The organism is Streptomyces sp. NPDC127114 (assembly GCF_042677525.1).
GTDB lineage: Bacteria > Actinomycetota > Actinomycetes > Streptomycetales > Streptomycetaceae > Streptomyces.
Genome location: NZ_JBHXTJ010000012.1, coordinates 133772 through 182636, shown reverse-complemented (window position 1 = coordinate 182636; position 48865 = coordinate 133772). Strand labels below are relative to the sequence as shown.

48 protein-coding genes and 1 riboswitch (1 of these 49 only partly in view) are annotated in these 48865 nt (G+C 71.7%); of the genes, 16 read left to right on the top strand and 32 right to left on the bottom strand.

The window, feature by feature from the left end:
• Positions 1-630 precede the first annotated feature (630 nt).
• The 3 genes from gabT to ACFVGS_RS15655 all read left to right on the top strand — a co-directional run bounded on the left by gabT (position 631) and on the right by ACFVGS_RS15655 (position 3501).
• A complete protein-coding gene (gene gabT / locus ACFVGS_RS15665; RefSeq protein WP_384421704.1) occupies positions 631-1965 on the top strand; it encodes a 4-aminobutyrate--2-oxoglutarate transaminase in 1335 nt (444 codons plus the stop codon).
• Between the two features lie 397 nt (positions 1966-2362).
• Entirely contained in the window at positions 2363-2842 is a 480-nt protein-coding gene (locus ACFVGS_RS15660; protein ID WP_385692719.1) for a phosphatase PAP2 family protein, read from the top strand.
• The gene (locus ACFVGS_RS15655) at positions 2839-3501 is read left to right on the top strand and encodes a hypothetical protein (protein ID WP_385692718.1); all 663 of its coding nucleotides are present in this window, start codon (positions 2839-2841) and stop codon (positions 3499-3501) included. The genes ACFVGS_RS15660 and ACFVGS_RS15655 overlap by 4 nt, the downstream gene beginning before the upstream one ends.
• Here the strand turns inward: ACFVGS_RS15655 and ACFVGS_RS15650 are convergent.
• The 8 genes from ACFVGS_RS15650 to ACFVGS_RS15615 all read right to left on the bottom strand — a co-directional run bounded on the left by ACFVGS_RS15650 (position 3486) and on the right by ACFVGS_RS15615 (position 13199).
• Positions 3486-5288: a chitinase gene (locus ACFVGS_RS15650; RefSeq protein ID WP_385692717.1), complete on the bottom strand. Its 1803-nt coding sequence runs from the start codon at positions 5286-5288 to the stop codon at positions 3486-3488. The two genes, ACFVGS_RS15655 and ACFVGS_RS15650, sit on opposite strands and share 16 nt — an antisense overlap.
• 96 nt (positions 5289-5384) lie before the next feature.
• Positions 5385-5876 (bottom strand): hypothetical protein, encoded by a 492-nt coding sequence (locus ACFVGS_RS15645; protein WP_384421712.1) that lies wholly within the window; start codon positions 5874-5876, stop codon positions 5385-5387.
• Positions 5877-6007: 131 nt separating this feature from the next.
• On the bottom strand, positions 6008-7426 hold the full coding sequence (locus tag ACFVGS_RS15640) for an NAD(P)/FAD-dependent oxidoreductase (protein ID WP_384421715.1): 1419 nt from the start codon (positions 7424-7426) through the stop codon (positions 6008-6010).
• 54 nt (positions 7427-7480) lie between these two features.
• The gene (locus ACFVGS_RS15635; RefSeq protein ID WP_384421717.1) at positions 7481-8275 is read right to left on the bottom strand and encodes an ABC transporter permease; all 795 of its coding nucleotides are present in this window, start codon (positions 8273-8275) and stop codon (positions 7481-7483) included.
• Positions 8275-9201, bottom strand: coding sequence for an ABC transporter permease (locus tag ACFVGS_RS15630; RefSeq protein ID WP_384421719.1), 927 nt, complete (start codon positions 9199-9201; stop codon positions 8275-8277). The genes ACFVGS_RS15635 and ACFVGS_RS15630 overlap by 1 nt, the downstream gene beginning before the upstream one ends.
• Positions 9198-10346 (bottom strand): ABC transporter ATP-binding protein, encoded by a 1149-nt coding sequence (locus tag ACFVGS_RS15625; protein ID WP_384421721.1) that lies wholly within the window; start codon positions 10344-10346, stop codon positions 9198-9200. The genes ACFVGS_RS15630 and ACFVGS_RS15625 overlap by 4 nt, the downstream gene beginning before the upstream one ends.
• A gap of 40 nt (positions 10347-10386) precedes the next feature.
• Entirely contained in the window at positions 10387-11634 is a 1248-nt protein-coding gene (locus ACFVGS_RS15620) for a PotD/PotF family extracellular solute-binding protein (protein ID WP_385692716.1), read from the bottom strand.
• Positions 11635-11684: 50 nt separating this feature from the next.
• A complete protein-coding gene (locus ACFVGS_RS15615; protein ID WP_384421724.1) occupies positions 11685-13199 on the bottom strand; it encodes a gamma-aminobutyraldehyde dehydrogenase in 1515 nt (504 codons plus the stop codon).
• A 175-nt stretch (positions 13200-13374) separates the two neighbouring features.
• Here ACFVGS_RS15615 and ACFVGS_RS15610 point away from each other — a divergent pair, with 175 nt between their 5' ends.
• On the top strand, positions 13375-13920 hold the full coding sequence (locus ACFVGS_RS15610; protein ID WP_385692715.1) for an NADAR family protein: 546 nt from the start codon (positions 13375-13377) through the stop codon (positions 13918-13920).
• Between the two features lie 98 nt (positions 13921-14018).
• Here the strand turns inward: ACFVGS_RS15610 and ACFVGS_RS15605 are convergent, their stop codons facing one another.
• Positions 14019-14669: a DUF4190 domain-containing protein gene (locus tag ACFVGS_RS15605; RefSeq protein WP_384421727.1), complete on the bottom strand. Its 651-nt coding sequence runs from the start codon at positions 14667-14669 to the stop codon at positions 14019-14021.
• Positions 14670-14720: 51 nt separating this feature from the next.
• Between ACFVGS_RS15605 and ACFVGS_RS15600 the strand changes: the two genes are divergently transcribed.
• The 6 genes from ACFVGS_RS15600 (at position 14721) to ACFVGS_RS15575 (ending at position 20401) form a co-directional block, all read left to right on the top strand.
• The gene (locus ACFVGS_RS15600; protein WP_385692714.1) at positions 14721-15770 is read left to right on the top strand and encodes an adenosine deaminase; all 1050 of its coding nucleotides are present in this window, start codon (positions 14721-14723) and stop codon (positions 15768-15770) included.
• Positions 15771-15789: 19 nt separating this feature from the next.
• Positions 15790-16479, top strand: a complete 690-nt coding sequence (locus ACFVGS_RS15595) for a glycerophosphodiester phosphodiesterase (protein WP_384421730.1) — start codon at positions 15790-15792, stop codon at positions 16477-16479.
• The gene (locus ACFVGS_RS15590) at positions 16476-17255 is read left to right on the top strand and encodes an SAM-dependent methyltransferase (protein WP_385692713.1); all 780 of its coding nucleotides are present in this window, start codon (positions 16476-16478) and stop codon (positions 17253-17255) included. The genes ACFVGS_RS15595 and ACFVGS_RS15590 overlap by 4 nt, the downstream gene beginning before the upstream one ends.
• Complete coding sequence (locus ACFVGS_RS15585) at positions 17255-18385, top strand: sensor histidine kinase (protein WP_385692712.1); 1131 nt, start codon at positions 17255-17257, stop codon at positions 18383-18385. The genes ACFVGS_RS15590 and ACFVGS_RS15585 overlap by 1 nt, the downstream gene beginning before the upstream one ends.
• Positions 18382-19074 (top strand): response regulator, encoded by a 693-nt coding sequence (locus ACFVGS_RS15580; RefSeq protein ID WP_384421735.1) that lies wholly within the window; start codon positions 18382-18384, stop codon positions 19072-19074. The genes ACFVGS_RS15585 and ACFVGS_RS15580 overlap by 4 nt, the downstream gene beginning before the upstream one ends.
• Positions 19075-19213: 139 nt before the next feature.
• The gene (locus tag ACFVGS_RS15575; protein ID WP_385692711.1) at positions 19214-20401 is read left to right on the top strand and encodes a serine hydrolase domain-containing protein; all 1188 of its coding nucleotides are present in this window, start codon (positions 19214-19216) and stop codon (positions 20399-20401) included.
• On the opposite strand, the gene ACFVGS_RS15570 is transcribed toward ACFVGS_RS15575, so the two are convergent.
• The 4 genes from ACFVGS_RS15570 to ACFVGS_RS15555 all read right to left on the bottom strand — a co-directional run bounded on the left by ACFVGS_RS15570 (position 20367) and on the right by ACFVGS_RS15555 (position 23459).
• Complete coding sequence (locus ACFVGS_RS15570) at positions 20367-20930, bottom strand: hypothetical protein (protein ID WP_384421739.1); 564 nt, start codon at positions 20928-20930, stop codon at positions 20367-20369. The two genes, ACFVGS_RS15575 and ACFVGS_RS15570, sit on opposite strands and share 35 nt — an antisense overlap.
• Before the next feature lie 30 nt (positions 20931-20960).
• Positions 20961-21518 (bottom strand): HXXEE domain-containing protein, encoded by a 558-nt coding sequence (locus tag ACFVGS_RS15565; protein WP_385692710.1) that lies wholly within the window; start codon positions 21516-21518, stop codon positions 20961-20963.
• Between the two features lie 12 nt (positions 21519-21530).
• Positions 21531-21926 (bottom strand): hypothetical protein, encoded by a 396-nt coding sequence (locus ACFVGS_RS15560; protein ID WP_384421742.1) that lies wholly within the window; start codon positions 21924-21926, stop codon positions 21531-21533.
• A 96-nt stretch (positions 21927-22022) separates the two neighbouring features.
• The gene (locus tag ACFVGS_RS15555) at positions 22023-23459 is read right to left on the bottom strand and encodes a gamma-aminobutyraldehyde dehydrogenase (RefSeq protein ID WP_385692709.1); all 1437 of its coding nucleotides are present in this window, start codon (positions 23457-23459) and stop codon (positions 22023-22025) included.
• 206 nt (positions 23460-23665) lie between these two features.
• Here ACFVGS_RS15555 and ACFVGS_RS15550 point away from each other — a divergent pair, with 206 nt between their 5' ends.
• The 5 genes from ACFVGS_RS15550 (at position 23666) to ACFVGS_RS15530 (ending at position 28662) form a co-directional block, all read left to right on the top strand.
• A complete protein-coding gene (locus ACFVGS_RS15550) occupies positions 23666-24157 on the top strand; it encodes an Lrp/AsnC family transcriptional regulator (protein WP_384421865.1) in 492 nt (163 codons plus the stop codon).
• Positions 24142-25527 (top strand): aspartate aminotransferase family protein, encoded by a 1386-nt coding sequence (locus ACFVGS_RS15545; protein ID WP_384421863.1) that lies wholly within the window; start codon positions 24142-24144, stop codon positions 25525-25527. The genes ACFVGS_RS15550 and ACFVGS_RS15545 overlap by 16 nt, the downstream gene beginning before the upstream one ends.
• Positions 25528-25751: 224 nt before the next feature.
• Positions 25752-26480, top strand: coding sequence for an ABC transporter ATP-binding protein (locus ACFVGS_RS15540; protein ID WP_384421862.1), 729 nt, complete (start codon positions 25752-25754; stop codon positions 26478-26480).
• Positions 26462-27544 carry a hypothetical protein gene (locus tag ACFVGS_RS15535; protein WP_385692708.1) on the top strand — a complete coding sequence of 361 codons (1083 nt, stop codon included), beginning with the start codon at positions 26462-26464 and terminating at the stop codon, positions 27542-27544. Before ACFVGS_RS15540 ends, ACFVGS_RS15535 begins: the two co-directional genes overlap by 19 nt.
• Positions 27545-27672: 128 nt before the next feature.
• Positions 27673-28662, top strand: coding sequence for a hypothetical protein (locus tag ACFVGS_RS15530; protein ID WP_385692707.1), 990 nt, complete (start codon positions 27673-27675; stop codon positions 28660-28662).
• A gap of 51 nt (positions 28663-28713) precedes the next feature.
• Here ACFVGS_RS15530 and ACFVGS_RS15525 read toward each other — a convergent pair whose 3' ends face one another.
• The 10 genes from ACFVGS_RS15525 to rpsB form a co-directional block, all read right to left on the bottom strand.
• On the bottom strand, positions 28714-29736 hold the full coding sequence (locus tag ACFVGS_RS15525; protein ID WP_385692706.1) for an ABC transporter ATP-binding protein: 1023 nt from the start codon (positions 29734-29736) through the stop codon (positions 28714-28716).
• Positions 29736-31349, bottom strand: a complete 1614-nt coding sequence (locus ACFVGS_RS15520; protein WP_385692725.1) for an ABC transporter permease — start codon at positions 31347-31349, stop codon at positions 29736-29738. The genes ACFVGS_RS15525 and ACFVGS_RS15520 overlap by 1 nt, the downstream gene beginning before the upstream one ends.
• A gap of 41 nt (positions 31350-31390) precedes the next feature.
• Positions 31391-32488 (bottom strand): thiamine ABC transporter substrate binding subunit, encoded by a 1098-nt coding sequence (locus ACFVGS_RS15515; RefSeq protein WP_384421853.1) that lies wholly within the window; start codon positions 32486-32488, stop codon positions 31391-31393.
• An 83-nt stretch (positions 32489-32571) separates the two neighbouring features.
• A riboswitch (TPP riboswitch) is annotated at positions 32572-32702 on the bottom strand.
• Between the two features lie 29 nt (positions 32703-32731).
• Positions 32732-33838, bottom strand: coding sequence for a 23S rRNA (adenine(2503)-C(2))-methyltransferase RlmN (gene rlmN / locus ACFVGS_RS15510; RefSeq protein ID WP_384421851.1), 1107 nt, complete (start codon positions 33836-33838; stop codon positions 32732-32734).
• Positions 33839-33895: 57 nt separating this feature from the next.
• Positions 33896-35512: an MFS transporter gene (locus ACFVGS_RS15505; protein WP_385692705.1), complete on the bottom strand. Its 1617-nt coding sequence runs from the start codon at positions 35510-35512 to the stop codon at positions 33896-33898.
• Between the two features lie 123 nt (positions 35513-35635).
• Positions 35636-36760 (bottom strand): phosphatidate cytidylyltransferase, encoded by a 1125-nt coding sequence (locus ACFVGS_RS15500; RefSeq protein WP_384421847.1) that lies wholly within the window; start codon positions 36758-36760, stop codon positions 35636-35638.
• Positions 36760-37317 carry a ribosome recycling factor gene (gene frr, locus ACFVGS_RS15495; RefSeq protein ID WP_384421845.1) on the bottom strand — a complete coding sequence of 186 codons (558 nt, stop codon included), beginning with the start codon at positions 37315-37317 and terminating at the stop codon, positions 36760-36762. Before frr ends, ACFVGS_RS15500 begins: the two co-directional genes overlap by 1 nt.
• A gap of 130 nt (positions 37318-37447) precedes the next feature.
• Complete coding sequence (gene pyrH, locus ACFVGS_RS15490; protein ID WP_356699840.1) at positions 37448-38212, bottom strand: UMP kinase; 765 nt, start codon at positions 38210-38212, stop codon at positions 37448-37450.
• Positions 38213-38369: 157 nt separating this feature from the next.
• A complete protein-coding gene (gene tsf, locus ACFVGS_RS15485; RefSeq protein WP_384421841.1) occupies positions 38370-39206 on the bottom strand; it encodes a translation elongation factor Ts in 837 nt (278 codons plus the stop codon).
• Positions 39207-39317: 111 nt separating this feature from the next.
• Positions 39318-40187 carry a 30S ribosomal protein S2 gene (gene rpsB, locus ACFVGS_RS15480; protein WP_384421839.1) on the bottom strand — a complete coding sequence of 290 codons (870 nt, stop codon included), beginning with the start codon at positions 40185-40187 and terminating at the stop codon, positions 39318-39320.
• Positions 40188-40441: 254 nt separating this feature from the next.
• On the opposite strand from rpsB, the gene ACFVGS_RS15475 reads away from it, so the two are divergent.
• Positions 40442-40924, top strand: coding sequence for a M23 family metallopeptidase (locus ACFVGS_RS15475; protein ID WP_385692704.1), 483 nt, complete (start codon positions 40442-40444; stop codon positions 40922-40924).
• Positions 40925-41035: 111 nt separating this feature from the next.
• On the opposite strand, the gene ACFVGS_RS15470 is transcribed toward ACFVGS_RS15475, so the two are convergent.
• From ACFVGS_RS15470 to lepB (ACFVGS_RS15430), 9 genes are all read right to left on the bottom strand, one after another.
• Positions 41036-41596 carry a TetR/AcrR family transcriptional regulator gene (locus ACFVGS_RS15470; protein WP_384421871.1) on the bottom strand — a complete coding sequence of 187 codons (561 nt, stop codon included), beginning with the start codon at positions 41594-41596 and terminating at the stop codon, positions 41036-41038.
• 57 nt (positions 41597-41653) lie between these two features.
• Complete coding sequence (gene whiG, locus ACFVGS_RS15465; RefSeq protein ID WP_128977543.1) at positions 41654-42490, bottom strand: RNA polymerase sigma factor WhiG; 837 nt, start codon at positions 42488-42490, stop codon at positions 41654-41656.
• A gap of 245 nt (positions 42491-42735) precedes the next feature.
• Complete coding sequence (dprA, locus tag ACFVGS_RS15460) at positions 42736-44115, bottom strand: DNA-processing protein DprA (protein WP_385692703.1); 1380 nt, start codon at positions 44113-44115, stop codon at positions 42736-42738.
• Entirely contained in the window at positions 44112-45734 is a 1623-nt protein-coding gene (locus ACFVGS_RS15455; protein WP_384421833.1) for a YifB family Mg chelatase-like AAA ATPase, read from the bottom strand. The genes dprA and ACFVGS_RS15455 overlap by 4 nt, the downstream gene beginning before the upstream one ends.
• Positions 45735-46100, bottom strand: a complete 366-nt coding sequence (locus ACFVGS_RS15450; RefSeq protein WP_384421831.1) for a YraN family protein — start codon at positions 46098-46100, stop codon at positions 45735-45737.
• 141 nt (positions 46101-46241) lie between these two features.
• A complete protein-coding gene (locus tag ACFVGS_RS15445) occupies positions 46242-46550 on the bottom strand; it encodes a DUF2469 domain-containing protein (RefSeq protein WP_005311352.1) in 309 nt (102 codons plus the stop codon).
• A gap of 55 nt (positions 46551-46605) precedes the next feature.
• On the bottom strand, positions 46606-47073 hold the full coding sequence (locus tag ACFVGS_RS15440; RefSeq protein WP_385692724.1) for an NUDIX hydrolase: 468 nt from the start codon (positions 47071-47073) through the stop codon (positions 46606-46608).
• A gap of 167 nt (positions 47074-47240) precedes the next feature.
• The gene (gene lepB, locus ACFVGS_RS15435; protein ID WP_385692702.1) at positions 47241-48005 is read right to left on the bottom strand and encodes a signal peptidase I; all 765 of its coding nucleotides are present in this window, start codon (positions 48003-48005) and stop codon (positions 47241-47243) included.
• Between the two features lie 164 nt (positions 48006-48169).
• On the bottom strand, positions 48170-48865 hold the 3' portion of the coding sequence (gene lepB, locus ACFVGS_RS15430) for a signal peptidase I (protein WP_385692723.1). Its footprint extends 429 nt past the window's final position; only the last 696 of its 1125 coding nucleotides appear in the window; its start codon lies beyond the right edge, outside the window — the gene reads right to left on this strand; its stop codon occupies positions 48170-48172.

Here is a 48865-nt window from a genome sequence, read left to right as displayed (position 1 = left end):
TCGGCGGACGGCGCGGACGGCGCGGCCAGCGGCACGGCGGGCACGCCGGACGGAGCGGGCGGTGTGGACGGCACGGGCGGCACGGCTGCCGCGGCCTTCCCCGGCGGCACGGCGGGGCCCGGCGACCCGGGAGGCGCGGCAGGGGCGGGAGGCGCGGCAGGGGCGGGAGGCGCGGCAGGGGCGGGAGGCGCGGCAGGGGCAAGAGGGCCGACCGGGGCGGCCGGGGCGGGAGGCGCGGCCGGGGCAGGCGGGCCGGCCGGGGCTTCGCCCGGCGGTGTCGCCGGTCGGGGCACCTCGGCTCCCCGGGTGTCGCTCGACTCGTACGTACCGTCGGTCTCCATGAACCCCTGCCCCCTGACCAGCCAGGTCGCCGCAACTGTGCCACCGTCAATCTAGTGGGCCGGGGCCTCCCCGGCAGGGATTCGCCCACCCGTACGGCCCGGGGCCACCGAGAAGCACGCCGCACCGCCCCACGGCCGCGCAGGTCCGCCCCACCACCCTCGCCATGTCCACCGCGGACAACGACACACCCCCCAACACTCCCGATCGGCGCATGCCCGACCCCCTCCCCCGCGCCTAGCCTGCGGAGGAAACCCGCAAGTGCGTCCAGAACACCCCCAGGAGCCCCGCATGAACGCTGTCCCGCAGGAGCGGCGCGTCGTCACCGCCATCCCCGGCCCGAAGTCGCAGGAGCTTCAGGCCCGCCGTCTCGACGCGGTCGCCGGTGGCGTGGGCTCCACGCTGCCGGTGTTCACCAAGCGGGCCGGCGGCGGCATCATCGAGGACGTCGACGGCAACCTGCTGATCGACTTCGGTTCCGGCATCGCCGTGACCTCCGTGGGCGCCTCCGCCGAGGCCGTGGTGCGCCGCGCCTCCGCGCAGCTCCAGGACTTCACCCACACCTGTTTCATGGTGACGCCGTACGAGGGTTACGTGGAGGTCTGCGAGGCGCTGGCCGAGCTGACCCCGGGCGACCACGCGAAGAAGTCGGCGCTGTTCAACTCGGGCGCCGAGGCGGTGGAGAACGCGGTCAAGATCGCCCGCTCGTACACCAAGCGCCAGGCCGTCGTCGTCTTCGACCACGGCTACCACGGCCGTACCAACCTCACCATGGGCATGACGGCGAAGAACATGCCGTACAAGCAGGGCTTCGGCCCGTTCGCGCCCGAGGTCTACCGCGTGCCGGTCGCCTACGGCTACCGCTGGCCCACCGGCCCGGAGAACTGCGGCCCCGAGGCCGCCGCCCAGGCGATCGACAACATCACCAAGCAGATCGGCGCCGAGAACGTCGCCGCGATCGTCATCGAGCCGGTGCTCGGCGAGGGCGGCTTCATCGAGCCGGCCAAGGGCTTCCTGCCGGCGATCGTGAAGTTCGCCAACGACAACGGCATCGTCTTCGTCGCGGACGAGATCCAGGCCGGCTTCTGCCGTACCGGCCAGTGGTTCGCCTGCGAGGACGAGGGCATCGTCCCGGACCTCATCACCACCGCCAAGGGCATCGCGGGCGGTCTGCCGCTCGCCGCCGTGACCGGCCGCGCCGAGATCATGGACTCCGTGCACGGTGGCGGCCTCGGCGGCACCTACGGCGGCAACCCGGTCGCGTGCGCCGGTGCGCTGGGCGCCATCGAGACCATGAAGGAGCTCGACCTCAACGGCAAGGCCAAGCGCATCGAGGAGGTCATGAAGGGCCGCCTCACCGCGATGCAGGAGAAGTTCCCGGTCATCGGTGACATCCGCGGCCGCGGCGCCATGATCGCGATCGAGCTGGTCAAGGACCCGGCGACCAAGGAGCCGTTCGCCGAGGCGGCCGCCGCGCTCGCCAAGTACTGCCACAACGAGGGCGTCCTGGTCCTCACCTGTGGCACCTACGGCAACGTGCTGCGCTTCCTGCCGCCGCTGGTCATCGGCGAGGACCTGCTGAACGAGGGCCTGGACGTCATCGAGGCGGCGCTCGCCCAGATCTGACGGCCGGAAGGCGACTTCTGACACCCTGTGTGAAGAAGCTGTGGGGGGCCGATGGCGGGATGGAGATCCGGCTGTCGGTCCCCTCTTTCGTGCCGTACGGTTTCTGCAGATGAGAGAAACACCCAGGGCGGAGCCTCCCCAGCCCCGCCCGCACCGTGCCTTCGCGCACACCACTGGAGCCCTGGGCTCCGGAACTCCTCACCGATCGGATGGCCGCCCGCCCCACACCCCCCGGGGCGCGCGGCAGCCCGGTCCAGGCGACCGCCCCGGAACCACCCCCCCTGTTCCGGGGCGGCCGGCTGTCTTCTGGGCGATCGTCGCCTTCTCCCTCATCACCTGGCAGGTCCTCGTCCACGGCCCGCTGGCCAGACTCGACGAGAGCCTCTCCCGCGCCCTGGTGGACACCGTCCCGCGCGGCCTCGGCGAAGCCGCCTCGGACCTCGGCAACATGACCGTCGCCCTCCCGGTCCTCGGCTGCGCCATGGCGTACGCCGCCTGGCGCGGCCGGCGCGCCGCCGCGCTGTACGCGGGCCTGGCGATGGCCCTGGTCCCGCTCCTGGTCGTCCCCCTCAAGATCTGGACGGCCCGTCCCGGCCCGCTGGAGCCCTGGGCCGCCGGCTACTTCCCCTCGGGCCACACGGCGACGGCGATGGTGGCGTACTGCGGCGCGGCCTTCCTGGTGTCGCGACGCCTGCTGCCCGTGGCCGTCCTGCTGACCGCCGTCACCGCCGCCGGTCTCGTGCTGCGCGGCTTCCACTGGCCGCTGGACGTGCTGGCGTCCGTCGCGCTGTGCCTGCCCCTGCTGCGCTGGCCGGTGTGCGCGGCGCGGTACGGTCGCGCTGCCCGCATCCGAACGGAAGAACCGGAGCACCCGTGACGATCCACCGGCCCGGACTGCCGGCCGACCTGCCCGACCCGGAACTCCTGTGGGCGCGCTGGGCCCTGAACGCGGTGGTCCGGGCGACCACCGCGAAGGAGGGGGAAGGGGTCCACCGGACCGGCGTCTGGATCGACGACGAGGGACTGCACCTCGACGACTGCGGCTGCACCTGGTGGACGTTCTCCCCGATGGGCGAGGGCCGTTACGTGCTGTACGGCGAGGACGAGTCGAGCGGCTGCAAGTGGTACGAGCCGCCGGTCGACATGCTGGCGGGCGGACCCGGCTGGCTGCCGTACGAGGAGCTGCGCGACCGGCTCTCGGGCAACGAACTGGGCTGTGTCTACTGGTACGAGACCGGCGCCTGGGGCCGGGCGCCGTACCCCGGGGACCTGGACGACGACGGACTCGACTGCGGGATGAGCCGGTTCGTGGACCGGGGCGAGGCGCTGGGCCTGCTGGCGGACCTGGTGGCGTACGACCGGCCCGCGGCGGAGATCCTGATGGCGGCCGCCGAGGAGCGGCGGCTGACGCCGGAACTGCTGGCGGCGCACGTCGTCGCGGAGGACCGCGGCGACCCGGACCTTCCGGCGATGGTCCGGGCGCTGCGGCGGACGGCGCTGGAGCGGGGGCCCGAGGCGGGTCAGCTCCAGCGGTAGGCGTCGAAGTTCCGGCTGAACTCCCAGCCGTTGTAGCGGTCCCAGTTGACCGACCAGGTCATCAGGCCGCGCAGGCCGGGCCAGGTGCCGTGGGTCTGGTAGGTGCCGCAGTCGGTCTTCCTCGTCAGGCAGTTCAGGGCCTTGTTCACCTCGGCGGGGGTGGTGTGGCCGTTGCCGGCCTGGGTGGAGGCGGGGAGGCCGATGGCGACCTGGTCGGGCCGCAGGGCCGGGAAGACGCGGTCGGTGTTGCCGGCGACCGGGAAGCCGGTGAGCAGCATGTCCGTCATGGCGATGTGGAAGTCCGCGCCGCCCATGGAGTGGTACTGGTTGTCCAGGCCCATGACGGAGCCCGAGTTGTAGTCCTGGACGTGCAGCAGGGTGAGGTCGTCGCGCAGGGCGTGGATGACGGGGAGGTAGGCGCCGGCGCGCGGGTCCTGGCCGCCCCAGGGGCCGGAGCCGTAGTACTGGTAGCCGAGCTGGACGAAGAAGGTCTCCGGGGCCATGGTGAGCACGAACTTCGCGCCGTACTTCGCCTTGAGGGTCCTGACGGCCTGGATCAGGTTCACGATGACCGGGCTGGTCGGGTTGCGGAAGTCGGTGTCGCCGGTCTGCAGCGAGAGCGAGTGGCCCTCGAAGTCGATGTCGAGGCCGTCGAGGCCGTACTCGTCGATGATCTTCGAGACGGACGTGACGAAGGTGTCGCGGGCGGCCGTGGTGGAGAGCTGGACCTGGCCGTTCTGGCCGCCGATGGAGATGAGGACCTTCTTGCCGGCGGCCTGCTTGGCCTTGACGGCGGCCTTGAAGTCGGCGGGGGACTCGACGTTCGGGCATTCGGTGGCCGGGCAGAGGCTGAAGCGGATGTCGCCGGAGGTGACCGAGGTCGGCTCGCCGAAGGCGAGGTTGATGACGTCCCAGGAGTCGGGGACGTCGGCCATGCGGGTGTAGCCGGAGCCGTTGGCGAAGCTGGTGTGGAGGTAGCCGACGAGGGCGTGGGCGGGCAGGTCGCCGCCCGGGGTGCCGCCTCCCGACGTGGTGGTGACGGACACGGTGGCGGACTTCGCGGACTCGCCCGCGCTGTTGGCGGCGGAGACCTGGAAGCCGTACGAGGTGCCGGGCGCGAGGCCGGCGGCGGTGTACGACGTGCCGGTGACGGTGGCGACGAGGACGCCGTCCCGGTAGACCTTGTACGAGGTGGCGCCGGGGACCGCGGGCCAGGTGAGCGTCACGGCGGTGGCGGTCGGGGAGCCGGCCGTGAGTCCGGTGGGTGTCGCGGGCGGCTGGACGGGGTCGCCGCCGGGGCCGAGCAGGGACAGGTCGTCGGCGTGGTACGCGCCGGTGCCGTACCAGCCGTGGGTGTAGAGGGTGAGCGAGGTGGTGGAGGCGCCGGTGGTGAAGGTGGTGGCGAGCTTCTGCCAGTCGGGGGCCGACTGGGTCCAGGCGGAGACGTCGCCGGTGCCGGTGCCGGAGGCGCCGAGGTAGACGTAGGAGCCGCGGACCCAGCCGCTCAGCGTGTAGGTGGAGTTCGGCCTGACGGTGACGGTCTGCGAGCACCTGGCGTTGTCGCTGCCGGCCGGCGTCGCCCGCAGGGCCTTCGTCCCGCTGTGCACGGGTGACGTGACGACGGTCCCGCTGCCGGCCGTGCAGCTCCAGCCGTCGAGGCCGGACTCGAAGCCGCCGTTGCGGGCGAGTTCGGTGTCGGCGGCGTGGACCACGGGAGCGAGCGCCACGATGCCGCCGGCGGCGAGCACGCCTGCCAGCAGGAGGTTCAGGGGTCTGGTGCGGTCCACAACTGCCTCCGGGGGTGGGGGAATCGAGGTGGAGCGCGCCACAGCATGGTCCAGACCAATCAAGTGGTCAAGACCTCTGTACGGACGCCGCACGCCTCAGCGGCCCCCCGATCCCCCTTCACCTCGGGCGAGTTGGCCCGCCGCCTCGTGCATCGCGAGTTCGAGCAGCGAGGCGTCGGTGAGCGTGCCGGTCGCGTCCGGCGCCACCAGCCAGCGCGTGCCGCCGGTCGCCCGCCCCGGATACGGCACCACGATCCACGTCCCGGCGCCCGCAGTGCGCACCCCGGTGCCCAGCCAGCGGGCGGCGGTGCCCGGTGGCACGAAGAAGCCCATCCGGGCGTCGCCGAAGTCGGCGAGGACCGGCCCCGGCCGGTCCACCAGACGCGTCAGCACGTCGAGCGTCGGATACCCGAGCTCGGCCGGCAGGATCAGCACGTCCCAGCGCCGGCCGGCGGGCAGCAGCACGACCCCGTGCGGACTGCGCTCCCACTCCCAGCGGCAGGCGTCGGGATCCGGCGCGACCGAGGCCAGCCACTCCACCACGGCCCTGGCCTCCGCGGCACCCGCACCCGTCCCCGTTCCCGTCATGGCAAAGCCCTCTCTCTCCTCGCGGACCCGCGGGTCGCGGGATCCACAGGGAGAGAGAGGGTCGCCCCGCGACTATGACGCGGGTTCCCCACCCACCGATGGTGATCTGGGTCACACAGGGCCGTTCGTGCTCAGCTGTCGAAGCCGAGACCCAGCCGGTCCATCGTCTTCAGCCAGAGGTTGCGCCGGCCGCCGTTCTCGTCCGCGCGGGCCAGCGACCACTTGGTGATCCCGATGCCCGCCCACGCGATCGGCTCCGGCGGGAAGGGCAGCGGCTTGGAGCGCACCATCCGCAGCTCCGTCCGCTCGGTCCGCTCCCCCGCCAGCAGGTCCAGCATCACGTCGGCGCCGAACCGGGTCGCCCCCACGCCGAGACCCGTGTAGCCCTGCGCGTACGCCACCTTGCCCTGGTGCGCCGTGCCGAAGAAGGCCGAGAAGCGCGAGCAGGTGTCGATCGCCCCGCCCCAGGCATGGCTGAAGCGCAGGCCCTCCAGCTGCGGGAAGCAGGTGAAGAAGTGCTGGGCCAGCTTCAGGTACGTCTCCGGGCGGTGGTCCATCTCGGCGGCCACCTTGCCGCCGAAGCGGTAGACCGCGTCGTAACCGCCCCAGAGGATGCGGTGGTCCGCGGTGATCCGGAAGTAGTGGAACTGGTTGGCGGAGTCGCCGAGGCCCTGACGGTTCTTCCAGCCCACCGACGCCAGCTGCTCGGGGCTCAGCGGCTCGGTCATCAGCGCGTAGTCGTACACCGGGACGGTGTAGTGCCGCAGCCGCTTGACCAGCGACGGGAAGACATTGGTGCCGAGCGCCACCCGGCGGGCCGCGACCCGGCCGTACGGGGTGCGCACGGCCATGCCGCCGCCCGCCGACACCAGGTCGAGCGCCGGGGTGTTCTCGAAGATCCGCACGCCCAGGCCGAGACAGGCCCGCTTGAGGCCCCACGCCAGCTTCGCCGGGTGCAGCATCGCGACCCCGCGGCGGTCCCACAGGCCGCCCAGGAAGGTCGGCGAGTCGACCTCGGCGCGCACCGCGTCGCGGTCCAGGAGTTCGAGGCCCTCGGCCAGGCCGAGCCGCTCGGCCTCCTCGTACCACTCGTACAGCTCGTCGACCTGGTAGGGCTCGGTGGCCACGTCGATCTCGCCGGTGCGCTCGAAGTCGCAGTCGAGGGAGTAGCGGGCGACGGCCTCCTCGATGGCGTCGAGGTTCCGCTCGCCCATCCGCTCCAGCTTCGGCAGCTCGCCCGGCCAGCGGGCGAGGCCGTTGCCGAAGCCGTGGGTGAGGGAGGCGGCGCAGAAGCCGCCGTTGCGGCCCGAGGCGGCCCAGCCCACCTCGCGGCCTTCGATCAGTACGACATCCCGGGAGGGGTCGCGCTCCTTGGCGAGGAGCGCGGTCCACAGTCCGCTGTAGCCGCCGCCCACCACGAGCAGGTCGCACCGCTCGGGGCCGGCGAGGGCGGGCAGGGCTCCGGGCTTGCCGGGGTCTTCCAGCCAGAAGGGGACGGGCTGGGCGTCGGAGAGAGATTGTGCAGCGAGACGCATGGCGACTGGGGCCATGGTTTCCAACTCCTTCGGTGCCTGACCGGCTCGGCCGCCGGTCAGGCGCTGATGTCAGGCTGTTGCTGTTTTCTTGCGCCGGTTCGTGATGATCTGCCCGGCCACGACCACCAGCACCGCGATGACGAACATCGCCGTGCCGATGACGTTGATCTGGACGGGGGTTCCGCGCTGCGCCGAGCCCCAGACGAACATGGGGAAGGTCACGGTGGAGCCCGCGTTGAAGTTGGTGATGATGAAGTCGTCGAACGAGAGCGCGAAGGCGAGCAGCGCGCCGGCCGCGATGCCGGGGGCGGCGATCGGCAGCGTCACCCTCAGGAAGGTCTGCACGGGGCCCGCGTACAGGTCGCGTGCCGCCTCCTCCAGGCGCGGGTCCATGGACATCACGCGCGCCTTCACCGCCGTCACGACGAACGACAGACAGAACATGATGTGGGCGATGAGGACCGTCCAGAAGCCCAGCTCCGCACCCATGTTGAGGAACAGGGTGAGCAGCGAGGCGGCCATGACGACCTCGGGCATCGCCATCGGCAGGAAGATCAGCGAGTTGATCGCGCCGCGCGCCCGGAAGCGGTAGCGGACCAGCGCGAAGGCGATCATCGTGCCGAGGACGACCGCGCCGACCGTGGCCCACGCGGCGAGCTGGAGCGAGAGCGTGAGCGACTCGCACAGGTCGGCGACGCCGCAGGGGTCCTTCCAGGCGTCGAGCGAGAACTGCTGCCACGCGTAGTTGAAGCGCCCGTTCGGCTTGTTGAACGAGAACGCCATGACGACGACGTTCGGCAGGATCAGGTACGCGAGCGTGAGCAGGCCCGCGATGACGACGAGATTCTTCCGCAGCCACTGCATCAGACCAGGTCCTCCGTTCCCGCCCGGCGGATGTAGACGGTGACCATGAGCAGCACGACCGCCATGAGGATGAACGACAGGGCGGCGGCCGTCGGGTAGTCCAGGACGCGCAGGAACTGCGACTGGATGACGTTGCCGACCATCTTGGTGTCGGTGGAGCCGAGCAGTTCGGCGTTGACGTAGTCGCCGCTCGCCGGGATGAAGGTGAGCAGCGTGCCGGAGACGACGCCCGGCATGGACAGCGGGAACGTCACCTTGCGGAAGGTGGTGGCCGGGGAGGCGTAGAGGTCCTGCGCGGCCTCGTGCAGCCGGCCGTCGATCCGCTCCAGGGAGGTGTAGAGCGGCAGGATCATGAACGGCAGGAAGTTGTACGTGAGACCGGCGACGACGGCCATCGGGGTGGCGAGCACCCGCTCGCCCTCGGTCCAGCCGAGCCAGCTGGTCACGTCGAGGACGTGCAGCGTGTTCAGCGCGTCGACCACCAGGCTGTCGTCCGCGAGGATCGTCTTCCACGCCAGCGTCCGGATGAGGAAGCTGGTGAAGAACGGCGCGATGACGAGGACCAGGAGCAGGTTGCGCCAGCGCCCGGCCTTGAAGGCGATGAGGTAGGCCAGCGGGTAGCCGAGCAGCAGGCACAGCAGCGTCGCGGTGCCCGCGTAGAGCAGCGAGCGGACGAACTGCGGCCAGTACTCCTGGAAGGCCTCCCAGTAGGTCTGGAAGTGCCAGGTGACCTCGAAGCCCTTCTCCAGGGAGCCGGTCTGCACCGAGGTGGAGGCCTGGTAGACCATCGGCAGCGCGAAGAACACCAGCAGCCACACGATGCCGGGCAGCAGCAGCCAGTAGGGCACGAGCCGCCGGCGGGCGGAGGGCTTGCGGAGGACCGGCTCCTCTATGGGCGGGGTCTCCTTGACCAACGTGGCGCTCATGCGGCGTCCTCCACCGTCTCCACACCGGCGTCGATGTCCTGAGCCGCGTCGAGGCCGAAGGTGTGGGCCGGGTTCCAGTGCAGGACGACCTCGGCACCGGGCACCAGACGGCTGTCCCTCTCGATGTTCTGCTCGTACACCTGGAGCTCCGCGCCGGCCGGCGAGTTCACCACGTACTGGGTGGAGACGCCGATGAACGAGGAGTCGGCGATCCGCCCGGTCACCCGGTTGCGGCCGTCCGCGATCTCGCCGGCGTCGTCGGCGTGCGTCAGCGAGATCTTCTCGGGCCGCACGCCGACCAGCACCTTGCCGCCCGTGCGCACGGCGGAGGTACAGCGCTCGCCGGGCACGCGGAGCTTGCCGCCGCCGGCGGTGACGAGGACGTCGCCGCCGGTCTCGACGACCTCGGCCTCGATCAGGTTCGAGGTGCCGAGGAAGTTCGCGACGAAGGTGGTCTGCGGGTTCTCGTACAGGTCGGCGGGCGCGCCCAGCTGCTCGACCCGGCCGCCGTTCATCACCGCGACCTGGTCGGCCATGGTCATGGCCTCCTCCTGGTCGTGGGTGACGTGCACGAAGGTGATGCCCACCTCGGTCTGGATGCGCTTGAGCTCCAGCTGCATCTGGCGCCGCAGCTTGAGGTCGAGGGCGCCGAGCGGCTCGTCGAGCAGCAGCACCTGCGGGTGGTTGATCAGCGCGCGGGCCACGGCGACGCGCTGCTGCTGGCCGCCGGAGAGCTGGTGCGGCTTCTTGTGGGCGTGCTCGCCGAGCTGCACGAGTTCGATCATCTCGTCGACCTGCGACTTCACCGACTTGATGCCGCGCCGGCGCAGACCGAAGGCGATGTTCTCGAAGATGTCCATGTGCGGGAAGAGCGCGTAGGACTGGAAGACGGTGTTCACCGGCCGCTTGTACGGCGGCAGGTCGGTGACGTCGCGGTCGCCGAGGAAGACGGTGCCCGTCGTCGGGTCCTCCAGGCCGGCGATCATCCGCAGCGTGGTCGTCTTGCCGCAGCCGGAGGCGCCGAGCAGGGCGAAGAACGAGCCCTGCGGGATCGTCAGGTCGAGCGGGTGCACGGCGGTGAAGGAGCCGTAGGTCTTGCTGATGCCGGAGAGACGGACGTCGCCGCCGGTGGTCTTGTCAGTCATGGATGGGATCCCGGTATTCGTGAAGGAACGGACGACGGCCTCAGGCACCGATGAGCTTGGCGAACTTCTCCTCGTACGCCGTCTCCTCCGCGCTGCTGAGCGAGCGGAAGGCGCGCGACTTCGCGGCCATCGCCTTGTCCGGGAGGATCAGTGTGTTGTTCGCGAGCTCGGGGTCGATCTTGGCGAGCTCGTCCTTCACCCCGTCGACCGGGCACACGTAGTTGATGTACGCCGCGAGCTGCGCGGCCACCGGGAGCTCGTAGTAGTAGTCGATGAGCTTCTCGGCGTTGGTCTTGTGCCGGGAGTTCGCCGGGACGAGCAGGTTGTCGCTGGACGTGATGTAGCCGGCGGACGGGATGGCGAACTTGATGTCCGGGTTGTCGGCCTGGAGCTGGATCACGTCGCCGGCCCACGCCAGACAGGCCGCCAGGTCGCCCTTGTCCAGGTCGGACGTGTAGTCGTTGCCGGTGAAGCGGCGGATCTGCTTCTTGTCGACGCCCTTCTGCAGCCGCCCGATCGCGGCGTCGAAGTCGGCGTCGGTGAACTTGCCCGGGTCCTTGCCCATGTCGAGGAGCGTCATGCCGACCGTGTCCCGCATCTCCGTCAGGAAGCCGACCCGGCCCTTGAGCGCGGGGTCGTCGAGCAGCTGCGTGACGGAGTCGACCTTCTTGCCGCCGGTCGCCTTGGAGTTGTAGGCGATGACCGTGGAGATGCCGGTCCAGGGGTACGAGTAGGCCCGGCCCGGGTCCCAGTCGGGCCGGCGGAACTGCGGGGACAGGTTGGCGTACGCGTTCGGCAGGTGCGACGGGTCCAGCTTCTGCGCCCAGCCCAGCCGGATGATGCGGGCGGCGAGCCAGTCGGTCACGCAGATCAGGTCACGGCCGGTGTCCTGGCCGGCCGCGAGCTGCGGCTTGATCTTGCCGAAGAACTCGACGTTGTCGTTGATGTCCTCGGTGTACTTGACCTTGATGCCGGTCCGTTTGGTGAACGCCTCCAGCGTCGGGCGGGACTTCTCGTCCTCGCTGACGTCCATGTACTCGGTCCAGTTGGAGAAGCTGAGCACCTTCTCCTTGGCCGAGAAGTCCGTGGACGCCGGGCCCTGGCCCTCCCGCTTGGCCGGCGGGATGCCGCAGGCGCTCAGCCCCGCGAGGCCGCCGACGGTGAGCGCGCCGACGCCTCCGGCGCGCAGCACCGAACGGCGGGTGAGGGCGCCCCGGCCGCTCGTCATGCTGCGCCGCATCGCCGCTATCTGAGCGGCGGACAGGCTGTCCGGCTGGTACTGCTCCATGCGCTGTGCCCTTTCGGGATGGGTTCGCCGCTGGTCGGACGGCTGGTCTGCTATCGGTCCCCGAAGATCGTGCGGTGCCAGTCCTTGGCCGGCACCGCCGTGTTGTCGTACATCACGTGCTTCACCTGCGTGTACTCCTCGAAGGAGTACGCGGACATGTCCTTTCCGAAGCCCGAGGCCTTGTAGCCCCCGTGCGGCATCTCGCTGATGATCGGGATGTGGTCGTTGACCCACACGCATCCCGCCTTGATCTCGCGCGTGGCCCGGTTCGCCCGGTAGACGTCACGGCTCCAGGCGGAGGCGGCGAGCCCGTACGGGGTGTCGTTGGCGAGCCGGATGCCTTCGTCGTCGCCGTCGAAGGGCAGGGCCACGAGGACCGGCCCGAAGATCTCCGACTGCACGACCTCGCTGTCCTGCGCGGCTCCGGTGATCAGGGTGGGACGGTAGTATGCGCCGTCCTCGAGCTCGCCACCAGGGGCTTCGCCTCCGGTGACGACGGTCGCGTAGCCGCGGGCCCGCTCGACGAAGCCGGCGACGCGGTCCCGCTGGGCGTGGCTGACGAGCGGCCCGAGGTCGGTCGAGGGGTCGAACGGGTCCCCGAGCCGTACCGTCTCCATGAGCTCGGCGACCCGGGCGACGAAGGCGTCGAACAGCGGGCGCTGGACGTAGGCCCGGGTGGCCGCGGTGCAGTCCTGCCCGCTGTTGATGAGCGAGGCGGCGACGGCGCCCTGGGCGGCGGCTTCCAGGTCCGCGTCGTCGAAGACGACGAAGGGGGCCTTGCCGCCCAGCTCCAGGTGGAGCCGCTTGACGGTGGCCGTGGCGATCTCGGCGACCCGCTTGCCGACACCGGTGGACCCGGTGAAGGAGGTCATGGCCACGTCGGGGTGCCCGACCAGGTGTTCGCCCGCGACCCGTCCGGCGCCGGTCACGATGTTGACGACGCCGTCCGGGATTCCGGCCTCGGTCGCCGCCTGCGCGAACATCAGGGAGGTCAGCGGCGTCAGCTCGGCCGGCTTCAGGACGATCGTGTTGCCCGCCGCCACGGCCGGAAGGATCTTCCAGGCGGCCATCTGCAGCGGGTAGTTCCAGGGCGCGATCGATCCGACGACGCCCACGGCCTCACGCCGTACGTAGGAAGTGTGGTCACCGGAGTACTCGCCCGCGGACTGGCCCTGGAGGTGACGGGCGGCCCCGGCGAAGAAGGCCGTGTTGTCCACGGTTCCCGGCACGTCGAACTCACGGGTCAGCTTGATCGGCTTGCCGCACTGCAGCGACTCGGCCTGGGCGAACTCCTCGGCGCGCTCGGCCAGCACGCCGGCGAGCCGGTGCAGGGCGTCCGAGCGCTCGCCGGGCGTGGCGCCCGACCAGCCGGGGAACGCCTCCCGGGCGGCGGCCACGGCCTCGTCCACGTCGGCGGCCGACGCGAGCCGGTAGGTGTGGATGCTCTTACCGGTCGCGGGATCGATGACGCTGTGCTCGTCCTGTGAGGTCCCGGGGCGGAGCCGCCCCCCGATGTACTGCGCGCCGTCCGCGAAGCGATCCGACACCTGGAAGCGGTTGCCCATGACGCTCTCCGTTGTTCCAGCTCGAGTTGAGTGCCGATCCTGACAGAGGGAAACAGGTCCAACAAGTGATTCCGTTGTTGCCTTTTGGTTACGCGACGGAATCGGTCGACCAAGTGTCGAGCACGGCCGGAAATTGCCGTACGGACTGTCCGTGGCAACTGAAACAGTGGCATGCATGAGCGATCTCGAGCGGTTGAAACAGCAGGTCAGACGAGGCGATCGGGTGAAATGGCTGCACTTCTGGGGCCATCGCCCGCACCCGGACGGCCGGCTCTCGGCGAGCTGTCTGAGCCAGTGGTGGCCGTCACCCTTCGAGGTGGACGGCGTACGCTACGCGACGGCCGAGCACTGGATGATGGCGGAGAAGGCGCGGCTCTTCGGCGACGCCGAGGCCGAGCGGGCGGCGCTGACGGCGAAGTCCCCGGGGGCGGCGAAGACGGCGGGCCGGCTGGTCCGCGGCTTCGACGAGTCGACGTGGCAGCGGAAGCGGTTCGAGATCGTCGTGGCCGGCAGCGTGCACAAGTTCGGGTCCGACGACGCCCTGCGGGGCTATCTCCTCGGCACGGGCGGCCGCGTCCTCGTGGAGGCCAGCCCGCTGGACCGGGTCTGGGGCATCGGCCTGGCGGCGGACGACCCGCGGGCCTGTGACCCCGACCGCTGGCGGGGCCTGAACCTGCTGGGCTTCGCGCTGATGGAGGCGCGGGAGCGGTTGTCCCGGTGAGCACCGGACGAACGGGAGCGGGGGCCGCACAGGAGCGGCCCCCACGCACCCGTTCCCGCGTGTCCAGGGCTGTCCGGCGCTGATCCGCCGGACGGGCCTCAGCGGCGCGCGTCGACGACCAGGCTGGTCTCCCAGGGGTCGTCGCTGTCGTCCCGGCGGTCCTGGTCCGTCGCGATGGCCCAGATCATGAAGCTCAGGAAGGCCGCGCCCACCAGGATGCCGACCGAGCCGAGCACGATGCCCGCGATCGCCATGCCCCGGTTGGTCGCCTCACCGCGGTTGGCCTTCTTCAGGCCGATGATGCCGAAGATCAGCGCCAGGATGCCCAGGATCGCGCCGAGCCCGTAGAAGCAGAAGCCCGCGACCGCGATGATGCCCAGCACCATCGCGGCGATCCCGAGGCCGTTCGACGGCTGCGGTCCCCATCCCGGCTGCGGGTATCCGGCGCCGTACGTGGGGTACGGGGCCGGCGGCGCCGCCGGGTAGCCGTACCCGGGCGTCGGGCTCGCCGACACGGGAGGCGCGGTCGGGTAGCCGAACGTCCCTCCGGTCGTCCCCGGCGCCGCCGGCGGCGGTGGAAGCTCGGCGCCCGGCATGGACGCCATCGTCGGCTGGTCGTGCACCGGCGGCGTGGCCGGGGCCGCCGCACCGGGCGCGCCGGTGGCGCCGCCCGCCCCCTTGCTCAGTTCGACGCCGTCATGGTTGGGCGGAGCCCACGGGTCCGCGGGCTGGTCGTTGTTGTCGGACATAGGCCTCCCCCATCGTGGTCACGCCATGCTACGACCTACGCCATCAGGGGGATGTCTCCGGCCTACGATGACCCGATGACCGACCTTCACTCCTTCATCGCGGGGCTTCCGAAGGCCGAGCTGCACGTCCACCACGTCGGCTCCGCCTCGCCCCGCATCGTCGCCGAGCTGGCCGCCCGGCACCCGGACTCCAAGGTGCCGACGGACCCGGACGCGCTCGCCGACTACTTCACGTTCACGGACTTCGCCCACTTCATCGAGGTCTACCTGTCCGTCGTGGACCTGGTCCGCACCCCGGAGGACGTGCGGCTCCTCACGTACGAGGTCGCCCGGGACATGGCCCGGCAGAACATCCGCTACGCGGAGCTGACCATCACCCCGTACAGCTCGACGCGCCGCGGCATCGACGAGCGCGCGTTCATGGCGGCGATCGAGGACGCCCGCAAGGCGGCCGAGGCCGAGCTCGGCGTGATCCTGCGCTGGTGCTTCGACATCCCGGGCGAGGCGGGCCTGGAGGCGGCGGAGGAGACCGCGCGCCTCGCGGTCGAGCTGCGCCCGGAGGGCCTGGTCTCCTTCGGTCTCGGCGGCCCGGAGATCGGGGTGCCGCGCCCGCAGTTCAAGCCGTACTTCGACCGCGCCCGGGCGGCGGGCCTGCACAGCGTCCCGCACGCCGGCGAGACCACCGGCCCCGAGACGGTCTGGGACGCCCTGAACGAGCTGGGCGCGGAGCGCATCGGCCACGGCACCAGCTCGGTGCAGGACCCGGCGCTGCTCGAGCACCTCGCGGAGCACCGGATCGCGCTGGAGGTGTGCCCGACCTCGAACATCGCGACGCGCGCGGTGGAGCGCCTGGAGGACCACCCGATCCGGCGGATGGTGGACGCGGGGGTGCTGGTGACCATCAACAGCGACGACCCGCCGATGTTCGGCACGGACCTGAACAACGAGTACGCGGTGGCCGCCCGTCTCCTCGGCCTGGACGAGCGCGGTCTGGCGGCGCTCGCGAAGAACGCGGTGGAGGCCTCGTTCCTGGACGAGGAGGGCAAGGCGCGCCTGGTGCAGGAGATCGACACGTACACGGAGCAGTGGCTGTCGGCGTGACCGTCGGGAGAATGGGGTCATGGACCCCGTCACTGTCGTAGGCCACCGCGGCGACCCCTATCGCGTCCGCGAGAACACCGTCCCTTCGATCGTCTCGGCGTGGGAACGGGGCGCGGACGCGGTGGAGGTCGACGTGCGCCTGACCGAGGACGGCGTGCCCGTCCTGCTGCACGACGACTCCCTCAAGCGGCTGTGGGGCTTCGACCGGCCGCTCGGCACGATGACGCTGGAGGAGCTGCGCGAGGTCACGGAAGACGGCGTGCCCACCCTCCGGGAGGCCCTGATCGCGGCCGGTCCGCACCGCCTGATGCTGGATCTGCCGGGCGGCGACGAGAGTTCCGTGCGCACGATCGTGGGCACGGTGCGCGAGTGCGGGGCGGGCGAGCGGGTCTACTACTGCGCGGGCGGCACGGCGATGCTGCACGTGCGGGCCGCCGACCCGGGCGCGGAGATCGCGCTGACCTGGAACACGCTGGCGCCGCCGCGCCCCGTGCTGCTCGAGGCGGTACGCCCGAAGTGGCTCAACTACCGCTTCGGGCTGGCGAGTCGGGAGCTGGTGGAGCGGGTGCACCGGGCGGGCCTGCTGGTGTCGGTGTGGACGCCGGACACGGCGTGGACCATGCGTAAGCTGATCAGGAACGGGGTCGATTCGATCACGACCAATCGGATCGACACGCTGGCCGCCGTGCTGCGAAAGGGCCGCGCATGAACGACAGGATCCGCACCGACATCGCCCACAACGCCCGCGTGTGGAACTACTGGCTGGGCGGCAAGGACAACTACCCGGTCGACCGGGCCGTCGGCGACCAGGTGACCTCCTTCCACCCGAGCATCGGCGAAGTGGCGCGGGCGGACCGCGCGTTCCTGGGGCGGGCGGTGACGTACCTGGCCGCGGAGGCCGGGGTACGCCAGTTCCTCGACATCGGTACGGGTCTGCCGACGGCCGACAACACCCACGAGGTGGCCCAGCGGGTCGCCCCCGAGTCCCGGATCGTCTACGTCGACAACGACCCGATCGTCCTCACGCACGCCCGCGCGCTGCTCACCAGCTCGCCCGAAGGCGTCACGGAGTACGTGGACGCGGACGCGCACGACCCGGAGAGGATCATCCGGGCGGCGGCCGGAACGCTGGACTTCACCCGGCCGGTCGCGGTGCTGATGCTGGGCATCCTCAACTTCGTCATCGACGGCGCCACGGCCCGCTCGATCGTCCGCACCGTCATGGACGCCGTGCCCTCCGGGTCCTACCTCGCTCTGACCCACCCGACCTACGACGCCGACTTGGGCGGGGAGGCGAACGTGGCGGCGATGGAGTTCTGGAACGCCAACGCCACTCCGCCGATCACGGCGCGCGGCCGCGCCGAGTTCGCCTCCTTCCTCGACGGGCTCGACCTCCTGGAGCCGGGCATCGTGTCGTGCGCGCGCTGGCGGGCGCCGGAGGCGGCCGAGGTCGCGCAGTTCGGTGCGGTGGGCCGCAAGCCGTAATGCGCGGAGGGGGGATACAGCGGCTGCGCGACTGGGGCGCGGCCAATCCGTGGGCGGTGGACATCGGGCTCGCGCTGCTCGTCCAGGCGGCGATGACCATGCCGTTCGTGGTGCCGCGCGGGCCCGAACTGGAGCCGGCGACCTGGCCGGCGTACGGCCTGACGACGCTGACCGTGGTCCCGCTGGTGTGGCGGCGGCGCGCGCCGATGGCGGTGCTGCTCGCGATCCTGGCGGCGAGCGCGCTGTACCGGTTGGCGCTGGAGGGTCCGGGCCAGCCGCTGCCCTACACCGGCCTGGTGAGCGTGTACACGATCGCGGTGCTCTCGCCGCCGTGGAAGCGGCTGGTCGCGGGGGCGCTGCTGCTGGTCGCCGTGCCGGTGTCGGTGTGGCTCAACACGCGGTCCGCGCGGGAACTGACCTTCTCGCTCTTCGTGTTCGGCGCCGCCTACGCCTTCGGACGGCTGACGGACGCCCGGCAGCGGGCGCACCGGGTGGAGGCGGAGCGGGCGACGGCCCGCGAACGGGCCCGGATCGCCCGGGAGATGCACGACATCCTGTCGCACGCGGTGAGCCTGATGGTGGTCCAGGCGGAGGCGGGTCCGCTGGCGGTGCGGGCGGCGCCCGAGCGGGCGGAGGCCGCGTTCGAGGCGATCTCTGCGACGGGCCGCGACGCGATGGTCCAACTGCGGCGGATGCTGGGTGTGTTGCGGGACGGCGAACCGTCCGCCGCGCCGCGCGCCCCGCAGCCCGGGCTCGGCGAGCTGCCGGAGCTGCTCGCGCGGGTGCGGGGCGGCGGCCTCGACGTGCGGTACGCGACGGACGGCGCCGAGCGCCCGCTGCCGGAGGCGACGGCCGCGACCGTGTTCCGGATCGTGCAGGAGGCGCTGACGAACGTGGTCCGGCACGCGGAGGCCCGCGCGGTGTGGGTGCGCCTCGGGTACGGGCCGGACGAGCTGGAGGTCCGGGTGACGGACGACGGACGCGGGCCGCGGCCCGGCGGCTCCGGCGGCCACGGTCTGACCGGGGTGCGCGAGCGGGTGGCGGCCCACGGCGGCACGGCGTCGGCCGGTCCGGGCCCGGACGGCCGGGGATTCGAGGTACGGGCGGTGCTCCCTGTGGAGGCGGGATGACGATCCGGGTGGTGGTCGCGGACGACCAGGAGCTGGTGCGCAGCGGTTTCGCGCTGATCCTGGACGTCCAGGACGACATCGAGGTGGTCGCGGAGGCGGGCGACGGCGCCGCGGCGGTGGAGGCGGTGCGCCGGCACGCGCCGGACGTGGCGCTGCTCGACATCCGGATGCCGCGGATGGACGGCATCGAGGCCTGCCGGGCGATCAGCGCCGCGTCGGCCTGCCGGACGGTGATGCTGACGACCTTCGACGCGGACGAGTACGTGTACGAGGCGCTGCACGCGGGCGCGAGCGGCTTCCTGCTGAAGGACGTGCGCCGGGACGACCTGGTGCACGCGGTGCGAGTGGTCGCGGCGGGCGAGGCGCTGCTCGCGCCGTCCGTGGCGAGGCGGCTCGTGGAGCAGTACACCTCCGGCGGTCCGCGCCGGACCGATCCGCGCCTCGGGGTGCTGACCGCCCGCGAGCGGGAGACGCTGCTGCTGCTCGCGCGGGGCCTGTCGAACGCGGAGATCGCCGCGGAACTGGTGGTGAGCGACCACACGGTGAAGACGCACGTGGGGAACGTGCTCGCCAAGCTGGGCCTGCGCGACCGGATCCAGGCGGTGATCTGCGCGTACGAGACGGGCCTGGTGACGGCGGGCGCTTCCTCGGCCGGTTCTTTCTCCGCCGGTCCTCCCCCGGCCGGGTGAGGCGCCGGCGGGGCTCCTCCCCCGCGTGGGCGAGTCACGCGTCGGGCGAAGACCGCCGTCGCGGGCGATCCGCGGATCCTCGCAGGTCAGCAGGATGTGAGTCATCGAGAACGACGGCTCGCACCCATGGAGTTGAACGATGAGGAACACCACGCGCACGCTGCTCGCCGCCGCCCTGGTCCTGGGCGTGGCGGGCCCGGCGGCCCTCCCGGCGACCGCCGCCGGCGCGCCGCACGCGACGGCGCCGCACGGGACCGCCGCGACGGCCGAGGCGGGGAACACGGCCCTGGAGAAGGCGATCGCGGGACTCCCTTCGAAGGACGCGACGGCGGCGCTGGTACGGGTCGGCGGAACCGAGGGCTCCTGGCAGGGCAGCTCCGGCGTGCACGACCTGAGGAGCGGCCGGCCGGCCGAGCCGGGCGCCCGGTTCCGGGCGGGCTCGGTGACCAAGGTGTTCACGGCGGCGGTCGTGCTCCAGCTGGCGAGCGAGGGCCGCGTCGGCCTCGACCGCCCGGCCCGCGCGTATCTGCCGGAGCTGATCCCGGCCGCGTACGGCGGGGTCACCGTCCGCCAGCTGCTCGACCACACGCACGGCATCCCGGCGGCGGGCCTGCCGGGCGAGACGGTCGAGGACTGGTACGCGCGCCGCTTCGACGTGCACGACCCGCGCGAGCTGGTCCGCTCGGCGACGGCGCGGCCCCGCGAGTTCGCGCCCGGCGAGAAGCAGCACTACCTGAACATCGGCTACACGATCGCCGGGCTGATCGTCGAGCGGGTGACGGGCGACTCGTACGAGCACCAGGTGACCGCCCGGATCCTGCGCCCGCTCGGACTGCGCGACACCTACCTCCCCGGCACGAGCCCCCGGATCCAGGGCCGCCACAACCACGGCTACCAGTGGATGCGGCTCGACGACGGCACGACCGGCCTGCGGGACGTCACCGTCTGGGGCGTGACGGACGGCTGGGCGGCGGGCGACCTGATCTCGACCACCGCCGACCTGGAGCGCTTCACCCGGGCCCTGTTCGCGGGCGAGGTGGTGCGCGGACCGCTCCTGGAGGAGATGTTCACGCTGCCCAGGGTCCCGGACCTCACGACGGGCGCCCCCGCCGCGTACTCCGTGGGCCTGTCCATGAAGAAGCTGGGCGGGCGCGAGGTGTGGGGCAAGACGGGCGGCCGCTGGGGCTACAACGCCGCCATCGCCTCGACCCGCCACGGCGAGCGGACCCTCGTCTACAGCGTCAACTCCACGGACGCCAAGGGGAAGGACATGAACAAGGTGGCGATGGACCTCATGCTGGCGACGTACGGTCTGCCGTCGCGGTGAGCGCCGGCGCGGCCTGCGGCGCCTCCAGCGCCTCCAGCCGCTTGATCAGCCGTCGTACGACGAGCAGCGGCAGGATCCCGAAGACCCCGAAGGACATGTCGATCACCGACCACCAGAAGGGGATGCCCCGGATCGGTCCGCAGATCAGGGCGAGGGGAATGATCCCGACGCAGGCGATCATGCCGAACTCGATCACCCAGATGTTGCGGACCGGGTCGCGGTAGGGCCCGTAGAAGGCGACGGCGATGACGAGGTGGGCGAAGGCCAGCCAGTCGGTGCCGTAGAGGAGGTAGGGCGCGTCGGCGTCGGCGCCCTCGAGGCCGGTACGGACCCGGTCGATCCACTCGGCGAGGCCGGGGAGGAGCTCGGCCGCCGGGGCCGCCCAGGTGTCCAGCGCGGAGTCGAGCAGACGGAGTTCGGTGACCAGCGGGAACGCGGTGGCCCCGCTGAGCACCAGACAGACGATGAAGACGACCAGCCAGACGCGGATGCGCTTGAGGAGGGCTCTGGGCCCGTTCGTGTCGCTCATGGGGGCAGCGTACGCCTTCCATGAACACGTTCAAAAACAGGGGTCCGGTGCCGACTCGGGACCTCGGCGCAGGAGGCGGCGCGCCACCGTGTGCGCGAGGGCCGTGGCTCCGCCCGCGAGCACCAGACCGGTCACCACGTCCCGCCCGCGGGTGGGACGCAGCACCCCGGCCCGGCGCAGCCGGCCGCGCGCCCAGAGGGTGAAGGGGATGACGAGCAGCGGCGAGGTGACCGAGCCGGGCGTCACGCCCCGTACGGCGGCGGCCTGCGCGAGATGCACGAGCCCGTGCAGTCCGAAGCCGTTCAACGCGCCCTGGTAGAAGGCGGACCGGCCGCCCGAGCGCCGTCCGGCGACGGCGGCCGACGCGACGATCGCCGCCATCACGCCCACGGCGGCGCGGAACTCCCGCTCGTCGACGGAGCCCAGCGCCCGCCACACCGCCTCCGGCGCGTCCGGGAAGCGTTCCCGGAGCTCCGGCAGATTCTCCCGTATCCAGCGCGGCCCGTACACCACCTCCTCGGCGTCGTGCAGCGCCCAGGCGGCGAACAGGCCGTACGTGACAAGCGAGTTGATCGTGGAATCCGTCATGGGGACGGCCTATCACGCCTCTTCGATCGCCCGTGCGACCGCCGCGCCGTCCGCCGCGACGACGACCGGCCATCCGCTGCTCTCTCTCCACTCCGGCGTGATCTGCGCGCCGTCCTCCTCCCGGTGGACGACGACGGGACCGCCGGGGACGACCAGGACGGCCTCCAGGCGCCGCATCAGCGCGGCGATCAGGTCCATGACCCCGGCGCCGCCGAAGCGGTGGAACGTGACGCCGTCGGCGTGGACCCGGACGTCCGCCGTGCCGCCGTCGTCGGTCTCGACGCAGAGCCCCTGCCCGTCGGCGTCCCGGGCCACCACGTACGGATCGAGCACCTGCCGCACGACGGCCGGGTCGAGCGGTGCCGGCGCTCCGTGCTCGAACCGCGTCACGAAGACTTCGAAGCTCACGATGTCCGCCCTTCACGGGTCGGCCCGACGGGCGCGGCCCCGGCACCGCCGATCGCGACGATCGGGGTGCCGGGGCCGCGTCGCGGGATGCCGGGATCAGCCGAGGGAGGTCATCACGTGCTTGATGCGCGTGTAGTCCTCGAAGCCGTAGGCCGACAGGTCCTTGCCGTAGCCGGACTTCTTGTAGCCGCCGTGCGGCATCTCGGCGACCAGCGGGATGTGCGTGTTGATCCACACGCAGCCGAAGTCGAGGACCTTGGACATGCGCATGGCGCGCGCGTGGTCCTTCGTCCAGACGGAGGAGGCCAGGGCGTACTCGACGCCGTTGGCGTACTCGACGGCCTGGGCCTCGTCCGCGAAGGACTGGACCGTGATGACCGGGCCGAAGACCTCGTTCTGGACGATCTCGTCGTCCTGCTTGAGGCCGGAGACGACGGTCGGGGCGTAGAAGTAGCCCTTGTCGCCGACCCGGTGGCCGCCGGCCTCGACCTTGGCGTGCGCCGGGAGGCGGTCGATGAAGCCGCTGACCTGCTTCAGCTGGTTGGCGTTGTTCAGCGGGCCGTAGAGCACGTCCTCGTCGTCCGGCTGACCGGTCTTGGTCTCGGACGCGGCCTTCGCCAGCGCGGCCACGAACTCGTCGTGGATGGACTCGTGCACGAGCACGCGGGTGGCGGCCGTACAGTCCTGGCCGGCGTTGAAGAAGCCGGCGACGGAGATGTCCTCCACGGCCTTGGCGATGTCGGTGTCCTCGAAGACCACGACCGGGGCCTTGCCACCCAGCTCCAGGTGGACGCGCTTGACGTCCTTGGACGCGGACTCGGCGACCTGCATGCCGGCACGGACGGAGCCGGTGATGGAGGCCATCGCCGGGGTGGAGTGCTCGACCATGGCGCGGCCGGTCTCGCGGTCGCCGCAGATGACGTTGAAGACGCCCTTGGGAACGATGGAACCGATGATCTCGGCCATCAGGACGGTCGACGCCGGGGTGGTGTCCGAGGGCTTGAGGACGACCGTGTTGCCCGCGGCGAGGGCCGGGGCGAACTTCCACACGGCCATCATCATCGGGTAGTTCCACGGCGCCACCTGGGCACACACACCCACCGGCTCGCGGCGGATGATCGAGGTCATGCCCTCCATGTACTCGCCGGCGGACTTGCCCTCGAGCATCCGGGCGGCACCCGCGAAGAAGCGGATCTGGTCCACCATCGGCGGGATCTCCTCGCTCGCGGTGAGGACGACCGGCTTGCCGGTGTTCTCGACCTCGGCGGCGATCAGGTCCTCGGCGCGCTCCTCGAAGGCGTCCGCGATCTTGAGGAGGACCTTCTGGCGCTCGGACGGCGTGGTGTCCCGCCAGGCGGGGAAGGCGGCCGCGGCGGCCTCCATGGCGGCGTCGACGTCGGCCTGGCCGGACAGCGGGGAGGTGGCGTACACCTCACCGGTGGCCGGGTTGATCACGTCGATCGTGCGGCCGTCAGCCGCGTCCCGGAACTCCCCGTTGATGTAGTTGCGCAGCCGGCGCAGCTCGGTGGTCACTTGCCACCCCTCCTGTCACGTTCTGTCTCCGCACTCCGTCGTGCGGTGTCCCGATGGGCGAGACACCTCAGCCTAGTCGGTCGAGCGACGCTTTCAACAGGCCCGACCCCCCGCAACTTCGGATTCAGTGAGATCAACAGCCGGGAACAACGAATTTCATCACTCCGGGCTTGCCAGACCGACGAGGTTCGGTGCACAGTGAAGTCGTGGCCAGTCAAAGCACGCATCCAAGAACCGGAACCGGTTCGTCCCCGACGATCGATGCCGTCTCCCTGGCGATCATCGAGCAGCTCCAGCAGGACGGACGCCGCCCCTACGCCGCCATCGGCAAGGCCGTCGGCCTCTCCGAGGCCGCCGTACGGCAGCGCGTCCAGAAGCTCCTCGACCAGGGCGTCATGCAGATCGTCGCCGTCACGGACCCGCTCACCGTGGGCTTCCGGCGCCAGGCGATGGTCGGCATCAACGTCGAGGGTGACCTGGATCCGGTCGCGGACGCACTGACCGCCATGGCCGAGTGCGAGTACGTGGTGATGACCGCGGGCTCCTTCGACCTCATGGTGGAGATCGTCTGCGAGGACGACGACCACCTCCTGGATGTGATCAACAAGCGCATCCGCACCCTCCCCGGGGTGCGCTCCACCGAGAGCTTCGTCTACCTGAAGCTCAAGAAGCAGACCTATATGTGGGGAACCCGATAGCCGTGAGCAACTCCCGCGACCTCTCCAAGTCCGCCTACGACCACCTGTGGATGCACTTCACCCGCATGTCGTCGTACGAGAACAACCCCGTCCCCACCATCGTCCGCGGTGAGGGCACGTACATCTGGGACGACAAGGGACGGAAGTACCTCGACGGCCTCGCCGGCCTCTTCGTGGTGCAGGCCGGTCACGGCCGCACCGAGCTCGCCGAGACCGCCGCCCGGCAGGCCAAGGAGCTCGCCTTCTTCCCGGTGTGGTCGTACGCCCACCCCAAGGCAGTCGAGCTCGCCGAGCGCCTCGCCAACGAAGCCCCCGGCGACCTCAACAAGGTCTTCTTCACCACCGGCGGCGGCGAGGCCGTCGAGACCGCGTGGAAGCTCGCCAAGCAGTACTTCAAGCTGGTCGGCAAGCCCACCAAGTACAAGGTCATCTCGCGTGCGGTCGCCTACCACGGCACCCCGCAGGGCGCCCTGTCCATCACCGGCCTGCCCGGCCTGAAGGCCCCCTTCGAGCCGCTGGTCCCCGGTGCGCACAAGGTGCCGAACACCAACATCTACCGCGCGCCGATCTTCGGCGACGACCCGGAGGCCTTCGGCCGCTGGGCCGCCGACCAGATCGAGCAGCAGATCCTCTTCGAGGGCCCCGACACCGTCGCCGCCGTCTTCCTCGAGCCGGTGCAGAACGCCGGCGGCTGCTTCCCGCCGCCGCCCGGCTACTTCCAGCGGGTCCGCGAGATCTGCGACAAGTACGACGTGCTGCTCGTCTCCGACGAGGTCATCTGCGCCTTCGGCCGCCTCGGCACCACCTTCGCCTGCGACAAGTTCGGCTACGTGCCGGACATGATCACCTGCGCGAAGGGCATGACCTCGGGCTACTCCCCGATCGGCGCCTGCATCGTCTCCGACCGCATCGCCGAGCCGTTCTACAAGGGCGACAACACCTTCCTGCACGGCTACACCTTCGGCGGCCACCCGGTCTCCGCGGCCGTCGGCCTCGCCAACCTCGACATCTTCGAGAAGGAGAAGCTCAACCAGCACGTGCTGGACAACGAGGGCAACTTCCTCTCCACGCTGCAGAAGCTGCACGACCTGCCGATCGTCGGCGACGTCCGCGGCAACGGCTTCTTCTACGGCATCGAGCTCGTCAAGGACAAGGCCACCAAGGAGTCCTTCAACGAGGAGGAGACCGAGCGCGTCCTGTACGGCTTCCTGTCCAAGGCGCTGTTCGACAACGGCCTGTACTGCCGCGCCGACGACCGTGGCGACCCGGTCATCCAGCTGGCTCCGCCGCTGATCTCGGACCAGTCCACGTTCGACGAGATCGAGCAGATCCTCCGCGCCACCCTCACCGAGGCGTGGACGAAGCTCTGATCCCGAGGCACCCCCCTAGGACCTCACGCCGCCCTCACGGCGTGACCCCGGCCCGGGCATGCCGCCATCCGAGTGGATGGCGGCGGCCCGGGCCGCGTGCTGTCCGTACAAACCGATGGAAATCCTTACGGTGCCGGGAAGACCCCAGTGACCGACCGGCCCGCCCATTCGTTCCCCCGTCCGGGGGAACGCACACGGACTGGCTTCGACATCGAGGTGTACGGATGGCCCCACCGGACAACGACGTGCTCTGGGCACGTTCCCTGCGCTGCTCCCTCGGCGGCTCGGACGTGCTGACCGGCGTCTCCGTCGGCGTGCGCGAGGGCGAGATCCTCGCCCTCGTCGGCCCCCGCGGCAGCGGCAAGACCACCCTGATGCGCTGCCTGTCCGGGCAGACCGTCGCCCAGGAGGGCGAGGTCTGGTTCAACAGCGCACCCGTGCACACCATGAACACCGCCCAGCGCGAGCGGCTGCGCCGCGACCGCTTCGGCTGGATCGACCCCGAACCCGGACTCGTCCCCGAACTCAACGGCTGGGAGAACACCGCCCTGCCGCTCCTGCTGCGCGGGGTGTCCCACCGCGCCGCCCGGACCGCCGCCACCGAGTGGCTGGAGCGCCTCGACATCGGCGCCGCCGCCCGCAAGCGCCCGGCGGCGCTCACCCACCCGCAGCGCCAGCGCATCGCCATCGCCCGCGCCCTCGTCACCACGCCGTCCGTGCTCTTCGCCGACGAGCCGACCGCGACGCTGCACCGCGCCGACGGCGCGCAGGTGCTGCGCACCCTGACCGCCGCGGCCCGCTCGCACCGCATCACCGTGCTGCTCGCGACCCACGACCCCGAGGTCGCCGCGCTCGCCGACCGCACGGTGGCACTGCTCGACGGACGCCGCGTCGGCTCCGTAACGCCGGCCGACGGGGCGGAGGGCGTCACCGCGTGCTCGCTCTCCGTCTAGTCCGCGGCACCCACCCCGTCGTCCAGCTGCGCCGGCTCCTCGTCGCCGCGGCCGCCGCCGGAGTGGGCTTCCTGCTGCTGTGCGCCCTCGGCTACGCCGTCGGCCACCCGCGCAACTCCTCCGACGCCGTGCTGCGCCTGCTGTGGTGCGTGCTGCCGCTCGCCGCGACGGTGCAGTTCGCGGTGGCCGTGGCCCGCACCGACCCCAGCACCAGGCCGCGCCCCGGCCTGTCCGCGATCGGCCTCGGCCCGGGGCGGCTCACCGCCATCGCCGCGACCTCCACGGCCGTCGCCTGCACCCTCGGCTCCTCCGTCGCCCTGCTGGTCTACCTCCACCTGCGCGGCGACATCACCGGCCTGCCCTTCGACGGCGCCGCCGCCGAGCTGCTCGCCGCCGACCGGCCGGTCCCCCTCGCCGCGGCGCTCACCCTCCTCGCGATCGTGCCTGTCACCGCCGCCACCGCCGCCGGCCTCGCCCTGCGCCCGCGCAAGCCCGCCACCACCGAGCCCTCGCCCACCGCGGGACTGCCCTGGGGCGTGGCGCTGCTCGCCGTGGGCCTCGCCGTCGAGACGTACGCGGCCCGTGGCGACGGCGGCGGCGTCCTCGCGGGCTGGGTCCTCACCGCCGTCGGCCTCGCGATGATGGGCCCCGGCCTCACCCACGGGTGCGGCCGGCTGCTCCAGACCGTCCGCCCCGGCGCGGTCCGGCTCCTCGCCGGCCGCGTCCTGATGGACGAGTCCCGCCGCATCGGCCGGCCGCTCGGCGTGGTCTGCGCCGTGGGCTCCGGGGCGGTCGCCGGATACGCGGTCAACGGCGGCTCCCTCGGCCCGCTGACCTGGCTGGGCACCACCCTCGTCGTCGCCTGCACCACCGCGACCCTGCTCTCGGCGGCCCTGGAGTCCAAGCAGGCCCGCACCCACACCACCGAGGCCCTGCTCCGCCTCGGCGCGCCTCCCACGGTGCTGCGCACCACGGCCCTGCTGCGGGCCGGCGTCCTGCTCGCCGTGTTCGTCCCGCTCACCTGGGCGGTGGGCGCCCTGGCGGCGGTCCCGCTGCGCGGCTGACGCGGTCCACGACCGGACCCCCTGGGCCCCCGGCTGCGCGGCCGGTGGAGTGGCCCTCCCCCGCGCGACGGAGACGGTGACGACCGTGGGCCGACGCCGGGACAACCGCCGCCCGCCAGGCTCGTGCCATGACCACGAAGAACTGGCCCGCCCGGTCGGGCCCGGCCGCCCTGCTCTGGTCCCTGGCGTACGCGTCGGGCGCGGCCCTCGCCGCCGCCACCGGCCCGGCGTTCGGCTACGCGCTGCTCGGCAAGGGGACCGGTACGGGCTTCGAGGCGGCCACGGCCGCGCTGTACGGAGCCGCCGCGGTCCTCGCGTACGCGATGCTCCGGCGGCCGCACGGCCGATGGCTTGCGACGGCGGCCTGGGCCGTCGTCGGGCTCTGTGTGACCTCGGGCTTCGTCTTCCTCCTCAGCCCTCTGCACCTGCTGTTCTTCCTGTCGCGCAACCAGCCGCCGACCGACTGGGCGGCGCTCGCCAACCAGGCGTGCGCGGTGCTCGGGGCGGTGCTGTGGGCGGGCGCGGCCCTGGCCCACCGGCGCCGGCGGCTCGGCAGCTGTCCGCACTGCGGCGGACGCGCCCCGGCCGTGGCCACCGACGCCGGCCGCGCCGGACTGGTGGCCGTCGCCGCGCTCGTCCCCTACACGGCGCTGAAGACGGCCTGGGCCCTGGGCCTCACCTTCGGCTACACCGGGACCGGCCGGCCCGGCGCCGATCCGGAGTACACGAGCGACCTGGGGCTGTGGCTGTACGACCACGGGGTCGACGTCACCGCCGTCCTGGCGGTGCTCGGCATGGGTCTGGCACTGGCCCTGACCCGGCCGTGGGGCCGGCGGCTCCCCCGGCCGCCGCTGCTCGCTCTCGGCTGGGCCGGGGCGGCGGCGCTGGCCCCGTTCGGGCTGTTCCTGGCGGTGCTCGGCCTCCTCGCCGGGGCGGGAGTCGTCGAGTCGGGCCTGACCGACCACGCGCCGTGGGTGGTGGTCGTCGCCTACGGCGGCTTCTCCCTCTTCGGCCTGGCCCTCGGCCGGGCGACCCTCGGCTACCAGCGGAGCACCCGGAGCACCTGCGTCCACTGCCGGCCGCCCGGCAGTGCCCAGGGGATTGCAAGCCCGGCATGATCGGCGAGACACCCCGTGGGTTCTGTCCGGCCCTGGTCCGCCGGACGGAACCTAGGGGCTGTCCAGGACGACGACGTCCTCGGCCCGGAACTCCACGTCCACGTCCGTGCCCGCGTCCGGTGCGTCCCGCAGGGCGAACTCGGCCTCCAGCGGGGGACCCTCGGCCGGGCGGAGGGTCACGGCGACGTGGTCGCCGCGGAAGGTGCGGGAGGCGACGTGGCAGGCGAGGCCGTCGCCGGAGGCGGTGAGGCGGACGCCGGCCGGGCGGACGAGGAGGAGCCGTTCTCCCTGCGGGGAGCCGTCGGGGACGGGGATCTTGCCCCAGACGGTGTCGGCGGCCGTGCCGGTGACGGTGGCCGGGACGACGTTGTCGAAGCCGAGGAACCGGGCGACGAACGCGGAGGCCGGGGACCGCCACACGTCGAGGGGCGTTCCCGACTGGGCGATCCGCCCCTCGTTCATGACGACGACCCGGTCGGCGAGCGCGAAGGCCTCGCCCTGGTCGTGCGTGACGGCCAGCACCGTGGTGCCCAACTGCCGGAACAGTCTCCGGAGTTCGCCGACGAGCCGTTCCCGCAGACCGCGGTCGAGCTGGCCGAGCGGCTCGTCGAGCATGAGAAGGCGGGGGCGGGGCGCGAGGGCCCGCGCGAGCGCGACGCGCTGCTGCTCGCCGCCGGACAGCGCGGACACGGCCCGCCGCCCGGCACCGGGCAGGCCCACGAGGTCGAGCAGCTCCTCGACCCGGGCGGCCCGTTCGGCCTTGGCCACGCCGTGCATGCGCAGCCCGAAGGCGACGTTCCCGGCGACGTCCCGCTGCGGGAAGAGCTGGTGGTCCTGGAACATCAGGCCGACCCCGCGGCGGTGCACGGGCACACCGCTCTGGTCGACGCCGCCGAGCAGCACCCGTCCGCCGTCGAGCGCCTGCAGCCCGGCGACCGCCCGCAGCAGTGTCGACTTGCCGCTGCCGCTGGGCCCGAGCACGCACACGATCTCGTGGTCGGCGACCTCCAGGTCCATCGCGTCGAGGACGGCGCGGGCCCCGAAGCGTACGGTCGCGCCGGTCAGCGTCAGCATCAGAACTCTCCCGAGGTCCGGTCGGTGCGGAGCCGTTCCAGGAGCAGCAGGGACACCGCGCACACCACCATGAGAATCGTCGAAAGGGCCATGGCCTGGCCGTAGTTGAGCTCGCCCGGCCGCCCGAGGAGCCGGGCGACGGCGACCGGCAGGGTCGGGTTGTCGGGGCGGGCGATGAACACGGTCGCCCCGAACTCGCCGAGGGAGACGGCGAAGGCGAATCCGGCGGCGATGAGCAGGGCGCGCCGCACCAGCGGCAGGTCGACCTCGCGCCAGGCCCGCCACGGCGAGGCGCCGAGCACGGCGGCGGCTTCGCGGAGGCGTTCGTCGACCGCGCGCAGCACGGGCAGCATGGTGCGGACCACGAACGGCACGCCGACCAGGGCCTGGGCGAGCGGGACGAGGATCCACGCGGCCCGCAGGTCGAGCGGCGGCTCGTCGAGGGTGATGAGGAAGCCGAAGCCGACGGTGACGGCGGACACCCCGAGCGGCAGCATCAGCAGCGCGTCGAAGCCGCGGACCAGCCGCCCCGCACGCCGGGTGAGGGCCGCCGCCGCGAGGCCGCCGATGACGACGGCGATGCCGGTCGCGGCCAGCGCGTACTGCAGCGAGTTGACGATGGTGTCGGTCATCGGCACGAGGAAGGTGCCGTTGTCGTCGACGTGCTGCAGCGCCCGGTAGTAGTCGAGGCCGTAGCCTGCCGGAGTGGCGAACGAGCGCTCGACGAGGACGCCGAGCGGGGCGAGGACCAGCAGCGCGATCGACAGCAGGACGCCGCCGAACAGCGCCCACTGGCCGGCGCCGTGCGGCCGGCGGGCGGTGCGCTCGGCGGGGACCAGCTTCAGCGCGGTCTCCCGGCGGCGCACGGTCCGGGCGTGCACGGCGAGGATCACGGCGACGGCGACGAACTGCACCATCGTGAGGACGGCCGCCGTGGACAGCTGGAGCCGGTCGGCGGTCTGCCGGTAGATCTCGGTCTCCAGGGTGGAGTACGCGGGGCCGCCGAGGATCTGCACGATGCCGAAGGAGCTCGCGGTGAACAGGAACACCATGAGCGCGGCGGCGGCGACCGACGGGGCGACCGCGGGCAGCGTCACCGTGCGCCAGGCGCGCAGGCGGGAGGCGCCGAGGACCCGGGCGGCCTCTTCCTGGCGCGGGTCGAGCTGTGACCACAGGCCGCCGACGGTGCGGACGACGACCGCGTAGTTGAAGAAGACATGGGCGAGGAGGATCGCCCACACGGTGGTGTCGAGCCGTACCCCCCACCAGTCGTCGAGGAGGCCCCGGCGGCCGACGAGCGCGAGGAAGGCGGTGCCGACCATGACGGTGGGCAGCACGAACGGCACGGTGACCACGGCCCGCAGGATCCGCTTGCCGGGGAAGTCGAAGCGGGCGAAGACGTAAGCGCCGGGCAGCGCCACCAGCAGCGTGAGGGCCGTGGAGGCGAGCGCCTGCCACAGCGTGAACCACAGGACGTCCAGGATCTCCGGCCGGGTCAGCGTCTCGCCGAACCGGCCGAGCTCCCAGTGGCCGTCCGGCCTGAGCCCGCGCTCGACGATCGAGACCACGGGCCAGGCGAAGAACACGGCGAAGAAGACGACGGGCAGGGCCATCAGGCCCAGCCGCGCCGCGCTTCCCCGCCGGTCCGGGACGACTACTTCAGGACGAGCGAGGTCCACTGCTGGATCCACTGGTCACGGTTGTCGGCGATCTTCTTCGGCTCCATCGCGTAGGGCTGCTCGATCACCACGCCGTGCTTGGTGAACAGCTCCGGGAGCGTCGCGTCGTTCGTGACGGGGTTGACGAACATCTGGAGCGGCATGTCGTCCTGGAACTTCTTGGAGATCAGGAAGTCGATCAGCTTCTTGCCGCCCTCGGGGTTCTTCGCCCCGTTCAGCAGGCCCGCGAACTCCGTCTGCCGGAAGCAGGTGCCGGTGGACACACCGGTCGGCGCCACCGTGGGCTGCGGGTCGGCGTACAGCACCTCGACCGGCGGGGAGGAGGCGTAGGAGACGACGAGCGGACGGTCGCCCTTGGCCTTCCTGCCGCCGGCGGAGCCGGAGAACTCCTGGTTGTAGGCCAGCTCCCAGCTGTCGACGGTCTTCACACCGTTGGCCTTGAGCTTCTTCCAGTAGTCCTGCCACCCGGTGTCGCCGTACTTCGCGGCGGTGCCGAGGAGGAAGCCGAGGCCCGGGGAGGACCGCTCGGGGTTCTCGACGACGAGGAGGTCCTTGTACGCCGGCTTCGCCAGGTCGTCGAAGGTCTGCGGCGGGGCCAGCTTCCTGTCGGCGAAGTACTGCTTGTCGTAGTTGACGCAGATGTCGCCGGAGTCGATCGGCGTGACCCGGTGCTGCTCCTTGTCGAGCTGCAGCGCGGCCGGGATCCGGTCCAGGCCCTTCGCCTCGTACGGGACGAAGATGCCGTTGTCGAGGGCGCGGGACAGCAGGGTGTTGTCGACGCCGAAGAACACGTCGCCCTGCGGGGAGCCCTTGGTCAGGATCTCCTTGTTGACCGCCTCGCCGGCGTCGCCGCTCTTGAGCACCTTGACCGTGAGACCGGTCTGCCTGGTGAACTCGGCGAGCACCTCCTTGGAGGCGTTGAACGAGTCGTGGCTGACGAGGGTGACGGTCTTCGGCGCGGGCGTGTCCGTCTTCCCGGCCGCGTCCCTGACGTCGTCGGTGCCGCAGGCGGCGAGGGTGCCGATGCCGAGCGCCGCGGCGAGCGCGGCGGCGGCCGCCTTCCTGGTGTTCACGTGAATGTCCTCCTGGGTGTGACCAGAAGGAGACGCGGCCCTGCCCGCGCCGGGGAACACCGGGCGCGGGCAGGGCGCAACAGCTCGAGTTACGACCGAACTTCCTACCCAGAATGACCTGGGCGAGGTTCAGAGGGTCTGCGGTCGCTGTGCCTGGCTCTGGCCAGGCAGGTCACCGCACTCTCAGCGCTGTGGCGCTCCCCTGTCGGAATATGCAGATGTGTTCGAGCTCAGAGTACAAGGTCAGCGTTCGGCGGCGGCCAGCTGTCCACAGGCACCGTCGATCTCCTGTCCGCGGGTGTCACGGACGGTGACGGGCACGCCGTGGGCGGCGATGGCCTCGATGAACGCCTTCTCGTCCTCGGGGCGGGACGCGGTCCACTTGGAGCCGGGCGTCGGGTTCAGCGGGATCAGGTTCACGTGCACCCGCTTGCCCTTGAGCAGCCGGCCCAGCAGGTCGCCGCGCCAGGCCTGGTCGTTGATGTCGCGGATCAGGGCGTACTCGATGGAGATCCGGCGTCCGGACTTCTCCGCGTACTCCCAGGCCGCGTCGAGGACCTCCCGGACCTTCCAGCGGGTGTTCACGGGCACGAGGGTGTCGCGCAGCTCGTCGTCCGGCGCGTGCAGCGACACCGCGAGCCGGCACTTGAAGCCCTCGTCCGCGAACCGCAGCATCGCCGGCACCAGGCCGACGGTGGACACCGTGATGCCGCGCTGCGACAGGCCGAGACCGTCCGGCTCGGGGTCGGTCAGCCGCCGGATCGCCCCGACCACCCGCTTGTAGTTCGCGAGCGGCTCGCCCATCCCCATGAAGACGATGTTGCTCAGCCGCGCCGGACCACCGGGCACCTCGCCGTCACGCAGCGCGCGCATGCCGTCGACGATCTGGTGCACGATCTCGGCGGTCGACAGGTTCCGGTCGAGCCCGGCCTGGCCGGTCGCGCAGAACGGGCAGTTCATGCCGCAGCCGGCCTGCGAGGAGATGCACATGGTCACCCGGTCCGGGTAGCGCATGAGCACCGACTCCACGAGCGTGCCGTCGTGCAGCCGCCACAGCGTCTTACGGGTGGTGTCGTCGTCGCACGAGACGTGCCGCACCACCGACATCAGATCGGGCAGCAGCTCCCCCGCGAGCTTCTCGCGCGCCGCGGCGGGGATGTCGGTCCACTCCGCCGGGTCGTGCGCGTACCGCGCGAAGTAGTGCGTGGACAGCTGCTTGGCGCGAAACGGCTTCTCGCCGATCGCGGCGACCGCCTCCTTGCGCTCAGCGGGCGTGAGGTCGGCGAGGTGCCGCGGGGGCTGCTTGGCTCCGCGCGGGGCGACGAAAGTGAGTTCTCCGGGCTTGGGCATGGTCCTACCAGTGTCGCAGACCGCGGCCGGTGTCCAAGAGCCGAAGGCGGCCGGCCGTCACGGCCGTGCCCGGCCGGGCTGCGTCCCCGGGATCCGGGAGGTGAAGAACAGCGCGACGACGGACGCGCCGGCGAGGATCGCGAGGGCCGCGCGCAGGCCGTCGAGACGGGCGGCGGCGTTCGCGTCGAGGGCGGCGTCCGCGACCGCGGGGTCGACGCCCGCCTCGTCCAGGGCGTCCGAGAGCTGGGCGTCCGACAGGAACGGGATGCCGCTCTGGAGCTCCACGGAGGCCCGGCTCTTCACCTCGGCGGGGATCGCCGGGTTCTGGTCGACGCTCGTCAGGAACGACGAGGTGAGCACGGCGATCATGATCGACCCGGCGAGCGCCGTACCGATGGAGGCGCCGAGATTGGTGACGGAGTTCTGCAGACCGCCGACCCGGGCGCTCTCCTCGTCGGGGACGGCGGAGACGGTGACCGCCCCCAGCTGGGACGCCAGCGCGCCCATGCCGAGCCCGATGAGCAGCAGCGGCAGGGTGACGACCTCCGCCCCCGCGTCCGCGTCCAGGGCGGCCATCAGGACGACCGCCCCCGCGAGCAGGGCGAACACGCCGAGCCGCACCACCCGGCGCGGGGAGACGTCGGGGAAGAAGCGCGGGATCAGCAGCGCGGCCGCGAGCAGGGTCACCGACAGCGGCAGGATGTGGGCACCGGTCGACAGCGCCGACAGACCGAGGGCCACGGAGAGGTACAGCGGGACGAGGAAGAACACGCCCATCTGCACCAGGTACTGGAAGAAGAACATGGTCAGTCCGCCGGTCAGCTGCCGGTTCCGCAGCATCGCCGGGTCCACCAGCGGGTCCCCGCCGCCGCGGGCGAGCCGGGCCTCCCAGCGCAGGAAGAACCAGAGCAGCAGCAGACCGGCGAGCACCAGCCACACGGTCGGGGAGACACCGAGCCAGGCGGGCGCGTCGGGCTTGGGCCGCACCCAGCCCCACGCGCCGGCCCGCAGCACGCCGTAGACGAAGGCCCCCAGACCGGCGGCGGACAGGAACGCGCCGAACAGGTCGAGCCGCGGCGGCTCGGTGACCGGCGCGTCGGCGATGCGGCGGGCAAAAACGAGGATGACGAGGACGAGCAGCACCTCGCCGGCGAAGACCCAGCGCCAGGAGAAGTAGGTCGTGGCGAGACCGCCGATCAGCGGCCCGAGCGCGATGGCGACGGCTCCGGCGGCCGCCACCACGCCGTACGCGGCCGGGCGCCGCTCCGTCGGGAAGTTCCCGGCCACCAGGGCCACGATCGCGGGCATGATGAGCGCCGCGCCGACACCCTCCAGGAACGACCAGCCGATCAGCAGGACGGTCAGGTTCGGCGCGAGGGCCGTGGTGAGCGATCCGCAGCCGTACACGAGACAGCCGATCATGAAGGCGCGCTTGCGGCCGATCAGCGCCCCGACCGTGCCGCCGGGAATCATCAGCATCGCCATCACCAGCGTGTACGCGGTGATCGCGCCCTGGATCCCGGTGACCGTGGTGCCCACGTCCTCGGCGACCGTCGCGATGGACACGTTCATGACGGAGCTGTCGAGCGCCATCAGGAACTGCCCGGCCGCCAGGGTCAGCAGGACGCCACCGGCCCGGGCCGGCTTCGGGTCCGGATCTGCCTTCGCTGTCATGGTCCGATGCCTGCCCTCGCGGACCCGCCGGGGCGACGGCCCCGCCGCCGACGTCCCCCGCTTGGCCTACGCCGAAGGGCCCGCCGCCCCAGGGGGACGACGGGCCCTGCCCGGCCGGGCCGGTCAGCCGCTGCCGACGAAGACCACCATCAGCAGCCACACCACCGGCGCCGTCGGCAGCAGCGAGTCCAGGCGGTCCATGATCCCGCCGTGCCCCGGCAGCAGCGTGCCCATGTCCTTGATGCCGAGATCACGCTTGATCATCGACTCGCCCAGATCGCCCAGCGTCGCACTCGCCGCGACCGCGAGACCGAGCAGCAGACCCTGCCACCACGTGCCGTCGTCGATCATGAACTGCATGCACAGCGCGCCCGCCGCCATCGCGAACGCGACCGCCCCCAGCAGACCCTCCCGCGTCTTCCCGGGACTGATCCGCGGCGCCAGCTTGTGCTTGCCGAACCGCCAGCCGACCGCGTACGCGCCCGTGTCGCTGACCACCGTCAGCAGCAGGAACGTCAGCACCCGCTGCGGACCGTCGTCCGCGGTCAGCAGCAGCGCCACGAACGTCGCCAGGAACGGCACGTAGAACGCGGCGAACACACCCGCCGTGACGTCCTTCAGATAGCCCTCGGGCGGCTCCGTCATCCGCCACACGAGGACGGCCAGCGCCGTGAGCGCCATCGCCACCCACGCGCCCTCCGCACCCCGCACGTACCCGGCGACGACCATCGCCGCGCCGCCGACCGCGAGCGGCACCAGCGGCGCCTTGATGCCCTTGCGCTCCTGGAGACGCGAGGTCAGCTCCCACAGGCCGACCACCACGGCGACCGCTATCACCCCGACGAACGCCGGCTTCCAGATGAACAGCGACGCGATGATGACCGCGCCGAGCCCCACGCCGACCCCTATCGCCGCACCCAGGTCACGGCCCGCGCTCTTCTTCTGCCGCGGCTGCTGCCGGGGCGAAGGAGCGTGCGGCGGCTGGGAGGGGCTGGACATGGGCTCCTGCGGGGGCTCGTGCGGCGGGTGCTCGTGCGGCGTCTCGTCACGGAACAGGGGACCGCTCGGCAGAGCGGCCCCCCGGTCGTGATCGTCCTGGTTGTCGCCGGCGGGAACGTCGGACACGATGGGCATGGGCCGAGTCTGCGCCGCCTGCCGCCCGTCGTAGGCGGGACCCGCCGGGGCAGGCCCCTGGTCGGGTCCCCCGAAGCCGGATCCGGCCGGGGACCTCCAGGATGAGTCGTTCATCAGACCTCGAGGAGCTCGGCTTCCTTGTGCTTCAGCAGCTCGTCCACCTGCGCCACGTACTTCGCGGTGAGGTCGTCGAGCTCCTTCTCCGCGCGGCGGCCCTCGTCCTCACCGACCTCGCCGTCCTTGACGAACTTGTCGATGGTCTCCTTGGCCTTGCGGCGCACCGAGCGGATCGAGATCTTGGAGTCCTCGGCCTTGCCCTTGGCGACCTTGATGTAGTCGCGGCGGCGCTCCTCCGTCAGCTCCGGGAACGTCACCCGGATGATGTTGCCGTCGTTGCTCGGGTTGACGCCGAGGTCCGAGTCGCGGATGGCCTGCTCGATGTTGCGCAGCGCGCTCTTGTCGAACGGCGTCACCACGGCCATGCGCGGCTCCGGCACGGAGAACGACGCCAGCTGGTTGATGGGGGTCAGGGCACCGTAGTAGTCCGCCACGATCTTGTTGAACATCGCCGGGTGCGCACGGCCCGTACGGATCGCGGCGAAGTCCTCCTTGGCGACCACGACGGCCTTCTCCATCTTCTCCTCGGCCTCGAGGAGGGTCTCTTCGATCACCACTAGCTCCTGCGTGTCGTCGCGTTGTGTCCTGCACGGTGTACGACCGGCAGGGCTCTGTCCATCCCCCTCGCGGGGACCGTCCCCCTGACGGGGTGCGGCCCCCTCGCGGGGCGGTTCCCGGTTCGGGTCAGGCCCGGGTGCCCTGGTCGCTCACGAGCGTGCCGATCTTCTCACCCTTCACCGCGCGAGCGATATTGCCCTCGGCGAGCAGCTCGAACACGAGGATCGGAAGGGTGTTGTCCCGGCACAGGGTGATGGCGGTGGCGTCGGCGACCTTCAGATCGCGGGACAGCACCTCGCCGTACTCCAGCGCGTCGAACTTGACCGCGTCCGGGTTGGTCTTCGGGTCGGAGTCGTACACGCCGTCGACACCGTTCTTGCCCATGAGCAGGGCCTCGGCGTCGATCTCCAGGGCACGCTGGGCAGCGGTCGTGTCCGTGGAGAAGTACGGCATGCCCATACCGGCGCCGAAGATGACCACGCGGCCCTTCTCCAGGTGGCGCACGGCCCGCAGCGGAATGTACGGCTCGGCGACCTGGCCCATGGTGATGGCGGTCTGGACGCGCGAGTCGATGCCCTCCTTCTCCAGGAAGTCCTGGAGGGCGAGGCAGTTCATCACGGTGCCGAGCATGCCCATGTAGTCGGAGCGGGCCCGGTCCATGCCGCGCTGCTGGAGCTCGGCGCCACGGAAGAAGTTGCCGCCGCCGATCACGATCGCGATCTGGGCGCCGTCGCGGACGACGGCGGCGATCTCGCGCGCGATGGCGTGCACGACATCCGGGTCGACTCCGAGGCCGGTGCCTCCGGAGAAAGCCTCACCGGACAGCTTCAGCATGAAGCGGCCGGCCTTTTTGCCGTTGTTGTCGTCGCCCTGTGCGGCGCCCTGATTCATGGGGATCTCCTCGTGCACATACGAAGAAGGCCATTGCCTGGGGTCCTTGCGGTGTCCCGTACGGCAATGGCCTCCTCGTCAGATCTGCGGCCGTCCCGCGCGCACGCGAGCGGCTGCTTCAGACCCTACCGGGGTCCGGTGTCCGTTGCGTACGGACTCAGATGCCGACCTTGATGCGGGTGAAGCGCTTCAGGGTGACGCCGGCCTCGTCCAGGATCTGCTTGACGGTCTTCTTGTTGTCAAGGGCGTACGGCTGACCGAGCAGCGTGGCGTCCTTGAAGAAGCCGTTGACGCGACCCTCGACGATCTTCGCGATCGCGGCCTCGGGCTTGCCCTCGGCGCGGGTGGTCTCCTCGGCGATGCGGCGCTCGGACTCGACGACGTCGGCCGGGACGTCGTCCTTGTCCAGGTACTTCGGGGCGAACGCGGCGATGTGCTGCGCGACACCCTTGGCGACCTCGGCGTTCTCCTTGTCGAGCTCGACGAGGACACCGATCTGCGGCGGCAGGTCCGGCATGGTGCGGTGCATGTACGCGAAGACGAAGCCGTCGGCGTACTGCGCGAAGCGGTCGAGGACGATCTTCTCGCCGAGGTTGGCGTTGGCCTCGTCGACGAACGCCTGGACGGTCTTGCCGGCCTCGATCTCGGAGGCGAGCAGCGCGTCGATGTCCGCCGGGGTGGTGGCGGCGACGTGCTCGGCCAGCTTGTTGGCGACGGCGAGGAACTTGTCACCCTTGGCGACGAAGTCCGTCTCGCACTTCAGCTCGACCAGGACACCGGAGGTGTTGTCGTCGGCGATGAGGGAGACCACGGCGCCGTTCTCGGCGGAGCGGCCCTCGCGCTTGGCGACACCCTTCTGGCCCTTGATGCGCAGGGCCTCGACGGCCTTGTCGACGTCGCCGTCGGCCTCGTCCAGGGCCTTCTTGCAGTCCATCATGCCGGCGCCGGTGAGCTCGCGGAGCTTCTTGACGTCAGCGGCGGTGTAGTTCGCCATGAGTCTGTTTCTCTCTCGAAGTCTGAAAGATCGGGCGGGTCCACGGGTGGACGGCGGAGGCTTCGTGGGCCCCCGCCGTCGTCACCCGAAGGTCCTGAGGGACCGGAAGGGTCAGGCCTGCTCGGCGTCGGCGGCCGGCGCCTCGGCAGCCGGGGCCTCAGCGGCCGGGGCCTCGGCGGCGGCCGGGGCCTCGTCAGCCTTCTTCTCACCCTCGAGCAGGTCGCGCTCCCACTCGGCGAGCGGCTCGCCCGCGGCCTTCTCGCCCGGCTTCTGGTCGCCGGTCGCGGCGCCGGAACGGGCGATGAGGCCCTCGGCGACGGCGTCGGCGATCACGCGGGTGAGCAGGGTGACGGAGCGGATCGCGTCGTCGTTGCCCGGGATCTTGTAGTCGACCTCGTCGGGGTCGCAGTTGGTGTCGAGGATCGCGACGACCGGGATGTGGAGCTTGCGCGCCTCACCGACGGCGATGTGCTCCTTCTTGGTGTCGACGATCCAGACGGCGCTCGGCACCTTCTGCATCTCGCGGATACCACCGAGGGTCTTCTCCAGCTTGGCCTTCTCGCGGGAGAGGACCAGGAGCTCCTTCTTGGTGAGGCCGGAGGCGGCCACGTCCTCGAAGTCGATCTGCTCGAGCTCCTTGAGGCGCTGCAGACGCTTGTAGACGGTCGAGAAGTTGGTGAGCATGCCGCCCAGCCAGCGCTGGTTGACGTACGGCATGCCGACGCGGGTCGCCTGCTCGGCGATGGCCTCCTGCGCCTGCTTCTTCGTACCGACGAACATGATGGAGCCGCCGTGGGCGACGGTCTCCTTGACGAACTCGTAGGCGCGGTCGATGTACGACAGCGACTGGAGCAGGTCGATGATGTAGATGCCGTTGCGCTCGGTGAAGATGAAGCGCTTCATCTTCGGGTTCCAGCGACGGGTCTGGTGACCGAAGTGGACGCCGCTCTCCAGCAGCTCCCGCATCGTGACGACGGCCATGGCCGTATCTCCTTGAGTTGATCGGTTGTGTCCTGACGCCCCAACGCGCCGTGCCACAAGGGACCGATCGGCGCTGCCACCCGCCGGAGAGACCGGTGGCGGGGCGTGCGAAGTCGACCCGGTGACCCGGGTCGCCATGGAAAGTGTACGGGACCCCGACGGCACCGGGTGACGGCACTGTCCACAACCCGGCAGTTGTCCACAGATTCCGGTGATGCCCGTCACGACCCCAGCCGCCCGGGCAACCTGCACCCATGAACCTTCACCTCGCGCCCGCCGCGACACTGCTGCTCACCCTGGTCACCGCGATCTGGCCGGTGGGCCCGCCCCGCCCCGAACTGCTGCGCGGCTGGGAGCCACCCCCCGGCCCCTACGCCGCGGGCCACCGCGGCATCGACCTCGCCGCCCCACCGGGCACCCCGGTCCGCGCCCCCGCCGCCGGCACGATCACCTTCGCGGGCCCCGTCGCCGGCCACGGCGTCCTCACCCTCACCCTCCCGGACACCGGCACACCGCCCCTGCGCACCACCTACGGCCCGGTGGCCCCCCTCGTCCGCCCGGGCACGGCCGTCCACGCGGGCGACGTCATCGCACACGTCGCGGACCAGGGCGACCACTGCCCGCGCAGCTGCCTCCACTGGGGCCTGCTGCGCGGCGACACCTATCTGAACCCGCTGACCCTGATCGGCGGACGAACCCCGAGACTGCTGCCGGTCTGGGGGCAACCACTTGGGTAGAGCGGAGCGGGCCTGGGGGCGTGGAGGCGGGGGCGGGGGCGGGGGCGGGGGGGGAGGCCCCCAAAGGTCGAGGGAAGCCGAGCCGGCGGGGGCGAAGGCGGAACCAGCGGCTCAGGCGCCGCGAACGCCGCCCAGGGCCATCGAGACCGCCGCTTCCGCGATGGTCGCCGGGTCCTCGGCCGCGCCGAGTTCGATACGGCGGACGGCGGCGTCGACGACGCCCTGGAGGAGCATGGCTTCCAGGCGGGGCTGGGGGCGGCCCAGGTCGGTGAGGGCTTCGACGATCATGGTGACCAGGCCGCCGTGGGCGGCGCGGATCTTCTCGCGGGCGCCGTCGTCGAGCTCGCTCGCGGAGATCGCGACCACCGCGCGGTGGCGCCGGTCCCCCACCAGCTCCAGCTGGGTGCGGACGTACGCCTCGACCTTGCCCTCGGCCGTGTCGGCGGCGGCCATGGCGCTCTCGACCTCGGCGGCCCAGACGGGGAAGTCGACGGCGCACAGCTCCTCGACCACGGCGGCCCGGGAGCGGAAGTACTCGTAGACGGAGGAGCGGGCGAGGCCCGTGCGCTCGGCGAGGGCGGGGAAGGTCAGCGCCTCCGTTCCGCCTTCGGACAGCAGGGAACGCGCGGCGTCGAGCAGGGCGCCGCGCTGCATGGTCCGGTGCTCGGCCACGGAGGCCGCTCGAATCCTGGGCACGGGTCCACTGTACGGCGAGGGGGCCTCGCTCGGTCAGCGGCCTACGTCGGCCAGTTTGGCGCGCAGCTGGAGGACGGACTTGGTGTGGATCTGGCTGACGCGGCTCTCGGTGACGCCGAGGACGTGGCCGATCTCGGCCAGGGTGAGGCCTTCGTAGTAGTAGAGGGTGACGACGGTCTTCTCCCGCTCGGGGAGCGTGTTGATGGCGCGGGCGAGGAGCCGGCGCAGTTCGCGGTCCTCGGCGACCTCGACGGGGTTGTCGGCGGCGGTGTCCTCGAGGGTGTCCATGAGGGAGAGCCGGTCGCCGCCTTCGCCGCCGACGTGCAGGAGCTCTTCGAGGGCGACCACGTTGGCGAGGGACAACTGGCTGAAGACGGAGTGCAGTTCCTCGAGGGTGACGCCCATCTCGTCGGCGACCTCGGCCTCGGTGGGGGTGCGTCGCAGCTGGGCTTCGAGGGTGGCGTAGGCGCGTTCGACGTTGCGGGCCTTCTGGCGGACGGAGCGGGGGATCCAGTCGAGGGCGCGGAGTTCGTCGATCATGGCGCCGCGGATGCGGGTGATGGCGTAGGTCTCGAATTTGATGGCCCGCTCGACGTCGAACTTCTCGATGGCGTCGATGAGTCCGAAGACTCCGGAGGAGACGAAGTCGGCCTGCTCCACGTTGGAGGGCAGGCCGACGCTGACGCGTCCGGCGACGTATTTCACGAGGGGTGAGTAGTGCAGGATCAGCTGTTCCCGCAGCCGTTCGTCGCCGGTGTCCTTGTAGGAGCGCCACAGTTCGTCGAGCGAGGTCGGTGCGGGCGGTCGCACGGTGCCCCGGGCTGCTGGGGGCACCGCAGCGCGGTCAGACCCGGAGGTGTGCTGGGGCATGCGTCGCCTTGAGCCGTTCTGCTGTCGGGTGCGAAGGGGTCGTTACGGTCGTCGGGCTGGGGATCCTCGTGAGCGTAGCGTGAGTGGGCTGTCGCGGTGCGCGAACGTCTGTGGATCGCGCCGGTCCGGGTGGCTGCCGTCGCCCACATCTTCGAACGGGGGCCGTGGCGCGGGTCGGCCCCTCGGGTGCGGCCGAGAGAACTCGATTGCTCATCGGCTTCACCTTTTCACCCGAATGCTCCGGGTCAAGTACCGCCATGCCGGGCGTTCGAGGGTTGTGTCCGTCTGTTCGTCAACCGCCAGTCGTCGTGTTGTCGCTCGACGAACCCGAGGGAGTGGAGTTCGTAGAGCTTGGCGAGGGTGTGGTCGGGGTCGGCGGCGGCGCGGGCGGCGATGTCGGCGAGGGGTGCAGGGTGGTGGCCGGGGAGGGCTTCGAGGATGCGGGTGGTGTCGGGATCGAGGAGGTCGCGGGGCAGTACGGGGCCGTGGCGGGGTGGGGCGAACTGTCCGAGGTCGCCGACGAGTTCGATGATCTCGGCGGCGTCGGTGACGAGGGTGGCGTCGCCGCGGAGGAGTTCGTGGACTCCGGCGGAGAGGCCGCTGGTGACGGGTCCGGGGACGCCCATGGTGTGGCGGCCGAGGTCGGCGGCGGCGCGGGCGGTGACGAGGGAGCCGCTGCGGTATTCGGCTTCGACGACGACGGTGCCGCGGGTGAGGGCGGCGATGACGCGGTTGCGGAGGATGAAGCGGCTGCGGGTGGGGTGGCCGCCGGGTGGCAGTTCGCCGATGACGAGGCCTTGTTCGGTGATGCGGCGGATGAGGGCGGCGTGGCCGCGGGGGTAGGGGACGTCGACGCCGCAGGCGAGGACGGCGACGGTGGCGCCGCCGGAGCCGAGGGCGCCGCGGTGTGCGGCGCCGTCGATGCCGAAGGCGGCTCCGGAGACGACGACCCAGCCGCGTTCGGCGAGGCCGGCGGCGAGGGTGGCGGCGGTGTGGGCGCCGTAGGGGGTGCAGGCGCGGGCGCCGACGACGGCGACGGAGCGGAGGGCCCAGGTGCGGAGGTCGGCGGGGCCGCGGACCCAGAGGCCGATGGGCCGGGTGTCGCCGAGGTCGTCGAGCTGGGTGGGCCACTCGGTGTCGCCGGGGATGAGGAAGCGGGCGCCGAGGCGGGTGGCGTGGTCGAGGTCGCGTTCGGGTGTGGCGGTCCGGGCCCGGCGCTGCCAGCTCGCGATCCGCTTGTCGCTGGTGCCGGGGAAGGCTGTGCGGTCGTGTGCGCGGTGGCTGGTGGCGGCGGCGTGTGACCTGCCGTGGTGTGTCCTGTGGGCTTCGGGGCGGGTGAGGAGTGTCCTGTCGCTGTCGTTCGTCTCGCCTCCTGGGTGGGTGAGGAGTGTTCCTTGGCTGTGGTGTGCGGTGCCGCGGGCGTCGGGCGGGTCTCCGGTTGCCGGGAACGGGGCCTCGTTGTCGGCGTCGGCTGGGGGTGTCTCGTGGTCGCCGTCTGTGAGGAGTCGGAGGAGGTGTGTCGCGCCGTGGCGGCGTAACGCGCGGCCGGCGTGTGCGTCGCCGGGTTCGATGATGTGGGTGAGGGCGGCGCGGGCGAGGCGTTCCTCGTCGGGCGGGGTCGTCATGACCACTCTCCTGTGGCTCCGGCGGTGGCGGGGACGCCTCGGGCGATGCCGGTGCGCAGTTCGAGGGCGAGGGCGAGGTCTTCGCTGTCGGGCCGGTCGTGGCCGGCGAGGTCGGCGACGGTCCAGGCGACGCGGAGGACGCGGTCGAGGCCGCGGGCGGTGAGCAGGCCGCGTTCGATGTCGCGTTCGGCGGAGGCGAGGGCTCCGGGTGCGGCGGTGAAGCGGGTGCGGAGTTCGTGGCCGGGGACTTCGCTGTTGACCGTCCAGGGTGTGCCGGTCAGGCGGGCGGCGGTGCGGGCGCGGGCTTCGCGGACGCGGTCGGCGACGGTGGTGCTGGGTTCGCCGCGGCCGCCTTGGCCGAGGAGGTCGCTTCGGGTGACGGGTTCGACTTCGACGCGGAGGTCGACGCGGTCGAGGAGGGGTCCGGAGAGCCGGGCCTGGTAGCGGCGGATGACGGATGCGGGGCATTCGCAGCCGGTGCCGTGGAGGGTGTGGCGTCCGCAGGGGCAGGGGTTGGCGGCGAGGGCGAGGAGGAAGCGGGCGGGGAGGCGGACGACTCCGGCGGCTCGGGCGACGACGACGTGTCCGGATTCGAGGGGCTGGCGGAGTGCGTCGAGGGATTTTGTGGAGAATTCCGGTGCTTCGTCGAGGAAGAGTACGCCTCTGTGGGCGAGGGAGACGGCGCCGGGGCGGGGCAGTCCGTTGCCGCCGCCGATGAGGGACTGCATGGTCGCGGAGTGGTGGGGTGCGCAGTAGGGCGGGCGGTGGACGAGGGGTTCGCCGGGCGGGAGGATGCCGGCGACGGAGTGGACGGCGGTGACTTCGAGGGATTCCTGGCGGGTGAGGGCCGGGAGGATGCCGGGGAGTCGTTCGGCGAGCATGGTTTTCCCCGCGCCGGGTGGTCCGGTGAGGAGCAGGTGGTGGCCGCCTGCTGCGGCGATCTCCAGGGCGCGGCGTGCGGTGTGCTGGCCGGCGACGTCGGCGAGGTCGGGTCCGTCGCCGGGGTCGGCGGCGAGTCCGGTGCCGATTCCGGCGCCGGGGACGAGGAGTCCGGCGAGCATGGGGTCGGGTCTGCCGTTGTCGTGGGGTTCTTCGTCGGGGACGGGTTCGTCGGCGAGGACGGCGATGAGCTGGCGCAGGGTGCGGACGCCGAGGACGGAGACTCCGGGGACGAGGGCGGCTTCGCCGGCGGTCTGTTCGGGGACGACGACCTGTCGGTAGCCGGCGTCGGCGGCGGCGAGCACGGCGGGCAGGACGCCGCGGACGGGCCGGACGCGGCCGTCGAGGCCGAGTTCGCCGATGAGGACGAGGTCGGCGATGGTGCGGGGGTCGATGCGTTCGGCGGCGCCGAGGACGGCGGCGGCTACGGCGAGGTCGAAGCCGGATCCGCCTTTGGGGACGGAGGCGGGGCTGAGGCCGACGGTGAGTTTCTTCTGGGGCCATTCGGCGCCGGCGTTGACGATGGCGGCGCGGACGCGGTCGCGGCTTTCGGTGAGGCTTTTGTCGGGGAGTCCGACGAGGGTGAAGGCGGCGACTCCGGCTTCGAGGTCGGCCTGGACCTCGACGACGACGCCTTCGACGCCGACGAGGGCGACGGAGCAGGTGCGGGCGAATCCCATTCAGGCCACCCCCTGGGCGTGGGTGATGACGGGTGCGCCTCGGCGGGGCAGGATGACGCCGATGAGGTCGATGCGGACGGCGCCGCCGGCGGGTGGTCCGCCGTGGGTGTCGAGCCAGCGGGCGGCGAGGTGCCTGAGCCGCTGGGCCTTGCGTGGGGTGACGGCTTCCATGGGGTGCTGGAAGCTGCCGTCGCGGCGGGTCTTGACCTCGCAGAAGACGAGGGTGTCGCCGTCGCGGGCGACGATGTCGATCTCGCCGGCCCGCCCGCAGCGCCAGTTCCTGGCGAGGATGTGCAGGCCGGTCGCGGCGAGTGTGCGGGCGGCGACGTCTTCGCCGTACCGCCCGAGTGCTCCGGTTGCGTTCATTCAGTACCACCTCCGGCACCGACTGTGACGCACCGCTGCTCAGCGTGTGCTGGGCTGTGGACAGTCGGCCGGTTGTGGATAACCGGGCCACTCGTTCGGGTGGTTTCCGCTGGTGTGCGGTGGCGGGCCGCGCGGGTGGTCTCAGCTGCCGGGGAGCTCCAGGTCGCTCTTGTTGAGCTCCTCGATGTTCACGTCCTTGAACGTGAGGACGCGGACCTGCTTGACGAACCGAGCCGGCCGGTACATGTCCCAGACCCAGGCGTCGGCCATCGAGACCTCGAAGAACACCTCGCCCTGGACCGAGTGGACCTGCATCTCGTAGTCGTTGGTGAGGTAGAACCGCCGCTCGGTCTCGATCACGTATTTGAACAGCCCGACGACGTCGCGGTACTCCCGGTAGAGCTTCAGCTCCATCTCGGTCTCGTACTTCTCGAGGTCCTCGGCGCTCATGGCATGTTCCCCTTCAGCCGTGCGTCCCCCTATTGTGCGCCAGTCGCCCAGGCCCCTAAACGATTTCCGGGGCGAGATCGAGCGGCGTGCTCGGGGGTCCTTCGTCGAGCAGCGTGTCCAGCAGCTCGGCGAGTCTGTTGGGGTACACCGTCTCACGGGCCGCCAACAGTTCGGCGGAGGTCCACCATCTCAGGCCCGCGACGCTCCGGGCCTCCAGCTCGGTGAGCCCGCCGGGGGCGGTGGCGGTCTGGGTGGTGCGGGCCAGGTAGTACCACTCCTCCTGGTCCCAGCGGCGTCCGGCGAAGGGGAACGAGCAGTAGCGCCGCCACAGCACCGGGCCGAGCTCCACGTCGGTGATGCCGGTCTCCTCGGCGAGTTCGCGCAGGGCGGCCTGCTCGCGGGTCTCGTCTCCTTCCAGACCTCCGCCGGGTGTGAACCACCAGGTCTGGGTGGGGTCGTCGGGCTCGTAGCCGTGGATGAGGAGGATGCGGTCGTCGGGGTCGAGCAGGACCACACGCGCCACCCGCCGCCGCTCGGTCGCCTCCGCCGCGCCGGTCGCCTCCGCGGCGCCGGTCGCCTCCGCAGCGTCGCGCACCTCGGCCGCCTCGGCCGCCTCGACCGCCTCGGCCGCGTCGACCGCCTCGCCGCGCACCTCGGCCGCCGCCGTCGCGCTGCCTTCGTCCCCCGCCGTCATGCCTTCACCCTGTCCTCGGACTTCCCCGCGGCCGCCGCCGCGGGCTTCACGGAGCCGGAGCCCAGGCGCCGGGCCAGCGGCCCGTACGCGGCTCCGGCCAGGATCAGTACACACCCGGCGACGATCGCGGAGAAGAGCGGCACGACCGGGCCGGGCCGCGAGATGCCGCCCGGCAGCTCGGCGAAGCCGGCGGGCCGCTCCAGGACGCCCTTGGCGGGCCAGGCGACGGCGTCGACGCGGCCGAGGACGGCCGAACGCGGCACCGAGCCGTGGCCGGCCTCCTGGAGGTGGGCGCGGGAGTCCATCGAGGTGTGCCGCTCGTCGCCGAGCAGGAAGAGGTTTCCTTCGGGCACGGTCGCGGAGAAGTTCTGCCCGGACGCGGCCTTCCCGGCCTGCAGATACGGTTCGTCGACCGGCTTGCCGTTGATGGTGAGCCGGCCGTCGGCTCCGCAGCAGGCGACGGTGTCGCCGCCGACGCCCACGACGCGCTTGACCATGGTCACGTTGCCCCAGAGCGGGTCCTGGAAGACGACGACGTCGCCGCGCTTGACGTCGGCGCCGTCGACGCGCTCCGCGAGGACCTTGGAGCCGACGTCGAGGGTCGGCGTCATCGAGTCGCTGGGCACCGAGAAGGGCTGGTAGAGGACGGCCCCGACGACGAAGCCACCGAGGAAGAGCACGAAGCCGACGGCCACGGCCAGCCCCGACAGGACATTGCCGAGGCGGCCGTGGCCGTTCTTCGTACGCGGTTCGACGCTCATGGGCACCTCGGGCTTCGGGAGATCCGCCGGCCGTCCGTACGACGGTCCGGGACGGCACCCTACCCGCGGGTCGCTACCGAGCGGTATGGGCACGCACCGCACTCCGGAACACGCTCCCGCCCCCCCCTGGCCCGCTCCCCGCTCCTCCGCGGCATGGCCCGCTCCTACGCGGCGGCGCGCCTCCTGCGTCGCCACAGCACCAGCGGAAGCGCCCCGGCGAAGCCGAGCGCGCCCGGGGCGACGGCCAGCGCCTGGCTGAGTCCGGGCTGGTCGAAGGTCTCCGGGACGGGCAGGGTGGCCCAGCGGCTCACCGGCCAGGCGATGACCACGGCCCGGCCCACGACCTCCTCGTTGGAGACGGTGCCGCCGCCCGCGAGCTCCATGTGGAAGCGGGAGTCGAGCGAGTTCTGCCGGTTGTCGCCCATGACCCAGATGCGGCCCTCGGGGACCTTGACCGGGCCGAAGGCCGGATCGCAGGGCACCGAGCCGGGGTGGAGGTAGGAGCTCTCGTCCAGCTCCTTGCCGTTGACGACGACCTTGCCGCCCTCCTTGCAGGAGACGGTGTCGCCGCCGACCGCGATGACCCGCTTGATGAGGTCCTTCTCCTCGGCGGACGGCATGAGGCCGATCCAGCTCAGGACCGTCTGCACCACGTTGGGCTCGGGCGTGTTGCCGTCCTCGAGCCAGCCGCCCGGGTCGTGGAAGACGACGACCTCGCCGCGCTCCGGCTCCGAGCCGAACCACGGGGTGAGCTTGTCGACGAGGACCCGGTCGCCCCGCTGGAGCGTGTTCATCATCGAGTCCGAGGGGATCGAGAACGCCTGCACCAGGAAGGTCTTGATCAGCAGCGCGAGCACGAG

Bases quoted from the DNA above. Each gene is read 5' to 3' on its own strand.
- ACFVGS_RS15595 (WP_384421730.1), top strand. From the start codon at position 15,790: ATGGACCCCGTCACTGTCGTAGGCCACCGCGGCGACCCCTATCGCGTC.
- ACFVGS_RS15585 (WP_385692712.1), top strand. From the start codon at position 17,255: ATGCGCGGAGGGGGGATACAGCGGCTGCGCGACTGGGGCGCGGCCAAT.
- ACFVGS_RS15455 (WP_384421833.1), bottom strand. From the start codon at position 45,734: ATGGGATTCGCCCGCACCTGCTCCGTCGCCCTCGTCGGCGTCGAAGGC.
- dprA (WP_385692703.1), bottom strand. From the start codon at position 44,115: ATGACGACCCCGCCCGACGAGGAACGCCTCGCCCGCGCCGCCCTCACC.
- rpsB (WP_384421839.1), bottom strand. From the start codon at position 40,187: ATGGCCGTCGTCACGATGCGGGAGCTGCTGGAGAGCGGCGTCCACTTC.
- gabT (WP_384421704.1), top strand. From the start codon at position 631: ATGAACGCTGTCCCGCAGGAGCGGCGCGTCGTCACCGCCATCCCCGGC.
- ACFVGS_RS15590 (WP_385692713.1), top strand. From the start codon at position 16,476: ATGAACGACAGGATCCGCACCGACATCGCCCACAACGCCCGCGTGTGG.
- ACFVGS_RS15625 (WP_384421721.1), bottom strand. From the start codon at position 10,346: ATGACTGACAAGACCACCGGCGGCGACGTCCGTCTCTCCGGCATCAGC.
- ACFVGS_RS15565 (WP_385692710.1), bottom strand. From the start codon at position 21,518: ATGACGGATTCCACGATCAACTCGCTTGTCACGTACGGCCTGTTCGCC.
- ACFVGS_RS15540 (WP_384421862.1), top strand. From the start codon at position 25,752: ATGGCCCCACCGGACAACGACGTGCTCTGGGCACGTTCCCTGCGCTGC.
- tsf (WP_384421841.1), bottom strand. From the start codon at position 39,206: ATGGCGAACTACACCGCCGCTGACGTCAAGAAGCTCCGCGAGCTCACC.
- ACFVGS_RS15580 (WP_384421735.1), top strand. From the start codon at position 18,382: ATGACGATCCGGGTGGTGGTCGCGGACGACCAGGAGCTGGTGCGCAGC.
- whiG (WP_128977543.1), bottom strand. From the start codon at position 42,490: ATGCCCCAGCACACCTCCGGGTCTGACCGCGCTGCGGTGCCCCCAGCA.
- ACFVGS_RS15635 (WP_384421717.1), bottom strand. From the start codon at position 8,275: ATGCAGTGGCTGCGGAAGAATCTCGTCGTCATCGCGGGCCTGCTCACG.
- ACFVGS_RS15610 (WP_385692715.1), top strand. From the start codon at position 13,375: ATGAGCGATCTCGAGCGGTTGAAACAGCAGGTCAGACGAGGCGATCGG.
- ACFVGS_RS15640 (WP_384421715.1), bottom strand. From the start codon at position 7,426: ATGGCCCCAGTCGCCATGCGTCTCGCTGCACAATCTCTCTCCGACGCC.
- ACFVGS_RS15570 (WP_384421739.1), bottom strand. From the start codon at position 20,930: ATGAGCGACACGAACGGGCCCAGAGCCCTCCTCAAGCGCATCCGCGTC.
- ACFVGS_RS15645 (WP_384421712.1), bottom strand. From the start codon at position 5,876: ATGACGGGAACGGGGACGGGTGCGGGTGCCGCGGAGGCCAGGGCCGTG.
- ACFVGS_RS15500 (WP_384421847.1), bottom strand. From the start codon at position 36,760: ATGAACGACTCATCCTGGAGGTCCCCGGCCGGATCCGGCTTCGGGGGA.
- ACFVGS_RS15605 (WP_384421727.1), bottom strand. From the start codon at position 14,669: ATGTCCGACAACAACGACCAGCCCGCGGACCCGTGGGCTCCGCCCAAC.
- pyrH (WP_356699840.1), bottom strand. From the start codon at position 38,212: ATGAATCAGGGCGCCGCACAGGGCGACGACAACAACGGCAAAAAGGCC.
- lepB (WP_385692702.1), bottom strand. From the start codon at position 48,005: ATGAGCGTCGAACCGCGTACGAAGAACGGCCACGGCCGCCTCGGCAAT.
- ACFVGS_RS15445 (WP_005311352.1), bottom strand. From the start codon at position 46,550: ATGAGCGCCGAGGACCTCGAGAAGTACGAGACCGAGATGGAGCTGAAG.
- ACFVGS_RS15450 (WP_384421831.1), bottom strand. From the start codon at position 46,100: ATGAACGCAACCGGAGCACTCGGGCGGTACGGCGAAGACGTCGCCGCC.
- ACFVGS_RS15620 (WP_385692716.1), bottom strand. From the start codon at position 11,634: ATGGAGCAGTACCAGCCGGACAGCCTGTCCGCCGCTCAGATAGCGGCG.
- ACFVGS_RS15505 (WP_385692705.1), bottom strand. From the start codon at position 35,512: ATGACAGCGAAGGCAGATCCGGACCCGAAGCCGGCCCGGGCCGGTGGC.
- ACFVGS_RS15575 (WP_385692711.1), top strand. From the start codon at position 19,214: ATGAGGAACACCACGCGCACGCTGCTCGCCGCCGCCCTGGTCCTGGGC.
- ACFVGS_RS15630 (WP_384421719.1), bottom strand. From the start codon at position 9,201: ATGAGCGCCACGTTGGTCAAGGAGACCCCGCCCATAGAGGAGCCGGTC.
- rlmN (WP_384421851.1), bottom strand. From the start codon at position 33,838: ATGCCCAAGCCCGGAGAACTCACTTTCGTCGCCCCGCGCGGAGCCAAG.
- ACFVGS_RS15530 (WP_385692707.1), top strand. From the start codon at position 27,673: ATGACCACGAAGAACTGGCCCGCCCGGTCGGGCCCGGCCGCCCTGCTC.
- ACFVGS_RS15600 (WP_385692714.1), top strand. From the start codon at position 14,721: ATGTCTCCGGCCTACGATGACCCGATGACCGACCTTCACTCCTTCATC.
- ACFVGS_RS15475 (WP_385692704.1), top strand. From the start codon at position 40,442: ATGAACCTTCACCTCGCGCCCGCCGCGACACTGCTGCTCACCCTGGTC.
- ACFVGS_RS15520 (WP_385692725.1), bottom strand. From the start codon at position 31,349: ATGGCCCTGCCCGTCGTCTTCTTCGCCGTGTTCTTCGCCTGGCCCGTG.
- ACFVGS_RS15615 (WP_384421724.1), bottom strand. From the start codon at position 13,199: ATGGGCAACCGCTTCCAGGTGTCGGATCGCTTCGCGGACGGCGCGCAG.
- ACFVGS_RS15525 (WP_385692706.1), bottom strand. From the start codon at position 29,736: ATGCTGACGCTGACCGGCGCGACCGTACGCTTCGGGGCCCGCGCCGTC.